This window comes from Chryseobacterium flavum (assembly GCF_003385595.1).
In the GTDB taxonomy this organism is placed as follows: domain Bacteria; phylum Bacteroidota; class Bacteroidia; order Flavobacteriales; family Weeksellaceae; genus Chryseobacterium; species Chryseobacterium flavum.
In genome coordinates this window covers 115,343-173,013 of the sequence record NZ_QNUE01000003.1, presented here as the reverse complement: position 1 = coordinate 173,013, position 57,671 = coordinate 115,343, and the positions used below count along the sequence as shown (strand labels likewise).

Below are 57,671 nucleotides of genomic sequence, written 5' to 3'. Positions count from 1 at the left end.
ATTCTTTTGGTGGGTTTAGTATAAAAGAAGGAAAAGGATATGGCTTCAGAAGGCTTCCCAGTGAAACATTCAATGTTGTTTCATCAATATACCCCAATGGATTCCAGGCGGTCTTAGGATCTCAGATTTATGACGTTTCCTATGCTGTCGGAGCGAAATACAATGTTAATAACTGGTTATTTGACCTAAGCAATACATTTGGAAACAATACTTTCAATTACAATGTAAACAATACAAATAATGCTTCATTGGGAGCAAAATCACCTACCCGTTTTTACGCCGGAGCACACAGCTTCCTTCAAAACACAATTAATCTTGATGTTTCCAGAAATATAAACCGTTTCAATATTGCCTTTGGGGGAGAATTCAGATTTGAACAGTATCAGATCAAAGCTGGCGATGTGGCTTCTTATGCTCAGTATGACATCAATGGAAATATCGCTGCCGAAGGTTCAACAGTGCTTGGTGCAGGCGGTTCCCAATCCTTTATCGGATTTTCTCCGGATAATGCACTGAAGAAGGACAGACATTCCACAGCCGTATATGCAGATGTTTCCTATGATCTGGATAAAAAATTAAACATTGATGCTGCTGCAAGATTTGAAAATTATTCAGATTTCGGGAATACTTTGAATGGAAAGCTTGCTATACGATATGAATTTGTAAAAAATTATGCAGTAAGAGCAGCTGTGGGAACAGGATTCAGGGCACCTTCCCTTCAACAGCAGTATTTTAATAACTCTTATGCAGATATTTCTACTTCCGGCGAGAAGATTGTTACCAAAGGAATCTTTAGTAATGATAGCAAAGCTGCAGAAATTCTTGGGTTTGATAAACTCAAGCAGGAAACTTCAGTCAATGCAAGTGCCGGATTTACCCTGAAACCTTTAAACAATCTGATCATCACTATAGATGGATACTGGATCAAAGTGAAGGACAGAATTGTGATTACCAGCAATATTACCGACCCAAGACTAGATGAGTTTAAGGTTGAAAGCGGAAGATTTTTCGCTAATGCTATTGATACAGAAACAAAAGGGGTAGATGTAGTAGTTACCTATGACTGGATTCTTGGTAATGGAAAATTAAATATGAATCTTGCAGGTAATTATACGGAAACAAAAATCACGGACTTTCATTTTCCGGAGAATTTAGGAACACCCCAGGAACAGTTTTTTGGCCCGGATCAGATCAATATCATTGAAACGCTGTCTCCCAAAACAAAAGCTTCATTAGGATTGAATTATGGAATCGGGAAGTTTAATTTTCTCGTAAGAAATACCTATTTTGGCAAGGTAATAAGAGATGGTTATCCGTTTGGAGAAGTGCAGGAGTTTTCTCCAAAAGTAGTTACTGACATTAGTGTTGGGTATGATGTTACAAAAAGTATCAACTTTACGGTAGGTGCCAATAATGTCTTTGATGTTTTCCCGGATCGCCAGATTTACAGGAATTCGTACTATGGAGTATTCAAGTATGCGCCGGTGCAGATGGGAACACTGGGGAATTATTTCTTCGGAAGGCTTAATTTTAACTTTTAATCATTAAATGAGTACTACCTCACATCAGATTGGCTGGAAAACAGCTGCTGCTATTGTTGTTTCCAATATGATCGGAACAGGGATTTTTACCACTCTGGGATTTCAGCTATCCAATATTACCAACACCTACAGTATTTTCCTGCTGTGGATCATTGGAGGCATCCTGGCTCTGTTTGGGGCTTTTTGCTATGCAGAACTGGGATCTCATTTTAAAGGGAACGGAGGCGACTTTATCTATCTTAAAGAAACTTATCATCCGTTATTCGGGTATCTTATAAGCTGGATTTCGCTGATTATCGGATTTTCCTCTCCTGTAGCTTTAGCTGCATTAGCTATGTCGAAATATCTTTCAGTATTCAACTATTCTTTTGGAAACGGCTTTGCGATTGCAGCCATTTTTCTGATTGCCGCTACTTTATCATTCAGTTTAAAAATATCCAGTAGGTTTCATAACTTTTTCACTTTCATTAAGATATCTTTTATTGTTGTACTGATTATTCTGGGAGTCTGGCTTTCAGATTCACCACAGATTGGCAGCAGTTTGAATTTTAGTGACAGCTGGCAGAATGAGATCATGCTTCCGGCTTTTGCTACCTCCTTGGTATTTGTAACTTATTCCTATACAGGCTGGAACTCTGCTTCCTATATTGCAGGAGAAATTAAAGATGTTCAGAAAAATCTTCCGAAATCACTCATTATAGGAACTGTTTTCGTGACGGTAAGCTATATTCTGGTGAATTATATTATGCTGAAACATGCTCCTCTGAGTCAGTTGGCAGGAAAAGAAGACGTTATGGGAGAAGCGGCTGTCAATATGCTCGGCTCTGCTTTTGGGAAAATCGTTAATATTTTTATTGCTTTGCAGCTGATTGCAACAATTAGCGGATATTTATGGGTAGGGTCAAGATTAACCCAGGCTTTTGCGAAGCATACTTACATCTGGAAACCGTTATCAACAGGTAATGCAAAAGGAATTCCGGTAAGGGCTGTTTTTACTCATGCAGGAATTGCCGCTATTATTATTTTAACGGGAAGTTTCAAAGAGATCTTTGTTTACACTGCTTTTATTTTACAGCTTTTTGCAAGTCTGGCTATTTCTACTGTATTCTTCCTGAAGAAAAAAGACAGAAAAATCTTTAAATCGAATGCCTTCCACATTTTCCCGGCCGTTTTTCTGCTGTTCAGTATGTATATTCTCTATTTTACATTTATTCATAATCCTAAAGAAAGTCTTATAGGACTGGGAATTATCGCAGTAGGAATCTTTCTGTATCTGATTGACAGGAGGCTTTCTAAAAGATACTAAAGCCAGCTTCTGCCTTAGATAAAGCCAGGTAAACAAATTTGCAATCCGTCCTTTTGCTCTCTTTATCCCTAAAGCTCAAAAATTTATGCTGATTCGGAATTTTAATTTTGAATTAATAATTCTTATCTTTGCACCCACAAAATTTCTACAATGTCTAAATCATTAATTCCAAAATTAGAAGCTATAAAACAAAGATATAATGAGGTTGCCGACCTTATTATACAGCCTGATGTTATTTCAGATCAAAAAAGATATTCTTCTTTGAACAAAGAATATAGTGATTTGGGAAAAATTGTTAGAGTTTACGATCAGTATAAGGGAGCGCTGGATACGATTGAAGAATCTGAGGAGATCATTGCTGATGGCTCAGACAGGGATCTCGTAGATCTTGCGAAAGAAGAGAAGCTTGAGGCTCAGTCAAGAATTCCTGGCCTGGAAGAAGAACTTAAGGTATTGTTAATTCCTAAAGATCCTGCAGATGATAAGAACGTTATTGTGGAGTTACGTGCCGGAACAGGAGGTGATGAAGCTGCAATTTTTGTGGAGGATATCTACAGAATGTATACGATGTATTTCAAAGCAAAAGGCTGGAGACACGAAGTAACGGATTCCAATGAAGCGGCAAAAGGTTATAAGGAACTGATCATGAAGGTAGAAGGAGAGGGTGTTTATGGTATTATGAAATTTGAATCAGGAGTTCATCGTGTACAACGTGTACCGGAAACGGAATCTCAGGGTAGAGTTCATACTTCTGCAATTACCGTTGCTGTTTTACCTGAGGCGGAAGAAGTGGATGTAGAGATCAACCCGGCTGATATCGAGATGCAGACATCACGTTCAGGGGGAGCAGGAGGACAGAATGTTAACAAGGTAGAAACAAAAGTTCAGTTAACACACAAACCTTCAGGCCTTGTCGTAGTTTGTCAGCAGGCACGTTCTCAGCTGGCGAACCGTGAGCTGGCAATGGAGATGCTTCGTGCTAAATTATATGATATCAAATTACAGGAAGTTCAGGGAGATATTGCTGCACAAAGAAAAACAATGGTATCTACAGGAGACCGTTCAGCAAAAATTAAAACATACAACTATCCGCAAGGTAGAGTTACAGATCACAGAATCAATAAGTCCATGTATAATCTGGATGCTTACATGAATGGAGATATTTCTGAAATGATTGATGCTGTAATCATGGCAGAAAATGCAGAAAAGATGAAGGGGGAAGAAGAAAATTATTAAAAATCAAAATAAATAAAATACAGCCTCTGATTTTTCAGGGGCTGTGTTTTTTAAAATACTAAATACAATATAAACTGTGAAAAACTACAAAATTATTTTCGTGTTGCTTCTTACTATGATAGGACAGTTGCTCAGTGCTCAGGCTGAAGTTAAGAAACCTAAAGAAGCCTTTGAACTATTCTTCGGAACCTTCGTGAATAACGATGAAACAGCACTGAATAAATTAAATGATTATTTAAAACCTACTGTGGAAGGACAGAATGCATATCAGGTGGATTTCAAAGAAACTTCACAGGAAATGATAAATGGCAGTGTTGAAAATTTTCTTTCTGCTTTTCCTAAAACTACTGCTTCAGCATGCAAAAAAGAAGCGGAGGACTATTTCATTGCAATGTTTGGAAATTTTAAGAACGGAAAATTGACCGTTAAAAATGTAAAATTTGTTCCTAATGAATATCTTGAAGGGGAAAAAATTGCAGAAATAAGCTATACTGTAAGTTTTCAGGTACCATCCAAGCTGACTTCCGGACCTGAAGGTGATACGAAGAAAGTAAAGGCTGAAGATCTTAAAAAATATTTAATCCAGGCAGCTTTGGATTTTAAAAATGCTGATAAAACAGTGATTACGGATCAGAATTTTAATCTATACGAATTGAAAGAAGGGGGTAAAGTATACTATTGGAGCGGAAGCCCGGATGAGATTGTTTCCAATCTTACCGATTTCTACTTTGAAAGTTTCGGAACAAATGAATAGTTAAAGCCGTGCTTCTAAAGAATAGAAAGTCCCGATTTAAAGGGACTTTTTTTATTTCGCAGACTTTATGTATTTTTGAGAAAACCGATCAGTATGAATTTTAAGCCTATATTATTAACTGCTGGAGTGCTCTTTTCAGCATCTATTTATTCTCAAAAAATGATTTATCCAAAAGCATTAAAAGGAAACCAGACAGATACTTATTTTGGTAATGCTGTAGCTGATCCTTTCAGAGATCTGGAACACGATTCTGACGCCACTAAAAAGTGGGTGGATGAAGAAGTGGCTTACAGCCAGAACTATTTGTCAAAAATTCCATTCAGGAATAAAATCAAAGATCAGCTGAGAGATATCTGGAATTATGAGAAGATTTCTGCTCCTTTTAAAGAAGGAAATTATACATATTATTCTAAAAATGATGGCCTGCAGGCGCAATCTGTTTTATACAGAACAAATAATACCACCAAAGTTACAGAGGTGTTCTTAGACCCAAATAAATTTTCAGAAAAAGGAACTACATCTCTCTCTAATCTGTCATTCAACAAAAAAGGAAATCTGGCAGCTTATTCTATTTCTGAAGGAGGAAGTGACTGGAATAAGATCATTATCATTGATGCAGTGACTAAAAAGCAGCTTGATGAAACATTGCTGGATGTAAAGTTCAGCGGAATTTCATGGCAGGGAGATGAAGGATTTTATTATTCAAGTTATGATAAGCCAAAAGAAGGAACCGTCCTTTCCGGAATGACTGATAAGCATAAAGTATATTTTCATAAATTGGGAACAAAACAATCTGAGGATAAGCTGATCTTCGGAGGAGATGAAACACCGAGAAGATATCTTGGAGCGAATGTTTCGGAAGATCAGAGATATTTGATTATTTCCGCCGCCAACGCTACCAATGGTAATGAGCTCTATATAAAAGATTTGAAAAACGGAGGAGACTTTATACAAATTGTAAAAGGGTTTGATATTAATGCCAGTATCGTTGATACGGAAGGGGATGATCTGTTTATCTTCACTGATAAAGATGCACCCAATATGCGTCTGGTAAAAACTTCGATTAAAAACCCTGCTCCCGAAACCTGGAAGGATGTAATTCCACAGACAGAAAATGTACTGAGCATCTCTTCCGGAGGAGGATATTTTTTTGCTACCTATATGATTGATGCTATTGATCAGGTAAAACAATTTGATAAGACAGGAAAACTGATCAGAGAGATTGAGCTGCCGGGAAAAGGAAATATTTCAGGATTTGATGGAAAGGAAAAAGAAAAGGAGGTCTACTACTCATTCAGTAATTATATTACTCCGGGAACAACATATAAATTCAATGCAGACACTGGTAAATCTGAAGTGTATCAAAAGCCGAAAGTAAAATTTAATCCTGATGATTATGTTTCTGAACAGGTATTTTATACTTCGAAAGATGGAACTAAGGTTCCTATGATGATTAATTACAAAAAAGGAACTAAGCTTAATGGAAAAAATCCTACTATTTTATATTCTTATGGAGGGTTCAATATCAGTCTGCAGCCATCTTTTTCCGTGGTAAATGCAATCTGGATGGAAAACGGAGGAATTTATGCTGTTCCAAACATTCGTGGCGGAGGTGAGTATGGCAAAAAATGGCATAATGCAGGTACCAAACAGCAGAAAAAAAATGTTTTTGATGATTTCATTGCTGCCGGCGAATATTTGCAGAATAAAGGATATACTTCAAAAGAGTACATGGCCTTATCGGGAAGATCAAACGGAGGATTATTGGTGGGAGCAACAATGACAATGCGTCCGGATCTTGCCAGAGTGGCTTTTCCGGGAGTAGGTGTTCTGGATATGTTAAGATATAATAAGTTTACGGCAGGAGCAGGATGGGCATACGATTATGGAACTGCAGAAGACAGTAAGGAAATGTTTGAATACCTTAAATCTTACTCTCCTGTGCATAATGTAAAAGCAGGAACCTGCTATCCTTCAACAATGATCATTACAAGTGATCATGATGACAGAGTAGTTCCGGCACATTCGTTTAAGTTCGGAGCAGAGCTGCAGGAAAAGCAGGGATGTAAAAACCCTATTTTACTGAGGATAGAAAAAAATGCAGGACATGGAGCTGGAAGATCCACAGAGCAGGTAATCAGTGAAAACGCAGATCTGATATCCTTTGCTTTATTTGAGATGGGAATAAAAAAGTAGCAATTACTTCATAATTAATAAGAATTTACAATTATACAGGCCGGGTAAATGCCCGGCCTTTTGCGTGTTCAGATAACATAAAAACTGAATATTATCATAAGTTTCGTGTTTCATTCAAAAAAATTAACTTTACGCAGACAAAAACTATTGGAATGCGAAAGACAATTTCTGTGAAAAAACCGGATTTTAATGTATTGCCTCAGGATAGAGAAATTTACAATTTTGAAAAAGACGGGCTGGAACTTAAATCATCTTATGGAAAAAAAGATGTAAAAGATGAATCATTAACACAGACTTCTCCAGGAATTGAACCTTATCTGAGAGGACCGTATTCTACAATGTATGTGCAGAAACCCTGGACAATCCGTCAATATGCAGGTTTTTCTACAGCAGAAGAATCTAATGCTTTTTACAGAAGGAACCTTGCAGCCGGACAGAAAGGACTATCAGTAGCTTTTGATCTTGCCACTCACAGAGGATATGATTCTGATCATGCCAGAGTGGTTGGAGATGTAGGAAAAGCCGGAGTTGCCATTGATTCGGTAGAAGACATGAAAATTCTTTTCAACGAAATTCCGCTGGATCAGATTTCCGTTTCGATGACCATGAACGGTGCTGTACTCCCTGTTTTGTCTTTCTATATTGTAGCTGCAGAGGAGCAGGGTGTAAAGCAGGAGCTGCTTTCGGGAACAATCCAGAATGATATTCTGAAGGAGTTTATGGTGAGAAATACCTATATTTATCCACCGGCACCTTCGATGAAAATCATAGCTGATATCTTTGAATATACCTCTCAAAATATTCCAAAATTCAATTCTATATCGATTTCCGGATATCATATGCAGGAAGCAGGTGCAACGCCTGTGCTGGAAATGGCTTATACGCTTGCAGATGGTCTTGAGTATGTAAGAACCGGTATCAAAGCAGGGATGAATGTAGATGATTTTGCCCCAAGATTATCATTTTTTTGGGCCATCGGAATGAATCATTTTATGGAAATTGCTAAAATGCGTGCAGCAAGATATATCTGGGCTAATCTTTTAAAACAGTTTAACCCGCAAAATCCAAAATCTTTAGCACTAAGAACTCATTCCCAGACTTCAGGATGGTCATTAACGGAACAGGAGCCTTTCAATAATATTACAAGAACAGCTATTGAAGCATTGTCTTCAGCACTGGGAGGAACCCAGTCCCTGCACACCAATGCCCTGGATGAAGCGATCGCCCTTCCTACGGATTATTCAGCTAAAATTGCCAGGAACACACAAATTATCCTGCAGCAGGAAAGTGGAATATGTGATGTAGTAGATCCTATGGGAGGAAGTAATCTTGTAGAGAGTCTGACTCAGCAGATGATCCAGGAAGCGATGAGGTATATTGACGAGGTAGAGCAGGAAGGAGGAATGACGAAAGCTATTGAAGCCGGAATCCCCAAAATGAGAATTGAAGAAGCAGCTGCTAAAAAGCAAGCAAAAATTGATAGTGGAGAAGAGTTCATTATTGGAGTTAATTCGTTCAAGACCTCACTAAAACAGGATGAAATAGAAATCCTCGATATTGATAATACCGAAGTTCGCAGAAAGCAGATCGAAAGGTTAAATACCATCAGGGCTGAAAGGAACAGTGAGGCCGTAGAAGAAATATTAAATGAGATCCGTGAAAGTGCAAAAACAGGGAAAGGGAATCTCCTGGCATTGTGTATCGAAGCAGCAAGAAGAAGAGTTACTCTTGGCGAAATGAGTGATGCTATGGAAGAAACTTTCGGAAGATATAAAGCAAATATCAAAACCATTTCTGGTGTATACGCTATGAATGCAGGTAAAAATGAATATTTTGAAAAAGCCCTTAACCTGACTCAGAAATTTGAGGAGGAAGAAGGGCGTCGCCCAAGATTAATGGTTGCCAAAATGGGACAGGACGGACATGACCGGGGTGCAAAAGTAGTTGCAACCGCATTTGCAGACATGGGATTCGATGTGGATGTTGCTCCATTGTTCCAAACCCCGGAGGAAGTGGCCAGGCAGGCCGTAGAAAATGATATTCATATCCTGGGAGTCTCTTCATTGGCTGCGGGGCACAAAACATTGGTTCCTCAGGTAGTGGAAGAGCTGAAAAAACTGGGGGCAGATGATGTTACCATAGTGGTAGGAGGTGTTATTCCCCAGCAGGATTATGAATTCCTGTATGCCAATGGTGCAGACTTTATTTTCGGACCCGGAACCAACCTTCCGAAATGTGCCGTTGAAATTCTGGAAAAATTTCTAAAATAATTATCTCTAAAGGATTGACTTGCACGGCTTTTGTATAGATTAATGAAAAATTTCATTATGGCTTATACAGTAGTTTCAGTATTTCCGGTGACTGTAGATACAGAGGAAATTAAAAAAGAATTAAAAGAAAAAGGCTTTGATGAGGCAAATATCATTATCTCAAAGTCCAGAGTAGAAAGCGGAATGTCTACTGATCATGATCAGGAAGATGAACAGACAAAAGGTTTTTTTGAATATATCTTTGCCCATGACGCAGAAATGCTGGATGCCTACCGCAAACACAGTATAGGGAAAAGCAACATTATTGTCTATACGGATGATCTCGAACAGGCAAAAGCTGCCAAAGATATTTTAAATAAAAATGGGGCACTTGAAATCTATCGTAAACGTTCAGAAAAAGAAGATAAAAGCATCCCTGAGGGTATGACAGAACATGAATATAATGGAATTATCGCCAAGGCAAGGCATAATATTTACTTCCTTGGTTCAGAGAGAGTCTATCACTCCAACGAAGTTAAAGGGATGGATGATGAGATGGATAGTTTAGGTTCAAAAGATTAATATTACAATAATAAAAAACCGGATAAAATATATTTTATCCGGTTTTTTAATGTCAGAATATTTTGATTATGAGAAAAAGTTATATATTTGCATCTGAAAATCAAGTTTAACCAGTTAAAAACAACGAAGCAATGTTCAGAACAAATCAGAATTCTACAGTTGGATTGCCACTTATGATGGTAAGGCTTCGTGGTTTGGTACATTCTTAGAATAACAGTACAATGAAATATCAAAACCCGAAGTCGTAGAGATTTCGGGTTTTTTATTGCGCAATATTTCAAACTTCAAGTTTCCCCGAAATCTTTTTAATGTTGTTAAAGACAAAATAGGCTGAGGTATATTCCTCAAAGCTGTTACTGTCTATTATTAATCCGTTCAACTAGTGTTTTAGTTGACTGAAAGTTATGTGAGGTAAAAACAAAGACAAGTTTTTAATATCACATCAGACTGCTGTGACAATGGAAAAAGATAACCTTCTGTCTTTCCGCCTGAGAGGCCTGAGAAGCAGAAAAAGAACAATTAGAAAAGATGTAGAAAAGCAGATAAGAAAAAAATATCGACGTAATGATGAACTTTGGGATATCAGAAGGAATACCCCTTGGGTGCCTTTACAGAAGCCCTATCAAAGGGGATTTGTAAGATACTTTGTGGTAAGGGAAGATGTGAAGAGGTCTAAAGACGGAGATTTCTTTGAAGGAATTTTAAATAAGATCAATACATACATGTATTCGGAAAATCGTCAGTTTCTGAAAAAGAAAAGAAAATCCGGAAGAAGAATCTATGTAGAAAGAACACAGAAACTCAAGCATGTCTCCTCATATTCATGGAGTGATCCTAAATTCGGACTTACACCAAGGGAGAGACAATATTTTTTGAAAAAAGAGGAGTATTGTTCTATCCGGAAGGCTTATGTTCCTTACTACGAATTCACTGAATCCTGGAGATTTACCCTTCGTACAAGGCCTAATATGATTACCCATTATAAACCTGTAAATTTTGAATTAGAAAAAGAATGTGCAGAACTGGGAGCTTATTTAAGGCAGTATAAAATTGTAGGGATTATCCATAAGACAATTTATGGTAAATCATACCCGTGGAAAAGGAAAAGAGACGATATGGAACTTATCAAAAGCAGGAAATATGTTACCTGCATGCTCTCTGCAACAGAAATTGCAGAAAGTTTAGAGGACTTATAGTCCTGCTGCTATTTAAAACAAAAACAATGGGAAATTTAAAACTAAAAGGAAAAGATATATTAAAACTGGGCTATCCAAATAATCAGAGTGTGAACGTAGCATTGGAAGTCATGAAAAGAAATTTTGCAACGAAGAATATTCATCATGTAAAATCCCTTTTAAAGGAGATTCTGCTGAATCCGGAGAATTTTGAAAAAGATCTGACCTTCGGACAAATTGCAGAAACCCTGCTTTCATCCAAAAAAACAGAGAAAAGGATGTTGAATGCACAGCGTGCTTCATTTCAGATTTTTGGAAATAATATTTCAGAAGAGGCAAAAAATCAATTATATACCGCCTTAAAGCTACCGATTTCTACTCAGGGAGCATTAATGCCGGACGCTCACAGCGGTTACGGGCTTCCGATAGGAGGAGTTCTTGCGGTGGAAAATGCAGTAATTCCTTATGGAGTAGGTATGGATATTGGTTGCAGAATGAGCCTCAGTATTTTGGATACCCCGGTTTCATATCTTGAAGGAGCAAGAGATAAATATGAAAAAGCTCTTGCCGAACATACAAAATTTGGAATGTATGAAACTCATAAATCGCACATAGATCATGAAATTTTTGACAGAGATACATTCGACATGATCCCGATCTTAAGAAGATTAAAGGGAAAAGCAATCAAACAGATGGGATCTTCCGGTGGAGGAAATCACTTCGTGGAATTCGGAGAAGTAGAAATCACCGGGGAAGACAGGCAGATTGGCCTGCCAAAAGGGAAATATCTGGGAATTCTCTCTCATAGCGGTTCAAGAGGGCTCGGAGCTGAGATTGCACAGTATTACTCAAGAATGGCGGCAGAACAGTGCCCGTTACCTAAAGAGGCACAAAACTTCGCCTGGCTGGATCTTAGTACTCACCTTGGGCTGGAATACTGGACAGCCATGAATCTTGCCGGAGATTATGCTTCAGCCTGCCATGATGATATCCACAGAAGGTTGGTAAAAGCTGTCGGTGGAAGAGTAAAAGCCAGAATTGAGAACCATCACAACTTTGCCTGGAAAGAAATTCATAACGGGAAAGAAGTGATTGTGCACAGAAAAGGAGCAACTCCTGCCAGTGAAAACGAATTGGGGATGATCCCGGGATCTATGACGGCAAAAGGATTTATTGTCCGTGGGAAAGGCAACCCGGAATCGCTGAATTCAGCATCGCATGGTGCAGGAAGAGCCCATTCAAGAGGAGAATGCAGAAGTCTTTTTACTCAGCATGATATCAAAAAAGAGTTGAAGCTGAAAAATGTCACATTGATGGGTGGAAATGCAGAAGAAGCACCTATGGCTTACAAGGATATTAATGAAGTGATGAATGCACAGCGTGAACTGGTAGATATTCTGGGAACATTTCAACCGAGAATTGTGAGAATGGACAAGTAAACATCCTGATATTTTACAACCTTACAGGTTTTAAAAGCCTGTAAGGTTTAATAAGGAAAATATTTAAAAACAAAAAAATGGGAGCACCACATAACATAAAAAGATACGGTGAAGTCTGGCCGGAATTCAGAATCCGGTTAGGACTCGAAATTTTAGATAAATTAAAAGATAAAGTCATTATATCAGGTGGCTGGGCCTGGCACTTCATGTCAGAAACAAAACATACAGAATATAAGCATGCTCACGATCATAAGGATATTGATGTTTTTGTGAAGAAGGAAAATGTAGCAGATGTTGTTATTATTCTTCAGCAGGAAGGGTTTCAGAAAGTATGGACCCGGTATGATCACCTTCCGAGTGATGAAAATTTTCGCAGGTATGAAAAAACGGTAGAACTGGAAAATGAAAAGTTTCATAGGATAACCATAGACTTCTTTGAAAGAAATGAACTTGAAACCATCGTAGCCAATGGTTATACTGTTGTAAGACCCGATATTTTACTTTCTTTTTACAAAAATATTCACTCCAGTGATAAATGCTGGGCAGTGATGGCTGCGAAAGAATTATTACAAAAGGGAATAGATCCGGTAGGACATCCCTTGTTAAGCAAAAAGCCAATATAAAATGGAAAAATTAATACAGATCACCTCAGGAAGGGGACCTTTAGAATGCCAGTGGGTAGTAGCTAAAGTTCTGAAGACCTTTCTTGAAGAGGCAAAACAAAATACAATAGCGTATGAAATCATTCATCGTGAAAACGGTGATGAAAACCTGACCTTAAAATCTGTAACTGTTCTTTTGAAAGGAAAAGAGATGGATATGACCACGTTTTTAAAAAACTGGCTGGGAAGCGTTTGCTGGATAGGAAAAAGCACATTCAGAAAGCTACATAAAAGAAACAATTGGTTTATCGGGATCTTTGAGCTTGAAGATGTACAAATGATTGATTTCCACGAAAAGGATATCAGGTTTCAAACGACGAGAAGTCAGGGAAGCGGAGGGCAAAACGTCAACAAAGTGAATACTGCTGTACGTGCTACGCATCTTCCTACTAAAGAATCTGTTTTTGTACAGGATTCCCGTTCACAGCTGGAAAATAAAAAGCGATCTGTTATAAGGCTTAAAGAAAAGGTTATGACAGTTTATATCCGGCAATTGGAAAGAAAGATTAAAGACACATGGTTTCTCCAGATGCAGATAGAAAGGGGAAACCCGGTCCGGACGTTTTCCGGTACAGATTTTAAGAAAAATGATATAGACAAGTCGTTCAGAAAACAAAGGCATGTCTTGAAAAATGAACTAAAAAACTACAAAAATGACCTTAATTAAGAATAAATATTATTTTGAAGCATTAGATAATTTTCCGCACTATCTTTCAGACTGTCTGGATTCTTTGAATTATGCGTTGTCCTATGATCCTGAAGACGCAGATAGTTTGTGCCTGATGGGACGTGTGTATTCCGAAGTTTTAAAGGATTATGAAACGGCAAAAAAATATTTTGAAGAAGCTATGCAAAATGATGTAACCAATGTCAATACTCCTAAATACTATATTGAATGCCTGTTGTATAATGAAGATTATGAAGAAGCAGATAAGCTCATTGAATTTGCACTACAGATCAAAGGGATAGATAAAGCAGAGATTCTTTATTGTAAAACTCTTTTATCTGAAAGAAAAGAGGAATATAAATATGCTTTGGAAAATTTAAAAGAAGCCAGAAGGTTTAGTTATAGCAGAACTATGCTTGACATGCTGGAGGAGAAAGAAAAACTAATCAAAAATAAAATGCCTAAAAGGAGAACAGTAAAAAAAGTTGAATAATACTGAATTGTATTATTGCAGAAAAATAAGCTTTCATTAGAAAGCTTATTTTTTATTTACAGAGATCAGATAATCATACACTATTTGATGCTGGTCATCAGTCAGTTTAGCCTTTGGAGCCATTCTGCTTAAAGTGTTGATCCAACCCTGATCATCATGTTTGGTAGGTTCAGGCAGCTTATGACATTTTGCACAGGAATTTTCAAAAATGGTTTTTCCCTGGGCTAATTGCTCAGATGAGGTATACTTTGGTCCTGTAACAGCTACACTTTTTGGTCCGCAAGATACCAGAAATGCTGATACTGCAATACCGGACAAGATGAATTTTTTCATATCCTATTTTTTGTTTGATGATTACTTCTTCACAGAAACAATATAATCATAAACCCATTGGTGCTGTTCATCTGTCAGTTTTGCTTTTGGGGCCATAGAATTCATGATCCCTACCCATTGTACAGGGTTGTGTGAAGCAGGATCCGGTAATTTATGGCATCTTCCACAGGAATTTTCAAAAATAGTTTTCCCCTGAGCCATCTGCTCAGCAGTAGACGTTGAAGTTCCTGCCGTAGCAGTAGATGTAGCAGCTTTTGGCGTACAGGAAACCAGCAGAATAGCAGTTAACGAAGCCGTAGCGATGAGTTTTCTCATGTTTCTTTTTTGATCTGTAACAAATGTAATAAATTCCTTTAGCTGATGATACGGGGGATTGAATTTTTAATTTAGAAGAAATAAAAATTAATTAATGGGGAATTGTCAATATCAAATCATGACAATCTGTGCCTTTTGTGCCATCATTATGAGCCGGCTATTGATCATTCCCATTTTAATTATTAATTTTGAATCAATGAAATTTTCTACAGAAGAGTTAATAGAAGGAATACAGTCAGGAAACAAACGCCTGATTGCAAAAGCTATTACACTGGTCGAAAGTAAAAAAGCTGAGCACCGCATACAAGCAGAAGAACTTCTCAAAAGGATAATGCCTCTAACGGGCAAATCTGTCAGGGTGGGAGTAACAGGAGTTCCGGGGGCTGGAAAATCTACTTTCATTGAAAACTTTGGCAGGCTGGCTATTGCCCACGGTAAAAAAGTAGCTGTTCTGGCTATCGATCCCAGTTCCTCCATTAATAAAGGAAGTATTTTAGGAGATAAAACAAGAATGGAAGAACTGGCTAAAGAAGAGAATGCCTTTATTCGCCCCTCTCCAAGTTCAGGATTTCTGGGAGGAGTTGCCAATACTACATTCGAAACCATGATGATTTGCGAAGCAGCAGGTTATGACTATATCCTGATTGAAACAGTAGGGGTAGGACAGTCTGAAGTATTGGTGGCAGATATCACCGATGTTTTCCTGTTCCTCAAAATCATTGGCGGTGGAGATGAGCTCCAGGGAATAAAGCGGGGAATTATGGAAATGGTTGACCTTATTTTCATCAATAAAGTAGATCAGGATAATCTTCAGAAGGCTAAAAATACAAGATTAGAACTAAAACGTGCTTTAGATTTTATTCCGCCTAAAGAAAAAGGCTGGAAAATACCTGTTTTACTAGGTTCAGCACTTCATAATGAGGGACTGGAAGCAATATATGATTCCGTTGCCGAATTTATTGACCTGAAGAAAAAAAGCGGCCGTTTTAATGAGGTGCGGACACATCAGGCTGAAAAGCGTTTTGAATATTGGGTTCAGGAATACATTCTGGCGTTGATGAAAAAAAACAACAGCGTGGAAGAGGCCTATGCTACACACAAAAAAAATGCTTCAGAGATGATTTCCAATCCAAGTACTGAAGCAAAATTATTTGTCGAAAAGTTTTTAACGAAAGGAAATAACATTTAAAGCTTTTCCTTTTTCACCTCTGTTTTTGAAATGTATCCATCATAAGTGATAGGTTGTCTGTCATTACTTCCTATTGAAACAAATGCCTTACCGTTTTTAAAGATCTCAATATTGATTTCATTAACATTACTTACATCATTAGGCTTGATCTTTAAGGTCCAGTTTCCTTTCTTGTTTTGAGATTTATTTACAATAAAGTCTTTCGATGTAAACCTGTAGCTGTTTTGATCACTGTTTCCATAGGCAGGACTAAACATTCTTCCAAAATAGGGGAGCGTTACAATCATATTATCTTTACTTAGCTCAATGGTATAATTCCCATTCAGATCCAGCATTCTTGTAGCAGTGGAATTGGGCAATGAGTTCATAATGTTAATAACATCATAATTGGTAGGGTTTGCCCTTTGAGCATAAAATGTAAATTCCTGTGAATCTACTAATGAATCTACTATTTTCGGATCTAGTGCACCCTGTGAAGAACAGCTCTGGAAGAATAACAGAAGTCCAAAAATAAACAGGAGAGAAATATACTTTTTCATAATTGGAATAATTATTAAATTTAAACAGCAAAATGTATGCAAATATATTCTTTCCATTTGTTTTGGAATAAAAATTGTTAAGGTTGAATTATTAACACTCAAACTATGAAAGTTACACATCTATTAGGAATAGGAGCTATAGCTCTGTCGGTTGCTGCCTGTACTACGAACCCGATTACCGGAAGATCATCTTTACAGCTGGCTAACAATTCGGAAATTTTAACAATGTCTGCACAGGAATATAAAACGACATTGTCTAAAGGTAAAGTAATTACTGGTACGGCAGATGCAAAAAGAGTGGCAAGTGTAGGGAGCAGGATTAAAAATGCAGCAGAAAGATATTATCAGAGTATTGGAAGATCAGCAGATCTTGCGAATTACAGCTGGGAATTTAATCTTCTTCAAAGTAGTGAGCTGAATGCCTGGTGTATGCCAGGAGGAAAAGTTGCTGTTTACACAGGGATATTACCAGTTACCAAAGATGATAACGGACTAGCTGTAGTAATGGGGCATGAAGTGTCTCACGCACTGGCCGGACATGGAAATGAAAGAATTTCTCAGGCTATGGTTGCCCAATATGGCGGAGCAATCCTTGGAGGGACCATCTCAAATTCACAATGGGCTAACGTTTTTCAGAAAGTGTATCCTATCGGATCACAGGTAGCGCTGTTGAAATATGGAAGAAATCAGGAATCTGAAGCTGACGAAATGGGGCTTTATCTGATGTCTATGGCCGGATATGATCCTAGAGCCGCTATTCCTTTCTGGAACAGGATGGAGGCAGCGTCTACAGGAAACAGACAACCGGAGTTCCTGTCTACCCACCCTAATCCGGAAACCCGAATCTCAGATATTAATAAAGATCTTCCAAAAGCCCTGGAATACTATAAGGCTGCAGGAGGAAAAATATAATCATATAGAATTTTAATCTTGAATGAAGCCTTATTAAATTTTTAGTAAATTTGGTAAGGCTTTTTTAATTAACCACTTAAACACAATATTATGAAGAGTTTATCAATTACCGGGCTTATCCTTCTGGCAGTTTCTGCATTGCTTTTTTATCTGACCACTGATTTTGCTGTAGAGCAGATCAAAATTTCACATATTATGGGTATTATGGCTGGTGTTGGAATTGGGCTGATCATCGGAGGGATGGTTGGATATGTAAGTAAAGGAAGTGCCATTAAAGCAGAACAAAAGAAAAAAGAATTCAAGCAGCTTCAAAAAGAAAAAGAAGAGCTTGAGAAACAGGCGGCTGATATTGCAAAAAGACAGGCTGAACTTGAAAGCCAAAATAAAAATCCTCAAATCTAGAATTTGAGGATTTTATAGTTGTTATTTTCGATAGTTGATTAAAACTTATATCCTAAACCTACCATAAATAAGTTAGGTCTGTTGTCATATCTGATTTCCGCACCGGAAACTTTATTGATGAAGTTTCTTTCATCTTTGCTGAAAGCTCCTTCATATCTTGCATTTATAATAAGCTTTTTAATTTCAAGCTGTGCACCAAACTGATATCCTACTGTAAAATCATTTTTAGCATTTTCCTTGAAATCATTGTATGTATCATCTTTGCTTAAATTAAAGCTTCCAACAGGTCCTACATATACTCCAAGCATATTTCCCAAAAGATTATATCCTAAAAGTACAGGAACATCTATTCGGTTACTTTTTACATCAAAAGTAGTATTCTCCGTAGTAAATTCATTTTTGAAATGGGTATAGTAGATCTCAGGCATTACAAACAGGGAAGTAGGCAAACCTACTTTTAGAGAAAGCCCCACATTAAAACCCACATTATTTTTTCCTGTTCCTTCAATAGCATCATTCACAGTTCCTTTGATATTTGACCATGAAGGAGAGCCTGTAGGAAAGATCAGATTGGCTTTACCTGCCAGTGATATCTGTGCAGAAGCCCACATTGAAAACCCTATTAATGCTATACTAAGTACCTTTTTCATTATCGTCTATTTTTGTAATTGTATTTTCAATTGTTTTATTATTCTCAAGTAAATATTCCCTCAGTTCTTTAAACAGTTCTGAAGAATAAACGAAATCAATCAGATTTTTATTGCCTGCTGTGATCAGGATGTCTTTATTTCCTTCCCACTCTTTGAGCCCTAATCTGAGGTATACAATTTTCTCGCCAATTGTCATCACAGAATTCATATCGTGAGTATTGATGATGGTTGTTGTATTATATTCCTTGGTGATTTCATAAAGAAGATCATCAATAACTTTTGAAGTATACGGATCCAGTCCTGAATTGGGCTCATCACAGAATAAATATTTCGGATTATTAACAATAGCCCTTGCAATGGCAACTCTTTTCTGCATTCCTCCGGAGATTTCGGAGGGATATTTTTTATCAGCTTTATCAAGATGTACCCTGCCTATTACTTCAAACACCCTTTTCTTCTTTTCTCTGTAGGAGAGGTTGGTAAACATATCCAGAGGAAACATAATATTTTCTTCCACCGTCAGGGAATCAAATAGTGCACTTCCCTGAAATACGGTTCCGATTTCTGAACGGAGATGTTGTTTCTCCTCTCTGTTCATGGTATTGATATTCTTACCATCAAATAAGATCTCTCCCGATGATGGCATATAAACATTCAGTAAGCTTTTAAGGAAAACTGTTTTTCCTGAACCACTCTGCCCGATGATCAGATTTACCTTTCCTTTATCAAATGACGTGGAAATTCCCTTAAGTACTTCCACATCGCCAAAACTTTTCTTAAGATCTTTTACCTCAATCATCAGCTTAATATTAATTGGGTTAAAATTAATTCGGAAATGATAATAAATACCATTGTCCATACAACAGCCTGTGTACTGGCTCTACCAACTTCCAAAGATCCCCCTTTCACAAAATATCCGAAATAGGAAGGAACCGTAGCAATAATAAAAGCAAAGACTATGGTTTTAATAAATGCATAATAAATAAACAGGTTGGGCATATACATCTGAATCCCGACAATATAGTCGTTTTCCGTCCAGTTTCCTGTTAATATCCCTGCAATATAACCACCACCGATACCAAAAACAATACTGATTGCTATAAGGATGGGATTGAAAAGAACACATGCGATTATTTTTGGCAGTATTAAAAAGTTAGGAGAATTTACTCCCATAATATCCAGCGCATCAATCTGCTCTGAAACCCTCATTGTACCAATACTGGAAGCAATATAAGACCCTACTTTACCTGCTAATATAAGACTGATGATAGTAGGAGAAAACTCAAGAACCAAAACTGCTTTTGTAGCATATCCGACGAAAGAGGTAGGAATAGGAAAAGAGGATGCATCAAAGTTGTTGAACATCTGAATGGCAACTACTGCCCCTACGAATATAGAAGTAAAGACTACAAGTCCAAAAGAATTGACCCCCAAATCATTAATTTCCCTCATGAACAGCTTCCAGAAAACCCTCATTTTCTGAGGCTTCTGCAAGGATTTACCCAGAAGGATCATATATTCCCCTACTGCTGTGAAAAACTTTTTTAACATACTGCTAAATTAGACTTTTTTATTTAATTAGGCTATGGTTGAAAACAAGACTAGGACCCTGTTTTTAAATTAAATTTAAATTGTATTATCAGAGTACCGGGATTTTTCTTTTCTCTATTTTGCATTTTTGTCTCCACCAATAACCAATACAACGGTTTTTAATATAATTATGAGATCCAGCATGAAACTCCAGTTTCTTACATAAAATGCATCAGCCAGAACCCTTTTTTTCATTTCCACTTCTACGTCTCCAAAATCTCCGCGGAGCCCACTCACCTGTGCAAGACCGGTAATTCCAGGGTTTACCATGCTTCTTAAACTGTACCTCCCGATTTTAGGTTTATAATAATTATCTACAGCCAGCATATGAGGGCGCGGTCCTACTACAGACATTTCACCTTTTAATACATTAATAAATTGAGGAAGCTCATCTATACTGGTTTTTCTTAAAAACTTACCGATTTTAGTAATTCTTGAGTCATTTTCCCGGGTTGTGCTGGTGGTTGACTGGTCATTAAGCACCATTGTTCTGAATTTAATACAACTGAAAACCTCTTCATGAAAACCGTATCTTTTCTGTAAAAAGAAAACCGGCCCTTTGGAAGTTGTTTTAATTAATATTGCAATGATGGGGAAGGCCCAGGAGCAGATAAAAACCAATACGATGATGGAAAATACAATATCGAAAGCCCTCTTGACAGCAAAGTTTGCATAATAATCCAACGGATACCTTGCCTGATTGAGAACGGGCTGAGTCTGGATATATCCCAAATCGTACAGGAAAAAATCACTTTGTGCAAGACTCGGAATCAAGGAAATATGAATCTTATTGTCTTCTGCCAGTTTGAATATTTCCGTTTCTGTATTTTCATCGAAAGAATTTTCGGTAGATAAAAACAGGGTATGGATCCCATTTTTTTTCCAAAAATCAACCAATTCGTGAAGATCTATTCCGGGATGTGCATATTCAAAAATGCGGTATCCGTAATCTTTACGTTCCTTAAATATATTTTTGAGAATCTCAGTAGAGTCATTATTGCCGAGGAACATTACATTCCTGTGGTTTATTCCCAGTGAACGAAAATATTTAATGGCAAAATAAATAATTGATTTTGTCAGAAAAATAAAAATCAGGAGATAAAAGGAAAGCCAGTAAATATCTGAGTTGAAAAATACATTTTTACTTACCTTTCCAATAAGCAGAACACCAAGTATAAAAAACAGGAAGTGTATAAAAAGACGTTCAAGAAACAAGGTATAGGTTAAGTTCCTTGCAATATTGTAGATTTTTGTTCTACCGCTCAGCAGCACCCAGAACAAAAACAACAATACCAGGGAAAGAATATTCTGATACCAGGTTTCTTTATTGTATTTTAAACTTTCGTTTCTGCTTATAAAAAAGAATATAAAAATAGATGCAATAACCATAAGGTCAAGCAAAATAATAATCGATTTCAGGTATCTGGAGTATCGAATTCTCTGCATCTATCGTAGCTATAACAGATAAGACAAGCTAATGTACATAATTTTACGGGATATTCAGATATTTATGGGTCTGAACTGAAGCCTGCCATTCCGGATGTTCCAGGATAAAGTCTGTAATCTTAGGATACATATCATTTCTTTTACTCCATTCACTTTGAAGATAAAGTCTGCAGCTTTCAGATACCTTTGCAGCCTGTTCTTCAGCAAAAGTAAAATCGTGATTATTGAAAACAATAACCTTAAGTTCATTTGCCTTTTGATAAATCTCTTCTTTAGGCAAGCCTGTTTTCTTTGGCGAAAGGGTAATCCAATCCAGATGCCCGCTCATAGGATAAGCGCCGGACGTTTCAATATGAATAGTGCAGCCAAGTTCTTTCAGTTTCGAAGTAAGAATCTCTAAATTCCACATTAAAGGTTCTCCACCCGTAAGGACAATTGTTTTACAGTGCTTAGCCGCTGTTTCTGCAATTTCAGCAGCATCCATCAAGGGATGCAGATCAGGATCCCAGCTTTCTTTTACATCACACCAGTGGCATCCGACATCACAGCCTCCTAATCTGATGAAATAAGCGGCTTTTCCTGTGTGCGCACCTTCTCCCTGTAAAGTGTAAAAATGCTCCATTACGGGGAGCATTTTACCTTCTTTTAATAAAATATCTTCTTCTTTATTCATTTTAAAAATTAGTCATTATAGACCGAAGTTTTATACGCAATGATGGTGTTTTTCATTAACATCGCTCTGGTCATTGGGCCTACTCCTCCAGGAACAGGAGTGATCCAGCTTGCTTTTGCAGCACAGCTGTCAAAATCCACGTCACCGGCAAGATAATATCCTTTCGGAGAATCATCATCTACTCTGGTAATCCCTACATCAACAATTACTGCTCCGTCCTTGATCATCTCTCCTTTCAGGAAGTGAGGATCTCCTAAAGCGGTAATTACGATGTCTGCCTTTTTAGTATATTCTTCAATGTCTTTAGTGTATGAGTGGGTAAGGGTTACCGTAGAGTTTCCCGGGAAATCCTTTCTTCCCATAAGAATACTCATCGGTCTTCCTACAATTTTACTTCTTCCAATAATTACACAGTCTTTCCCTTTGGTTTCAATATTATACCTTTCCAATAACGTTAAAATTCCGAAAGGAGTAGCAGGCAGGAAAGTGTCCATTTCCAAAGCCATTTTTCCAAAATTCTCAGGATGGAATCCATCCACATCCTTTCTTGGGTCAATTGCTTTGATGATTTTTTCCTGATCAATCTGGTCTGGCAATGGAAGTTGTACGATAAACCCGTCTACTGCTTTAGATTTATTCAGCTCATCAATTTTCTCCAGTAACTCAGATTCAGAAACCGTACTTGGAAATTTTAAGAGTGTAGAACGGAAACCTACTTCTTCACAGTCTTTAACTTTACTGTTTACATAGGCTTTACTGGCTCCGTTATTTCCTACAAGAATTGCCACCAGATGTGGAGCTCTTCTTTTGCTTTCAAGGATTTTTTCTACTTCAGCCTTAATCTCTGCTTTTATTTCTTTGGATACTTTAAGTCCGTCAAGAATTTCTGCCATTTTTACTTTTTTTACTTTTATTTAGATTTTATTGAATACAACGATATCCTGAAATTCATCAGCTCCTTCTTTTTCTACATCAGTTCTCCAGAAACCTTCTTTTATGGTGGTTACATGTAAACCTGCATCGTATGCCATTTGATGTAATAATGAAATGCTTACAGCAATATTTGCTGCAGTTACTTTCTCATCCATTAGTTTATATCCGTCATATTGATGTGGAAAATGCATGCTGCCTCCCTCCGTTTTTGAGTTATCATACAGAAAAAAGGTTGCCAGGCATTGCCCATCGGTTTTCATTACCCTGCTGATCTCGCTCAGATACCTTTTGATTTCAGGAATTTGCATGTGGGTAAATACTGAAAACAGAAATACCTTATCAAAAACAGCTTTATCATAAGGAAATGTAAAGTTTTCAGCCTTTTGGCTAAAGGTATTGTACAGATCATTATAAATCGGGGTGAACTTAAAGTTAAAGTTGGGATACTTTTTGTGGATGTTTTTATTACACCAGATGATCCCCTTTTCTACAGCATCAAAACCATCATATCTGCCTTTATCAATAAATCCTGTCAGGGCAACAGCTGTTCTCCCGATCCCACACCCCACATCCAGCACATGATCCGTATTACTGAGGGCAATGTACTTTCGCAAGACGTTCATCTGGCGGATTCCATGAGGAATGAAATCACTGCTTCCCACATAAATGTCTCCTTTTTTAGGCTCCTTTTCAGATCTTTTTCCAGTAAGTCCTTCATAAAGGTCTATAGGAAAATAATAGATCTTTCTTCCCAGAAGCCTGAGCCCGGGAGGCAGTTTATAATAATATGACCTTAATGCAGACATCTGCTATTTATTTCCTTTATAATAATTAATCAAACCGTTGGTGGAACTGTCATGAGAGTTGATCACTTCATTATTTTCAAGTTCAGGAAGAATTTTATTGGCTAATACCTTACCTAATTCCACTCCAAACTGATCGAAACTGAAAATATTCCAGATTACGCCCTGCACAAAGATCTTATGTTCATATAATGCAATCAGCTGACCCAGTGAAAAAGGAGTTAATTCCTTGAATAATATAGAATTGGTAGGGGTATTTCCGTGAAAAATTTTGAAATTAATCAGTCTGTCAATTTCTTCATCAGATTTGCCGGCATTTTTCAGTTCTTCTTCTACTTCTTCTTCCAGCTTTCCAAAGGCAAGTGCTTCGGTCTGGGCAAAAAAATTGGCTAATAGTTTATCCTGATGGTCCGAAACTTTATTCGGGCTTTTTGCATATGCGATAAAGTCTGCCGGAATCAATTCTGTTCCCTGGTGAATCAATTGATAGAATGCGTGCTGGCCGTTTGTACCTGGTTCTCCCCAGATAATGGGTCCTGTTTCATATTCTACAAATTCACCGTTTCTATCTACACACTTTCCGTTACTTTCCATATCTCCTTGCTGAAGATAAGCTGCAAACCTATCCAGATATTGTGAATAAGGCAAGATTGCATAAGTGGTTGCCGCATAGAAGTTGCGATACCAGATTCCTAAAAGTCCCATAAGAACAGGAATGTTTTCAGAAAAATCTGCGGTCTGGAAATGCTGATCTGTATCAAAAGCCCCTTTTAAAAGCTGTTCAAAATTTTCATATCCTACAGCAAGCACAATACTTAATCCGATAGCACTCCAAAGAGAATATCTTCCGCCTACCCAATCCCAGAATTCAAAAATATTTTCTTCTGCGATTCCAAATTTTTTAACTTCCTCAATATTGGTAGATAGGGCAACAAAATGCTTGGCTACATCTTCCGGCTTTCCGGCTTTCAGGAACCAGTCTTTAGCTGAGTTTGCATTGGTCATCGTTTCCTGAGTAGTAAACGTTTTAGAAGCGATGATAAATAAAGTGGTTTCAGGGTTTAGATTTTTCACAACTTCTGCAATATGATTTCCATCTACATTGGATACGAAGTGAACATTTATTCTGGTTTTAAAATGCTTTAATGCAGAACAAACCATTACAGGGCCTAAATCTGAGCCTCCAATGCCAATATTTACCACATCTGTAATCTCTTTTCCATTGAACCCTTTATGTTCGCCTGATATGATTTTTTCAGAAAAGGCTTTCATATGTTCAAGAACTCTTTTGATCTGAGGTTTGATGCTTTCACCATCTACGAAAATTTCACGATCAGAAAAGTCCCTTAAGGCTGTATGTAGTACTGCTCTTCCCTCTGTTTCGTTGATTTTATCCCCGGAAAACATTTTGGTAATAGCATCTTTTAACTGACATTCTTCAGCTAACTGTAATAGAAGTTCTTTTGTTCTTGAGTCAATTAAGTTTTTGGAATAATCAAAAAGGTAATTATCCTTTTGTAGGGAAAATTCCTGAAAACGATTTGGGTTATATTGGAAAAGACTTCTAAGGTCAAAGTCATTTCCTGCAAAATGTTCATCAAGGGCTTTCCAGCTATTGGTTTGTGTAGGATTTATTTTTGATAGCATATGTTTAGAATTAAAAGATTCAGGAAATAAATTACAGAATTAATATTTCAAAATCCATAATGATTTATTTCTGATTTGCAAATTTAAGGAAAAATAAAACCTCAATTAAATTTGAAGATGACAAATAACGTTTTTTTAAAAAAAGCAGGCCCCGAAATACTTCCGGGGTCTGTTTATTGCTCTGAAAAACGAAATAAAACATTAATCTTCTATTTCATTCAATATGTTTTCCAATTGTTTAGCCTGCCTGCCATACATGTATTTGGTCCATAATATAATACTTACCACAACAAAAAGGGTTCCCAGCAAAACAAGTAAAATTAAAGAATACTGACGCGCATTGGTGAGCTCGGATAGAGTTTCTCCTTTCTCTTCCAAAGAATTATAAATTACCAATCCAAAGGTGAGCAGAAAATGAGGAAGAAGTAAGAATCCGAATGACTGGTATCTTTCCATGTTCAGCCTAAGTTCATGGAAAATTTTCCAGAGGCTGTTCTTGGTGTTTCCCGTATAGAGCTCAGTCTGTCTGTAAAATTTATAAAATCCGTAAAGATAGTAGGATGATATAACGACCATCATCGTGTAGGATATATAATAAATAAGATATTGAGAAGCAGGAAATTTAAGCTGGAGAGGAAAAAACCCGATAAGAATAATGGCCAGAACCTGTGCCGGAAATTCTTTTTTCATGTTTTTTTGGATTTTTTCAATAGGATGTTTGCTTTCCTTTAATTGCTCTATAGTGTCCGGAATATGAATATTGCTATCTTCTTTATTCCATTGTTCTTTTAATTGATCAAAATTCATAACCTGATTTTTTTATGATTTGTTGTATTTTTTCTTTTGTCCTGTTGAGTTTTACTCGGGCATTGCCTTCGCTGAGTCCCAGATTACTTCCGATTTCTTTATGCGACATTCCTTCCATGAAATAAAAGATTATGGCTTTCTCCACAGCATTCAATTCCTGAACAGCATAGTAAAAGACTTCCAGCTGTTTATCTTTTGCAGGATTGTAATCTTCCTGTTGTACTTCAAAGTGATGAGGGGCATCTGTATAGGTGTTCGTCCTCTGTTTTTCTTTCTTTAAATAAGTAATGGCAGTATTGATGGCAACACGATACATCCAGGTAGAAAACTCACTGTTCCCTTTGAAATTCTGGTAGGATTTCCACAGCTGGATAAGGATTTCCTGCTGAAGGTCTTCCCGGTCTTCTATGGAATCTGCATAGATCCGGGAAGCTTTATATAAAATGCCTTTATGCTGGTTGACAAGCTTTAAAAAAGTAGTTTCAGTTTGATTACTCACAATCATTTCATGATTTGGTTATTTTATAAACTTGAGACCGGTTTTACAGTATAGCCTTTTGACTGCAAAAGAGAAATAAGCCCGTTGTCTCCTATAAGATGAGCTCCACCTACTGCAAAGAAAGAGCTTTCTTTTTCCATCATTTCCGGCATTATTTTTACCCAGTTTTGATTTCTGTCGGTCAGTATTATTTTTTCCTGTTCGGTATTCATAAATCTTTCATCCTTAAAAAGACTGTAAAGTAATTGTATATTTTCATTTTTAAAAGCTTCGATCATTTGTCTGTATAGGATTTCATATTCCTTGTCCATTTTGAGCTGTGCAATAGTGCTCTTCAGATTATACGCTTTGCTAATGGCCTCCATCTGGTCTTCTACTTTTTCCAGTCCTTTGATACTTTTCTTGTCTTTCATGGCTTTCTTCAGAAGCTCCATTTCATAAAACTTTATTTCACTCTGGGGACAAGGGGTAGCTTTAGTGGAAAGCAGTGCATAAAGTGCCTGCGGGCTTGATGAGTCAATACTTTTCAAATCAAATCCGTACTTTACGAGAATTGTATTCAGCTCTTCAGCTTCCTCCGGAGAAAGCTGATCAGAGATTTTTTTATCTGTATTATACATTTTTTGCAATAACATCATTTCAGCAGGATCTGTATAATTGATTTCCATGACAAGGTTGTCCGATTTCTCAAGAGCCCTCAGCACCTTAGGCTTGATTTCAAAATCTTTACTGCACAACATATGAAAAGTTCCAGCTATGTAAGAAGGCTTTGAGAGGCCATTCCCGGAAACCTTCCAAAGCAGGCTGTTATTTTTTCCGGTATTTGTACTCTGTGCTTTTGCAGTAATGATGCCCAGTGATAATAATGCTGCAAATCCAAGTTTTATTAAATTTTTCATACTATTCTTTTTTTTGATTTTCTTTTTTCTTTAAACAGTAGGTAAAATGAGTATGACAATCGTTACAGTTTTTTCAAAAAAAAATAAAACCTCCCGGTAAAAGGAGGTTGTAAAAATCTAAAATTATGATGATAACCAAATGGTTAGGATTGCTTATCTTATTCCTGGATTTTTGAATGTTCAGGCTTTGAAATCTTTCTTTTCCTCAGGAAATAGATTAAGATTGCTGCAATGAATAAGATTGGCCAGATGTTGATAAGAGCAACTAAAATTCTCTGAATCAGGTAAAATCCGTAGACAAAGCCGTCTTTTGCATCATGAATAAAGTTGTATTTATATTTATTATCAATACTGTCCGTGTTGGTAACAGCAATTTCTGCAATGCGTAATTCAGGCTCTTTGATAAAGATATTCACTGTACTGTATTTCAGGTTGTCATCCATGCTCATGGTATTCAGTTTTTGAAGATTTCCTTCAGCCATATTATTGTCATCCAGGTCTACTTTGTCTTTATTGGATTTTATTTTTTCAATATTTTCAGAGGTCTTCTCATTTCTTTTTGCTTCCAGTTCGGAATATTTGATATTAGCGGTAACATCTTCCGCATTAATAGATCTTGAATTCAGGAATAATTTGTTAGTATTAATGAAGGTCAAAAACTCTCCAAGCTTTTCAGCAGGAACGCGGACCTGTATTGTATTTTCGTTACTATATTTTTTGACAAGCATAGCTTCAGTATCGGAAGTGTTGTAAGTGTCTTCATAAACAACATTGCTATGAAGATTGCTTTTGGTGACAAAACCACCAAGTTCCTGCGCTGATTTTTCAATTGCAATAGTAGCATTATAGACGTCTCTCACCTCCATATTGACCTCTGCGGTTTTGATGAACTTTTTGTCCTTTACTTTCATGCTGGCAACAGATGATACACTGTCTGCCATAACAGCTGCAGAATCTGCTGTAATTTCATAACCCTTTTCGTTGCCTGCAGCTTCTTCTTTTTTACATGAATACGTTCCCAGTAAAAAGAAAACTGATAATGATAGTGTAATGTAAGTAGTTTTCATAGTGTAAGATTTTTTTGGATTTTGCCTGAACCAAAGTTCAGCCAGGAAATTTTGTAATCCTTGAAAATGGGAAGTAAAAAACTTGTAAAGAGAATGTTCTGGTTTAATTGGTTGAATTGTAGTGTTTTGTAAAATAAGTGATAAACTTAGTGTTTGCTTTCGGAGTAATTTTTGCTTATCTTTTACAAACCAAAATCACAATATATCATTATGTCAAATACTTTTTCCAAAATCAGAAACGCAATAGGATTATTCACTTCTATAGATTTTGATCAGCTGAGCGCCATTTCTCAAAAGGTGGATCTGCCAAAACTGATGCATAATTTTTCGAAACTGGATGATAAGCAGCTTTCGGGGCTAGTGAAAATGCTGGATCCAGAAAAGAAAAAGAAGGAACTGCCTCCTGTTGACGGTGATTTCTATGATATATACCATACCCTTACGCCAGATCAGAGAGAAATACAGCTTAAAGTAAGGGCTTTTATGGAAAAAGAAGTAAAACCTCTGGTAAATCATTACTGGTTAAGAGATGAATTCCCTTTTGAATTGATCCCAAAGTTTCAAAAACTAAATATCTGCGGGGTAACTTATGAAGGATATGGATGTCCGGGAATGCCTTTTCTAATGGAAGGAGTTATAGCAATGGAAATGGCAAGAATTGATGCGTCTATTGCAACATTCTTTGGGGTACAATCCGGATTGGCTATGGGGTCTATTTACATTTGCGGTTCTGAAGAGCAAAAACAAAAATGGCTTCCCCAGATGCAGAAATTTGAAAAGATAGGAGCTTTCGGGCTTACAGAACCGGAAGTTGGGTCCGGGGCAGCAGGCGGACTTACAGTGACCTGTAAAAAAACACCGGAAGGTTGGGTTCTTAATGGTCAGAAAAAATGGATTGGTAATGCCACTTTTGCTGATATCATTATTATCTGGGCAAGAGATCTGGATAGTGGAGAAGTGAAAGGATTTATTGTAGAAAAAGATAATCCGGGATATTCCGTAGAAAAGATCAAAGGGAAAATGGCGTTAAGAATTGTCCAGAACGGGCTGATCACTTTAAGAGACTGTCTGATCACAGAAGAAAACCGGCTCCAGAATGCCAATTCATTCAAAGATACAGGTAAAGTTCTTCGCATGACCAGGGCCGGAGTAGCATGGATGGCTACGGGATGCGCAAGAGGAGCCTATGAAAGCGCTTTGGATTATACCCGGAAAAGGGAACAGTTTGGGAAACCTATTGCTTCCTTTCAGATGATTCAGGGACATTTGGTGGAAATGCTGTCCAATCTTACAGCAATGCAGACCATGGTGTTCAGACTGTCCGAAATGCAGGATGAGGGAATTTTAAAAGATGAACATGCTTCGCTGGCAAAAGTTTTTTGTACCCTGAGAACAAGAGATATTGTTTCCAGAGCAAGGGAAGTGATGGGAGGTAATGGAATCCTGCTAGAATATGATGTAGCCCGATTTGTGGCTGATGCAGAAGCTATTTATTCTTATGAAGGTACAAAAGAGATCAATTCGCTCATTGTAGGAAGATCAATTACAGGATTTAGCGCTTTTGTATAAGATAATTAAAGATAGATTGCTATAATTTCTGCCACTTACTTATCATGACTGTTTAGCTGATCAGGCTTATAATTTTTTATTGTCAAAAATAAGCCAGTGATTAATAAGGAGAATAACGGATATCCTAATTTGGAAATTCACGGGTTAATCCATTTCTTTTAAAGTAATATTCTTGGAAATCTTATAACTTTTTTTCTTTTTATTAGGTTTTTGTTCTTCTCCGAGCAATCTGCCCCATGGTTTTAAATCCTCTACCTTTTCACAAATTATTTTGATAATGGCAATCGCCGGTATACACAGAAACATGCCCGCAATTCCCCACAAATGTTCACCCAAAAGAATTCCAATGAAAGAAAATAAAGCATTGATCTTTACTTTTGATCCTACAACAAATGGCAGGACGATGTTTCCGTCTATTGCATGAACGGCAATATATCCCAATGCTACGTAAATGCATGTGGAAGGTGTGGAGGTAGCAAATGCTATAAAACAGGAAATTAAGAGAGAAATAAAAATTCCCAGGTAAGGTATTACATTTAATAATCCGGTGAGGACAGCTAAAAGAATGGCATATTTTACCCCCAGAATTGTCAGGAGGATTGAAGTTAAAACAGAAACAATAATCACTTGTAGAAACAGCCCGAAGATATATTTTTTGGTCATCACCCGAATTTCGTTCACAGCTTCCTGTACACTTATTTTATGTCTTTCATTGAAAACAGTGACAATGAAGTTGTTTAAAAGCCTTCTGTAATTTAGAATGAAAATGAAAAATAATGTGAAGAACAAAATAAAGCCAAATCCTGTTGAGAAAATCCCGAATGTAAAACCCAAAATAGCTCCGGAAGAAGATAAGAGCTTATTTAATCCCTGATTGATGTAATCTATCTGTTCATCTACTTTAACGTTGAATGTTCTGGAAATCCAGTGCTGAAGATTATTGAACACCATAGTAAACTGTTCCCTGAGATGAGGCAGGTCTTTACTGAAATCAGACAGCTGGGTAGTGAAGAAATAGATTATGCCACTTAAAATGATGAGCATGATGAAAACCGAGGTCATGGTAGATAAAGACCTGGGGAACCTTAATTTTCTTTCCATAAAGGTGGCCGCCGGTAAAAACAGCATAGCCATCAGGAAGGCAAGGAAAAATGGAGCCAAAATGCTCTGTCCTAATGCCAGCAGGTATCCAAGGCCAATAATTGAGATAACAACAAGCGTAAGCTTTACAAGAAAAGGGAGTCTAAGAAAATTCATAATCTAAAATCTTCAGTATGGAATAAAAATAAGAAAAAACCTGCTGAATTAAAATATTTTTTTCGGTCAGTCAAATTGAGTTTTCCTTACGGCAGCAAAATCTGTTCCACTGAAACAGTTTTTTAAGAGGGCCTTTAAGTTTTTCCGGCATAAAAAACAGAAACACGTCCGGTAAACGAACGTGCTTCTTATTGAGAAGTTGATATGTTATGATAAGTTATTTTTCAATAGCGATCTCAATGACTTCTTCCATTCTGCTCACATAATGAACTTTCAGATTTTTCAGATAATCTTTTTTGATCTCCTCTACGTCTTTTCGGTTTGCTTCGCAAAGAATAACTTCTTTAACTCCGGCTCTTGTAGCAGCAAGAAGCTTTTCCTTAATTCCGCCTACAGGAAGAACTTTACCTCTTAGTGTAATTTCTCCTGTCATGGCAAGATGAGGTTTTATTTTTTTGTTCTTGAAGGAAGATACCATAGATGTTAACATTGCGATCCCTGCAGACGGCCCGTCTTTAGGAGTAGCTCCTTCCGGAACATGGACGTGGATGTTCTTCTTATCCAGATCTTCCTGGGCTATTCCCAGTTCATCATGTTTAGCCTTGATATATTCTAATGCAATCGTAGCAGACTCTTTCATCACAGTTCCCAGATTACCGGTCATTGTTAAAGCTCCTTTTCCATTGCTCAGAATACTTTCAATATATAAAATGTCTCCTCCGACGCTGGTCCAGGCAAGCCCTGTTACTACACCGGGAACCCCTGTTATCTCAGATAAGCTTTTAGGTCTTGGAACTCCCAGGATCTCATCTACCTTTTCAATCGAAATTTTAGCATCGTATTCTTTTACCAGAGCGGTCTGTAATGCTACCCATCTTGCTATGGAAGCAATTCTTTTTTCTAAAGTTCTCACACCGCTTTCTGATGTATGAGCTTCTATAATATGTTTCAGTTCAGAATTTCCAAGTTTGAATGATTTTGCATCAAGTCCGTTTTCTTCCTGTTGTTTTCTGATCAGGTGTCTTTTTGCGATCTCAATTTTTTCTTCCAGCGTATAACCTGCAATCTGAATAATCTCTGTTCTGTCTAACAGGGGAGTTTGTATTGTTGAAAGCGAATTGGCCGTTGCAATAAACATCACCTTAGACAGGTCATAACCCATTTCAAGGAAATTATCATAGAAAGATTTATTCTGCTCAGGGTCAAGAACTTCTAAGAGTGCGGAACTTGGATCTCCGTGAAGGCCCTGTCCGATTTTGTCAATCTCGTCCAGAACAATTACAGGATTGGATGTACCGGATTTTTTGATGGATTGCAGAATCCTTCCGGCCATTGCTCCGATATAGGTTTTTCTGTGTCCGCGGATCTCACTTTCATCATGCAATCCTCCCAAAGATAACCTTACGTATTTTCTTCCTAAAGCATCGGCTATAGATTTACCTAAAGATGTTTTACCCACACCCGGAGGACCTACCAGTAACAGGATAGGAGATTTCATGTTGTTCTTTAGCTTCAGCACGGCCATGTGTTCCAGGATTCTTTTTTTGATATCCTCTAATCCGAAATGGGCTTTATCCAGAACTTTTTCTGCTTTTGCAATATCGAATATATCTTTGGTATATGTTTCCCAGGGAAGATCTGTGAAAAAGTCCAGGTAGTTTCTCTGAACATTATAGTCCGGAGAATTCGGATTTTGGCGTTGCAGCCTGCTGATCTCTTTCTGGAAATGATCTTCTACTTCCTGGCTCCATTTTTTTGTCTTTGCTTTAGCAATAAGATCTTCAACATCACTCTCCGGGCCTCCTCCCAGTTCCTCCTGGATTGTTCTGATCTGTTGATTCAGAAAATACTCTCTCTGCTGTTTGTCAAGATCTTTTGAAGTTTTCTGATGGATCTGGTTTCTTAATTCAAGTTTTCTGAAATCCTCATGCATCATTTCATAGCATTTATTGGCTCTTTCCATTGTACTTTTTTCTTCCAGTAGTTTTTGTTTTTCTACGGAAGGAAAACTTGCATTTGTACAGATGAAGTTCAAAAGGTCATCATTGTTATTGATGTTTTTGATCGCAAAATTAGCAGCATTGGGAATATTCGGATCCAGTTCAATAATCTTTAAAGCAAGGTCTTTAATGTTTTCAAGAAGGGCTTCATACTCTTCCTGATTCTTTGGTTTGGTATCTTTTAACTTTGAAATTTCTGCCTTAAAGTAAGGTTGGGTTTCAGTAATTTTTTTGATCTTGAACCTGTGGAATCCTTTAGTGATTGCTGTAATGTTTCCTTCAGGTAATCTTATGATTTTAATGATCTTAGCGAGAGTTCCCGTAAGATAAATGTCTTTTTCGGAAGGTTGTTCCTGATCTGAATTTTTCTGGCTTACAATTCCAATAAAATCTCCATTCTTCTGAGCTTCTTCCAAAAGTTGTATTGAAGTTTTTCTTCCTGCAGTAATAGGAATTACAACATTGGGAAACATTACCATATTTCTTACCGGAAGTATAGGGAATATCTTTTGTTCGGAATTTTTATCAGTTTCCGAAAAGTCGGAAAGGTTGATTTCCTCCGCAACAATATCAAAACCGTCGCTGATCATTTCTTCTAAACTAATATCTTCAAATTCTGTCATAGTCAATCGAATGACAAATTGTCATTTTCGTATTTAATCGTTAAGTTGATTTTTTATAATAAGCACTAAAAACGTGTGGTGTATTATAATATACTAAAACGCACAATACTTATGCCATTTGTTTTTTACTAAAAAAAATGGTCAAAATTTCCTTTTTTAAATATTCTTGATGATTAAAAATTAAAATAAAGAACTTCTGCTTCTGTAATTTCTTAAAAATGTGTATTTTCGCAAACTGATAAAAAACTATAATTTATAAAATGGCAATTTTAGGACAGATTAGGAGTAAGCCTTGGCTTTTAATGGGAGTAATAGCCTTAGCGCTTTTGGCGTTTTTGGTGAACCCCGATAGTATCGACAAGGTTTTTGGTAAAAATCCTGACGTTTTAGGAAAAGTAAATGGTGAAAAAATTACCCGCGAAGAGTTCAACGATCAGCTTTTCGTGCTGCAACAGCAAGCTGAACAACAAGGCCGTCCAAAAACAGGTCTTGAAGAGCAGGCTTGGCAGTTACTTGTACAATCTAAACTTATCAAACAACAATTTGAGAAATTAGGATTTGAGATGACTGATGATTATTTCTGGAACCAGATCCAGTACGATCAGATGTTTGCTCAAAACCAGCAGTTCTTTGATGAGAAAGGTAATTTTAAAACTCAAGAGCTTAAAAAAGAAATTGAAACATTACAAAACACCAACCCGCAAGCATATGCTCAGTGGCTGAAAACAAGAAAGACCATTGAATACAGATTGATGGCTAGACAGGTGTTTACCAATATTTCAGCAGGGATCACTACAGGTAAAAAAGAAGCTGAGGAGCTGATGAAGCAGAGAGATCAGCTTGCTGATATTGACTTTGTAAAAGTTGACTATGCTGCATATCTTCAGAAAACAAAAATTAATGTTACCACTGAAGATCTTGCAAATTATATCAAGCAGCATCCTGTGATGTTCAAGGCAGAGCCAAGCAGAAATATAGGAATTGTATATTTCCCTTCCAAGCCTAGTGCGGCAGATGATGCAGCAGCGCTTAAAGAAATTACAAAACTATATTCAGGAGGTACAGATGCAAGCGGAGGTACAGAAAACTTCCAGAACACGAAAAACGACTCAATGTTTGTAATGGCGAACTCTGATATGCCATTCAATCCTCAGTATGTAACACCTAATCAATTGCCGGCAACGATACAAGGCCAGATTGCTACAGCAGCGATAGGACAAACATTCGGTCCTTATAAAGAACAGGATTTCTACGTAGTTTCCAAGCTGGTAGGAAAGAAGGCTTCAGATTCTACACTATCAAGACATATCCTTATTGCTTTCAAAGGAAGTCCGGCAGGAGAAGGGGTAACAAGATCAAAAGAGGAAGCAAAGAAACTTGCAGACTCTATTGGAGCTATTGTTAAAGCAACCCCTGCCAAGTTTACGGAATTCCTTAAACTTTCCAATGATCCGAATTCTGCTGCGCAAGGAGGAAGTCTTGGCTGGACAACTCCAGAAACACCTTTTGTTCCGGAATTTCTTGCTTATCTTGCAAATAATCCAAAAGGAGCTACAGGGGTAGTGGAAACACAATTCGGTTATCATATCATCAATATTGAGGATAAAAAAGCCGGATCAATGGGATATAAAGTTGCCAACTTAGTGAAAGCGGTTAAACCTTCAGATGCAACTGAAGCTGAAACAGATAAAAAATCAAGAAAATTCATTCAACAGGTTCAGGGCAAATCTTTCAACGATTTCGTGAACATTGCCAAGAAAGGAAACTATCAGTTCTCTAACCCAAAGGCCGCAAAAAGGTTTGAAGGGCAGCTTCAGGGCTTAGGAACTGAAAAGGACCCTGAAATTCTAACATGGGCTTTTGATAAGAAAAGATCTAAAGGGGATACAGAACTTTTCACTGTAGACGGAACAGGTGATAAAATTGTAGTATATCTGAACGGGAAACAGGAAGCAGGACTTGCAGATCCTGAATCAGTAAGAGATCAGATTGAAGTTATTGTTAAAAATAAACTGGCTGCAAAACAGATTTCTGATAAAATCGCAGCTGCTAAAGCTTCAAACTTAGATCAGATTGCAAAACTGTTTGCCGCTTCAAAACAATCTGCTCAGGTAAACCTGTTAAATCCATCTGTAGCAGGTGCTATGGAGCCTAAAGTGGCCGGAGCTGCATTTGGAGTTAAGAAAGGAGTACTTTCAAAACCGGTTGAAGGAGGAACGGGAGTTTATGTTCTGATCAAAAAATCTGAGACGGTTAATAAACAGCCGGGAGATGTTAAACAATTTACAGAATCTATTACCCAAAGAAATGCAGGTATGTTCGGACAGGCTTGGTTAAAGAGTCTTCAGGATAATGCAGATATTAAGGATTATAGAATTGAGATCTGGAATAAGCTGGGAAATCAGCAACAATAAGAAAATAAATTTCATGAATATAAAAGCGACAATTTTTTTTGTCGCTTTTTTGTATTTAACGCAGAACAATAAAGGAAAAGATTTATTTAAAATGTATTATATTTGCTTATTAGAAAAAAATTAGCAAGTGAAGTTCAGTAAAGAATTAAAAGCTGGTGTGATTACACTTCTAGCTATCGTAGGCTTTGTGTTGTTGTTTCAATTCATGAAAGGGAAAAGCCTTTTTACTACCGATAATATATTTTACGCAAAATATGATAATGTAGAAGGCCTTGCGCAATCTGCTGCGGTATCCATCAATGGACTTAAAGTAGGTCAGGTGGACAAGATCATTCCTCAGACAGCAAAAGACGGAAAAATCAGCTTTGTTGTTAAAATTACAGTTGATAACAAGTTTGAATTTTCAAAAAACTCTACCCTTGAAATCTTTGAACCCGGACTCATGTCAGGTAAAGAAATGAGGGTTAACCTTGTGTATGGAGGTGCTACAGCGAAAGATGGTGATACCCTGAAAGGAGCATTTAAACTAGGGATGATGGGAAGCCTTTCTTCTCAGGTTGGTCCTGTGAAAGATCAGTTACAGGGGGTGTTGCATAAAGTAGATTCGTTGATGGCCAATGCCAATCAGCTGGTAGATGCACAGAACAGAGCCGAAATCAGAGCCTTGTTATCCAATCTTAATAAAACAGTGGGGGCATTGGAGACCACGGCTGGAAGCGTAAATACCCTGGTAGGGCATAATGATCCTAAACTTCAGAAAGTATTGGATGACGCAAGCCTTACTATGCAGAGTGGAAAAGTAACGCTGGATAAATATGGAAATCTTGCACAGAGTATTGATACCAAACAGCTGAATGCTACTATTGCAAGTCTGGATGCTACGGTTGGAAAACTGAATCAGGTGATCAGTGGTATAGATAACGGGCAGGGGAGCTTAGGTAAGCTTATGAAGGATGAACAGCTTTATAACAACCTGAATTCTGCTTCTTCCAATTTGAATTCATTGATCGAAGATATGAAAGCGAATCCTAAGAGATATATTAATTTCTCTGTTTTCGGTAAAAACAATAAAGACTAATACGCCTTATGCAGTACATCGATAACATTATTTTCCTGATTTTATTAGTGGCCGGATTTGGACTGTTTGCCAAAAGCCTTCAAAAAATTTACAGAAATATCAGGTTAGGTCATGAGATTAACAGAAACGACAGAAAATCTGAGCGCTGGAGTACTATGGCCAGAGTGGCAATGGGCCAGAGTAAAATGGTAAAACGTCCTGTTGCCGGAATACTGCATCTTTTCGTATATGTGGGTTTTATAATTATCAATATTGAACTTATAGAAATTATTGTTGACGGACTGTTTGGTACTCACCGTTTTCTGGCTACAGTTTTAGGAAACGGGTTTTACAGTTTTTTTACGGCGACATTGGAAATTCTGGCAATTCTTGTGGTTATCGGAGTTGTTGTATTTTTTATCAGAAGAAATTTTTACGGGGTTAAAAGGCTAACTATGAAAGAGCTTTTCGGATGGCCAAAACAGGATGCCAACTGGATTCTTATTATAGAATTTGCCCTGATGATGGCTTTCTTTAAAATGAATGGTGCGGAGTGGGTGTTACAACAGAGAGGTCTTCTTCCGGCGCATGGTAGTTTTCCTATTAGTGCTACAGTCTTAGGTCCGCTCTTCAGTGGTTTCAGCGATGGCTTCTTATTCTTTATTGAAAAAGGAGCATGGTGGTTCCATTTTGTAGGAATCCTTTTCTTCATGAATTATTTATATTATTCAAAACATCTGCATATTATCCTTGCATTTCCAAGTACATGGTATGCTAATCTTAACAAGAAAGGGAAATTCAATAACCTTGAGTCCGTAACTAAAGAAATCAGATTAATGATGGATCCCAATGCAGATCCATACGCTGCTCCTGCTGAAGGAGAGGCGGAGGCTGTACCTTCAAAGTTTGGTGCAGAAGATATTTTTGACCTTAATCAGGTACAGTTGCTTAACGCATATTCATGTACAGAATGTGGACGTTGTACTTCTGTTTGTCCTGCCAATATTACAGGTAAAAAATTATCCCCGAGGTTAATTCTGATGAAAACAAGGGACAGGCTGGAAGAAGTGGGAAGAAATATAGATAAGAACGGAAAATTTGTGGATGACGGTAAGAAATTGCTGAATGACTATATTACAAAAGAAGAACTTTGGGCTTGTACCACATGTAATGCATGTACAGAAGCCTGCCCTGTATTACTGGATCCGCTTTCCATTATTTTTGAAATGAGAAGATTCCTGGTTATGGAACAGTCTGCTGCCCCACAGGAACTTAATCTGATGATGACCAATGTGGAAAACAATGCTGCTCCGTGGCAGTATAATCAGGCAGATCGTTTGAACTGGGCAAATGATTAAATCATGAAAAAGCTATTCTTCTTATTCCTGTTTGTGCTTTCTGGGGTTTTGTGGGCTCAGTCTCCTGACCAGAAAAAGATTCTTGAAGATTCCCAATCATTCATGTTCTTATTTCAAAAAAAGGACTACGATGGGATGCTAAACATGACTCATCCGGCTATATTTGAAAAAGTTGACAGGGCAATGCTGACTGACAGATTCAAAAAAATGTTTGAAAAGAATGATGAGTTTCAACTGGAAATGGTAGATTCTGATAAAAGTACATTTGAAGTTTCTGATATCTTTACGACTGAAGAAAATACTAAATATGCTTTTACTACTTATCCTATGAAAATGAGAATGACCTTTTTAAAAGAGACATTTGATGAAGATAAAAAACAAATGATGCTGGGAATGATGGAAGCTCAGGGAATGAAAGCAAAATTCTTAAATGATACAACCGTTGAAATGAGTAAGGAAAGTATGATCCTTGCCCTTAATGATAAATCTACTGGAAATACCTGGAAGTATCTTAACTACGATGAAGCCAATCCTTTATATGTTTCTATTGTCCCTGTAGAGGTTATGAAAAAAGCAAAGGAATACTATGCTAACTTATTAATTAAACAAAAAGAAAATGCAAATTAAAACAATGGCAGAATATGCTGCCGAAGGAAAATCCCCGGAAGTTTTATTTTGGGTTGGATGTGCCGGAAGTTTCGATGACCGGGCTAAAAAAATTACAAAAGCATTTTGCAAGATACTGAATAAAATAGGAGTTGAATTTGCCGTTTTAGGACAGGAAGAAAGCTGTACCGGAGATCCTGCTAAAAGAGCCGGGAATGAATTTGTTTTTCAGATGATGGCCCTTACTAATATTGAGGTTCTGAATGCTTATGAAGTTAAAAAAATTGTGACGGCATGCCCACATTGTTTCAATACCCTTAAAAATGAATATCCTGGTCTGGGCGGAAACTATGAAGTGGTTCACCATACCCAGTTCCTTAAAACATTAATGGAAGAAGGAAGATTAAAGATTGAAGGAGGAGCTTTTAAAGGAAAGAAAATTACATTCCATGATCCGTGTTATCTTGGAAGAGCCAATGATGAGTATGAAGCACCAAGGTTATTGCTTGAAAAGCTTGATGCAGAACTTGTAGAAATGAAACGTTGCAGAACAAACGGGCTTTGCTGTGGAGCTGGAGGGGCGCAGATGTTTAAAGAACCTGAAAAAGGAAATAAAGATATCAATATTGAAAGAACAGAAGAGGCTCTTTCATTTGAACCTAAAGTAATTGCAACAGGATGTCCTTTCTGCAATACAATGATGACAGACGGAGTAAAGCACTTTAATAAAAATACAGAAGTAGCAGTCAAAGATATAGTAGAACTTCTTGCCGAAGCAGAGGATTTATAGTATATTGATACAATACAAACAAGAACTCAGGTAATAGCCTGAGTTTTTTATTTGTTATCAACTCAAGAATATTTCTTAATTTTGATATTTAATTGGCAGGATATAAATCTCCGGCAGTATATTTCTGAAAGACGGAAATAGCTATGGATGGTATGTACCCTAAAAAATAATAGTTTAGATATGAAAATTGAAGAATCCAATATTGTAGAGACCAACGACTACAGAGTGATCATATATCCGGCTTCAAGGCCATTTGAAACGAAAGAGGCAAAAGCAATTACAGAAAAGCTTTTTGATTTTCTTGCGACATGGGCTGCTCATGGGAAACCGCTTTCTTCCTCTTTTAAAATTGAAAAGAATCAGTTTATCATTATCTGCGTGGATGAAGAGAAGGAAATGGCTTCAGGATGCAGTATAGATGCTCTTGGTAAAGTAATGAGAGAAATTGACGAAACATATCAGCTTGGGCTTTTTGACAGAATGAAAGCCAGCTTTATAGAAAACGGGGAAGTAAAAACATTAAAGCTTCAGGATTTTAAATCTCAATTGAGAAACGGAGAACTTTCAGCTGACATCCAGGTGTTTGATTTCTCTAAAAATACATATCTTGATTTCTTAAGTCATTTTCTTCTTCCTCTGGAAAAAAGCTGGGCAGCATCTATAAAATAGTGTTTATCATAGCACCATAAACAAAAGTGGAAGATATTCCACTTTTTTGTTTTAATGTATCTTTGTATCTATCCCAATATAACTAATGCCGAAAGTACTTTTTTTAACAACTTCACACAATTATGATGATGACAGGATTTTTTATCATCAGGCTAAAGCCCTCAGAGATATAGGGTACGAGGTGAAGATTTGTAGTTTGTATTCAGAATATCAAGGAGTTATATATGGAGTTGATATAGAAGCTTATTCGGTATTGGAAGAAAGTATTGAGACTAAGATAAATGTTTTTAGAAAGGTTTGTAATGCCTTTTCTCCCGATTGCATTATCTGTTCGGAACCCTTAGCTGTCATTGCTGCAAAAAAAATAGTAAGAGAACGGGAGATCAGTTGTATATACGATATTACCGAGTGGTACCCTGCAATGTCTATGCTTGAAGTTTACAGGTTTCCGGTAAAGATTTTCCAGGCCGTAAAATTTTTTCTGATACAATTGTATGCTGGTTTTCTCAGCACTCATTTTATTTTTGGTGAAAAAACAAAACAATTTCCTCTGGGTTATCTTTTCTGGTTTAAAAAGAAAATAATACTCCCGTATTATCCGGATGAAATATATGTCAAAGAAAGTATAAAAAAACTTGAATCTGGTAAAATTACCCTTTGTTATACAGGAATGATTTCAAAGGATAAAGGAATTGGAAACTTTTTTAAGGCAGCAGATTATGTACGGCAAGAATTTCCTCAGCTGGAGGTTAAGATCCTGATCATAGGATCGGCAAGACAAAAAAGCGATGAGATTTATTTTTCCGAACTTCTTAAAAAGTACTCCTTTGAGGCTGTGGAGATAAAAAAGCCCACTTCCTTTGAAAACTTCACGGAGGCATTTTCAAACGCAGATATTTGTTTTGACCTGAGAGAGATTAATTTTGAAAATAATCATTCTCTTCCTATAAAATTATTTTATTTTATGGGAGCAGGGAAACCGGTTATTTATTCTGATCTGAAAGGGATCCGGGAACATCTGGGGAAGTTGTCATTCGGAAATCTTGTTCATCCGCAAAATGCAGAACAGATTGCAAATATTATTATCAGCTATGTGAAACATCCGGAGGTATATGACAGGAATGCATTACAGGCAAGAAAAGATTTTAAGGAAAAATTTAACTGGGGAATTATTCGTAACTCCTTTCTTGATTTTGTGAAAAGATCTCTTGAAAAATAAAGTCATGAAACTTACTGTTATTAAAACTTTCGTTTCCCGTTTTCTTATCCTGATCCTTAGTTTCAGTCTGGTGATCTTTTCTACCAATATGTGGGGAAGCGAAGGAAAGGGGATTATTTCTATTGTTGTGGCTAATGTAGCAGCAGTCAGCTTTTTCAGCAGCATTTTCTCAGGAAGCAGTACCTCATATTTTGCTTCCAAATTTAAGATAGAACAGATTTTACTGTATGCCTATTTATGGTCTGTTATTACCGGAACATTGGTTCCTGTTCTCTTCGGTATTGCTTCGATCCAGAGTGAATATATTTTTTATCTGATCGGAATATCCGTTTTTTCTTCCCTTTTATCAACGAATATCAACTTATTTATAGGAACACAGAATATAAAGAAATTTAATATTTATACTGTCTTACAGCAACTTGTGCATATCCTTTTTATCGGAATCTTCGTTTATTTTTTCCGGATGAAAGACGTTTCTGTTTACTTTCTGGCACATATCTTTTGTCTGGCAGTATTATTTGCCATTAGCTTTTTTCAGATCATCAGAAAATGCAGTATTTCTGAGATCAAATTTTCTAAAACCGTATCCAGAAATATGTTTGAATACGGTTGGAAAACACAGTTGAGTGCATTTATACAATTCCTTAATTACCGGCTTTCTTTCTATTTTTTAGAATATTATGAAGGAATTGCAAGTGTGGGAATATTTTCTATTGGCGTTACTTTTTCGGAAGCAATATGGACCATTACACGAAGTATTGCCGTGGTCTTATATTCTGATGTGGTGAATAGTACAAGTAGGGAAGAATCAATACAGAAAACAAAGTCAGCACTCAAACTGACTGTCTTTTTAATGCTGGGATTTGTATTGGGGATACTTATTATTCCTTCACAGGTCTATACCCTGATCTTTGGTCAGGAATTCAGGGATACAAAAAAAATCATGCTCTTTTTATGCCCGGGAATTTTCGCTATTGCGGTGAGTGACATTGTAGGATATTACTTTTCCGGAATCAGGGAACTCAGAATTCTGAATGTTAAATCAGTGGCAGGATTGCTTATCACCGTTCTTTTTTCCTTTATTGCTATTCCGATATGGGGAATTCCGGGGGCCTGTCTGGTTACTGTATTATCTTATTTAGTATCTGCAATTCTATTATTTGTAAAGTTTTACCGTTATACAGAATTTAAATTGAGGGATTATATGATTACCAGGGACGATATCGTTTTCTTGAGAGAGAAGTTTTTAAAGAAATAATCCTGTCTGACAACCATAAATAAAGTCATTTCCCTATTTTTACAAACCTATTAAATTTATTATGTGCGGAATCTGCGGTTATTATTCATTCCATAAAAGTATTTCCACTGAAAATATTACGGAGATGAACCGGGCGATCAGACATCGCGGTCCGGATGATGAAGGCTTCTGGCTTTATGTAAATAATCAGGGTTGCTCTTTTTCAGGGAATGATTCTATCCCTGCTATTAAACAGCAGTTTCCTCTGCTGGGGAATGAAAATTCAGATATTGCCTTAGGCTTTCGCAGGCTTTCAATCATTGACCTTAGTGAAAAAGGGCATCAGCCTATGACTTCTGAAAATGAACAGACAATTATTACTTTCAATGGAGAGATCTATAACTTTCGTAAGCTCAGAAAATTGCTTGAAGATTCAGGACATGTTTTTAGAAGTCTTTCTGATACAGAGGTTATTCTGAAATCTTATCAGGAATGGGGGTATGGTATGTTTGAAAAGTTAGACGGTATGTTTGCAATGTGCATTGTTGATATTGCAGATCAAAAAATTATTCTTGCCCGGGACAGGGTTGGAATGAAGCCTCTTTTTTATTACCAAAGTAATCAGGGATTAGTTTGGGCTTCAGAAATAAAAGGGCTGCTTAAGAATGAGTTTGTAGATGCTGAAATTAACTGGAATGGAGTGTATACAAATTTTCTTTTTCAGACTACATTGGCTCCTGAAACTTGTTTTAAAGGCATTTTTTCTTTAGAACCCGCTTCCTTTATGACTATTGATCTGCAGACTCAGAAGGTAACGACACAAAAATTTTGGGAATTGCCTGCACGTACAGAAAAAAATATTACAGAATCAGAAGCTGTTAAAAAAATAGATGCACTTTTATCCGAAAGTATATCAGAACAATTGTATGCGGATGTTCCGGTAGCAATTATGATGAGTGGAGGAATAGATTCTACATTACTGGCTGCTAAATCCAAATCATTCAATACAGGTATTAAAACTTTTACCATTTCTTATCCGTTTTCTGACGAAGAAATAAATAATGCAGTATTGGCTGCCAAAAAATTCGGAGTTTCTCATCAGGTTAATGAAGTAGGCGATAAGGAAGTTCTGGAACATTTAAAAGAAGATATTCAACATTTTGAAGAACCTTACAGCAGTTTAGAGGTTCTGGTCCATGCCGCAGATTATGCCAAAAATCAGCATTTAAAAGTTGTATTGAGCGGAAATGGAGCAGATGAACTTTTTGGGGGATATTCCCACACCTTAAAGCTTAAAAAATGGCTTTTAATGCGGAATTTTAATTTTGCCAGGCACTTTATCTTTACAACGGATAAGTTTTCAGAAAAGGTGAAGAATTATTTTTCTCAGAAATCTATGTTTGATTTTTTTCGCCAGAGCCAGGTCAGTATGTCTCCATCAGAAGTTAAGAATGTTTTAAAATCTGATATTTACAGCCATATAAATCCGGATTTATCTGCTTACCATTTGTCAGAATCCAGTAATTATTCAGGATATTTTGAATATGATATGAAGTATTCCCTGTCTTCTCATCATGTTTTCAGAGATGACCTTAGCGCGATGAAATATGGAGTAGAATTCCGTTATCCGTATCTGAGCAATAAAATGATTGATTATGTTGCTTCACTGCCTGAGCATTTCCGGTTCAATGGAGTCCAGAATAAACCTTTATTGCGTAGAACAGCAGATCGGTATCTGCCTTCTGAAGTCCTGAACATGCCTAAGCGGGGTTTTTCGTTTCCATTAAATCATTTTATTAAAAATGAGAAAAAAGTCAGGATATTTATTGCTGAAAATCTGGAAAGCCTGAAAAAAAGGAATTTTTTCAAAAATGATGTTATAGATCAATGGTGGAGTAACCTGGAAAATGAATACGACTGGGTGAAAATATGGCAACTGGTAACTTTTGAGCTATGGTATCAGAAATATTTTGAAAAATAAACAGGCTGCTTAAAGATTAATATTTTTATCTTTGTTGTGAATGAGAAATATTATTTTTGGAATATTGGTTTTGGGTTTCGCACTTTTAAGCTGTAAAAGTGATGATGAATCTTTACAGAGAATTGATCAGATATTGAATATGTATATGAAAAATTCGGCTGGCCAGGATTTACTGAACAGTAAAAAATCCGGGTCTTATAACGGATATTCTGTAAATGATATGTTTGGAGACCGGGATGTTTCTCCTGTAAATGTATCACTCAAGATGACCCCTGACTCTGTTTTTTATATGGAGTACATTGCAGGTGCTAAAAGAATCAGGCTTGATTCTGTAAGCCCAAGTAATCCGGGAACGGGGAATTCCTATTATTCCAGAATGACTCTGGAACTGAGAAGAACAGTAAATAGTGTGAGTGATACAATTATTGATACTCTGGAGATCCAGTATAGAAAAAGTCCTACATTATTCCAGGTCTCGAAAGTGCTTTATAATAAAAAGGAAGTCTTTTCAAAAGAAGCGGAGGCACCAAATTCCATAAATACTTTCACTATCGTAAAATAGTTTTAAATTTGTACAATTGTTAGCTTGACATAAGCTAAACATCTAATATTTAACATCTAAATAAAATGTTACAAGTCAATTTTTTACGCGACAATAAGGAACGCGTTTTAGAAGGTCTTAAAAAAAGACAATTCAAGAATCTTGAGTTGGTAGACGAAGCTATCGCTGCTGACGACGAAAGAAAAAGAATCCAGTTTGAATTAGATTCCCAGCTTTCCGAAATCAACAAAATCTCCAAAGAAATTGGGCTTTTAATGAAAGAAGGAAAGAAAGAAGAAGCGGAATCTGCAAAATCTAAAACAGCACAGTACAAAGAGTCGAGTTCAGAATTGAAATCTCAGTTAGAAGTAAAGGAAAAAGCTTTATCAGACATTTTATATCAGCTCCCGAATATTCCTAATGAATTGGTGAAGAGTGGGGCATCTGCTGATGACAATGAAATTATTTTCCAGTCTCATCCTGTAGAGGGACTTGGCGAAGGAGCTATTCCTCACTGGGAATTGGCAAAAAAATATAACCTTATTGATTTTGAATTAGGAGTTAAGATTTCCGGAGCAGGTTTTCCTGTTTATTTAGGAAAAGGAGCAAGACTACAGAGAGCCCTGGTTCAGTATTTTTTAGATAAAAACGTGGAAAAAGGATATACTGAGGTTAATCCTCCTCATGTTGTAAACGAAGCATCTGGATTCGGAACAGGACAATTACCTGATAAGGAAGGGCAGATGTATTATATCAATGAAGATAAATTATACCTTATTCCAACGGCCGAAGTTCCTGTAACCAACCTGTACCGTGATGTGCTGTTTGATGAAAAGGATCTTCCGGTTAAAAATACAGCTTTTTCCCAATGTTACAGAAGAGAAGCGGGAAGCTACGGAGCTCATGTAAGAGGACTGAACCGCCTTCATCAGTTTGAAAAAGTGGAGATTGTAAGAATTGAAAAACCTGAAAATTCTTATGCTGTACTGGAGGAAATGGTAGAGCATATTAAAGAAATTCTTACTGATCTTGAACTTCCGTTCAGAGTATTAAGACTTTGTGGCGGAGATACAGGATTTGCATCTGCTATGACTTATGATTTCGAAGTTTGGAGTGCAGCTCAGGAGATGTGGCTGGAAGTAAGTTCAGTTTCTAATTTTGAAACCTTTCAGGCTAACCGATTGAAGTGCCGTTATAAAGCGGATGGTAAATCTCAATTGGTACACACCCTAAATGGATCTGCAATGGCTCTGCCAAGAATTATGGCTGCCTTGCTTGAGAATAATCAGACACCGGAAGGTATTAAGCTTCCTAAAAAGGTTGCAGAGTATGCAAGATTTGATGTAATAAACTAGATCATCCAAATGATAAAGAAACCCACCGGATCCGGTGGGTTTTTTATTCTGTAACAATAATAATTTCCTTATCAGCTTTTTTAAATTTTGCTTCTTGGTCATACATGGCTTTTACATCATATTCTATCCTCACAGAATAATCATCGATCTGCTTAAGCCAGTCATGTTTACCTGTAACAGATTTTATTTTATTTTCAAATTTTAAAGAGGTTTCAATACTTTTGAAAAACATACCCACCATACCTGCGGTATTTGCGGTCCCATCTTCCGGGCTTTTGGAACGAAGAGCTTCCTCAAGATTTTTCAGGTTAAAGTTTTCTGTATTGATAATCAATGTTTTTCCATCCCACTTGTTGAAGATATTCTGATCTAAAGGCAGTTTTTCTTCTTTGATAAAGTTTTTAAGGGCCAGATAATCATCAGGCGTGAAACGCTCCAGTTTAAATGCAAGTCCTGAGTGCTCATTATTTTCCTTTTTTGATTTCAGGAAAATCTTTTTCATGATTTTTATGCTATCCGGACTCTTTGTCTTTAGTCTTCCCTCACGTTTCTCCAGTTCATAAATATTGGTCCACGTATCAGGAAGTTTCTCCATTTCACTAAATTCATCTTGTTGTAATGAATCGGGAGTCATTGCTTTCATTTCCGTCATAAATCCCCGGTTATCAATATCTGTTACAGAAGTAGAGGAGGCATCTTTATGATAAACAATTTCAGAATTTACAATGCAAGACTGCAGTAAAAACAGACTTATTAAAAATAAGGCAATCAGTTTCATGGTTGTATAATAGTTCCTATTAATGACAGTGTTCAGCCGCGTTATGACCAGGTGATATGGTCATGGCTTCAGCTTTTGGAGAAACGTAGGGAATTCCTAATTCAAGACCACGCAAAATGAATAAACCACCTAGAATGATCATAATAACCGGGACTGCTTTTAGTACTTTTATCCTGAAAGCCTGATTCATCAGGTTTCCCACTAATACAACAGCAAACATGAACGGAAGAGTACCTAGTCCGAATAAGGCCATATATAAAGCACCCTGCCATATTCCACCTCCTGCCAGACTTGCAGTAAGAGCCATATAAACCATTCCGCATGGTAGAAACCCATTGAGGATCCCTGTACTGAATCTGGAGCGGTAATCCGCCTTTTGAAGCAGCCTTCCAAGATTTGATTTTACAGTGTACAGGAATTTGGATAGAAAAGGAAGTTTTGATGCAAAATCTTTCCCTCCAAAAGAAAACAGAGCCATAATAATAAGTAAGACTCCGGCAATAATAGTTAAATACTTCTGGAAGCCTGCCATCTCAAAACCTTGGCCGATAATTCCTAAAAGAGCACCCAGTAAAGAGTAGGTGAAAATTCTTCCGAATTGATAGGTAAGGTTTTGCAAATAAAAATTGGCCGCCTGTTTTTTTGTTAATCCCATCGATAAAGCAATAGGCCCACACATCCCGATACAATGGAATCCGGAAGCGAAACCTAAAGCAACAGCAGATATGATAAGTCCTATTTCCATATTACGTCATAGTCCATTCTATAGTCTGTTTTGTCTTTTGTCCAACTCAGCCTTAAAGTATAATTTCCCATTTTCAATACCTGAGATGGAATTAAAAATGATTGATTAGCATCAAGCTGTACAGACTTTTTAATATCTAAATTCTGATCGTCGGTTCTGTTTAAAACAAACTTTACTGTAGTGTTAGAATTATTATGTTTTTTGGGAAAGGTTATCCTGATCCCGTTTTTATCCTGAGAATATACAGGCTTTTCCTGCAGCTCATCGGCTCTTTTTTTAGCATCAATCACATCCTGGTACTGTAACTCTTCTTCATAATAATTATCCGTCACCATTTCAGAATTTTTCTGCCCGTTCGGGAAAAGAAATAACATGGATAATATAAAAGCGATGAATGCAAATAATGCAATTACGACACCGTGTCCCCAACTAAAGTTCTTCATTTTTCCGGATTTTTATTGTAGTAAAGAAATCTCTGTGATGCAAAGCTGATGATAGAAGCACAGAGATTTCTTAAAAATTAAAATTGTAGTTTAAAAGGTCCCTCAAAATAGGTTTGATAAGAATCAATAAGATTTCCTTTCAGATCATACACTCCAATCGTGATATTCTGTTTAGAAAGCTTCATTTCATCTTCAGGGAAGCTGATATTAATGGTTCCTTTGGAAATTTTATCTCTGTCCACCTGAATCTTGCTTGAAGCACTATATGTGATTTCACCGTGAGAAGGTTCCATTACTTTTATGGTAACAATTTTCTTCTCATTTGTTTTATTAAGGAATGTATAATTATAAGTATTGGTAATTTTACCATCTCTTACAAAGAAGGTGCTTCCTGCCGGTTTGATAAATTTGGCTTCCATTTCACCACGGCTGTAAAGAAGATATCCCAGAAAGCCTACTAAAAGGAACAGGAATATTGTAAAGCCTTTCATTCTTCCTGTAAATTTAAACTCGGTCTGCTTTTCGATCTCATTTTCAGAGGCGTATCGGATCAGTCCTTTTGGAAGACCCACTTTTTCCATTACTTCATCACATGCATCAATGCAGGCTGTACAGTTTACACATTCCAGCTGCTGTCCGTCTCTGATATCAATACCTGTAGGACATACGACCACACATTGATGACAATCAATACAATCTCCTTTTCCAACTGCTTTTCTGTCTTCACCCTTTCTCCATTTCGCTCTGTTTTCTCCTCTTTTGAAATCGTAGAAAACATTAATGGTATCTTTATCAATCAATACTCCCTGAAGCCTTCCATATGGGCATACAAGGGTACATACCTGCTCTCTGAACCATGCAAATACAAAATAAAATGCAGCTGTAAAGAGAATCATGACCATAAAATTGGTAGGATGGGCAAACGGCCCCTCAGATACGATTTTTAAAACCTCTTCATATCCCACGATGTACATAAACATAAAATGGGTAATGATAAGGGAAATAATGATATATATAGACCATTTTAAGCTTCTTTTCCAGATCTTCTCACTATTCCACTCCTGTCTGTCCAGCTTCATTTGCTTATTCCTGTCACCTTCGATCATATATTCGATTTTACGGAAGATTGATTCCATAAAAATTGTCTGAGGGCATATCCACCCGCAGAAAATTCTTCCGAATGCAATGGTAAAAACAATAATAAATATCAAAGATGCAATAGCTCCTAAAGTCAGGATAAAAAAGTCCTGTGGGTAGAAAGGTTGTCCAAAAATAAAAAACTCCCTGTCTATTACATTAAACATCAATAATGGATTACCATTGATCTTGATGAATGGCAATGAAAAGTAAATAATTAATAAAACATAGCTTACAATGTTTCTATAGTTGGTATATTTCCCTTTTGGTTTTCTAGGGAATACCCATTTTCTTTTTCCGGATTGCTCCATTGTCCCTATAGAATCTCTGTAAGTTTCAGGGTCCAGAACCTGTCCCTGTCCGCCTCGTACTTCTATTTCTTCTATGTCTGACATGTTATAATATGTTTAAAAAAAGAAAAAACATAATTCGTTACTATTTTTTCTAATAACAAATTATGTTTTTTTCATATGTTTCTAATTTTTTAAATTATTCTTTTTCCCAATGTGCTTCAGTTCCCTGAGGAGCAGCTCCTCCCTGAGCCTGAGTCACTGGTGGTAATTCCTGGTTGATGTGATATACATATGCTGCAATTTTTTCAATTTCAGCTCCTGATACCTCTCCGTTCTTACCAAATGCTCTCATCGCCGGATTAGTAGGAGAACCATTCCAGTCCATGTGGAAAATATTCTTAAATAACGTCTTCTCAGGTTGGTTGATCCAGAAGTTATCAGTAAGGTTTGGTCCGATACCTCCACTTCCGTCTTCCTTGTGACAAGATGCACAGTTTGTTTTGAATAATTCTTTTCCTTCCGCAATATTATCAGCAGAGTATTTTGCTGTTTCAATTGTTACAGGAGGCTGCTCACTTTCATATTTTGCAATGCTTGCCATTTGCTCTTTATATTCTTTTTCATATTCGCTTAACGGATGTGCGAAATCTGTGAATGTATAAGCTGCAATGTAAACAATGCAAAAAGCGGTCCCAAAATAGAATAAACCTACCCACCATTTTGGTAATTGGTTATCAAGCTCCATAATTCCATCGAAACCGTGGTCGATAAGAATATCCTTTTCTTCAGAAGCAGATTGCTTTTTGAATGCACTTTGATATAGTCTTTTGAAATATGGAACTTTCTTTTCCGCTAAATACGCTGCTTTTTCTTCCGGAGATAGTTTTTTGAATTTGTTATTCTCAATCAAATCTCCAATAGCACCGTGAATATAAGCTAAGATACCAGCGATCACAACGGTCCCCCAGAAGTATGGAGAAGCCAGGAACGAGTAGCTCTGTACAAATAAATAATAGAAAACTATTAAAAGTCCAATTATTATTAAGATGTTTATAACAACAGGTGTTCTTTGTTTCATAAAAAATAGTTTAATTTTTTAAATTAAAATCGTCATCCTCATCATCCCCAAGTGGAGCTTCTTCTTCTTCCTTGTAATGTTTTTTAGGCCTGCTAAAAACATAGATTACCAAAGCTACGAAGAACAGCATAAAGAAAATCAGAGCCAGCGTCTGGTAAAAACCTGCGTTTTCTGTGTTGGATAATATATCTTTAAAGTTCTGAGGAATCATGTGTGAACCTTTTAATGTTTTTTAGTTATTACTTGCTGTTTTAATTTCAGTGGTCTTGATATCTGTTCCCAATCTCTGAAGATAAGAAATAAGAGCAATAATTTCTTTTTTCTCCAGTTCTCCCTGAGGTCTCTTAGCATAGGCCTCTTTCAGGTCATTTGCTTCAGAGAAGATATCTTTTACAATTTTTGCAGACTGGTTATCTGCCCATTTATCAGCAGAGTCAATTTCAGCTTTCGTGTAAGGTACATCAAATGTATTCTTCATTAGCTTCATTTTATCTACCATTTTAGATCTGTCTAGATTGTTTGCAATCAGCCAAGGATAACGAGGCATAATGGAACCTGCTGAAGTAGATCTTGGATTGTACATGTGTTTATAATGCCAAGAGCTTGGGTTTTTACCTCCTTCTCTATGTAAATCCGGACCTGTTCTCTTAGAACCCCACAGGAATGGTCTGTCATATACGAACTCGCCAGCTTTGGAATATTGCCCGTTTTTACCGTTAAATCTTACGATTTCATCTCTGAACGGTCTGATCATTTGAGAGTGACATGCATTACATCCTTCACGGATATAGATATCTCTACCTTCTAATTCAAGCGGAGAATATGGTTTTACAGCAGAAATCGTAGGGACACTTTTCTTAAGAGATAGTGTAGGGATGATCTCCACCATACTACCTATTGAAATGGTAAATAATGATAATACGGTTAATAACATCGGCATTCTTTCCAGCCAAAGGTGGAAGCCTTCTCCTTCTTTACGTTTGTTCCCGATATTAGCCAAAGCTGGTGCTTCTGCCGGTACTTCTTTTTGGAATGATCCTTTTCTTACTGTAGCAATTACGTTAATGATCATTAAAATTGCTCCTGAAATATAGAATAAACCTCCCAGGAATCTCATTTTGAAGTAAGGAATAATAGCTGTTACAGTATCTAACCAGTTCTTCCATAATAATGTTCCGTCCGGGTTGAATTGTTTCCACATTAATCCTTGTGTGAATCCGGAAATATACATTGGTACTGCATAGAAAATAATTCCTAATGTACCTAACCAGAAATGCCAGTTAGCTAATTTTACAGACCAAAGTTTTGTTCTCCACATGATAGGTACCAGATAGTAGATTACCCCGAATGCCATGAAACCATTCCATCCAAGAGCTCCTAAATGTACGTGACCGATAACCCAGTCTGTGAAGTGACCAATTTTGTTGATGTTTTTTGTTGCTAAAAGCGGACCTTCGAAAGTGGCCATACCATAACAGGTAACTGCTACTACAAAGAATTTAAGAATAGGATTTTCCCTTACTTTATCCCAGGCTCCCCTTAAGGTAAGAAGACCGTTCAGCATCCCTCCCCATGATGGTGCAATAAGCATGATGGAGAACCCTGTTCCCACAGCCTGTGCCCAAGCAGGAAGTGCTGTATATTGAAGGTGGTGAGGACCAGCCCAGATATATACGAAAATTAATGACCAGAAGTGAATAATAGACAGTTTATATGAGAAAACCGGTCTGTCTGCCGCTTTTGGTAAGAAGTAATACATTAGACCTAAAACCGGAGTTGTCAAAACAAATGCTACCGCATTGTGACCATACCACCATTGAACAATGGCGTCTTTTGCTCCTGCATATGCAGAATATGATTTCCAGCCAGCGAATGATAATGGAACTTCAAGATTGTTGAAAATATGAAGCATTGCTACAGCAACCCAGGTACCAAGATAGAACCAGATGGCTACATAAAGGTGTCTTACCCTTCTCTTAGCAATAGTTAAAATCATATTAACTCCGAAAATAATCCAGGATATAGCAATTAAGATATCAATCGGCCACTCATGTTCAGCATACTCTTTAGAAGTATTAATACCCATAAAGAATGTAATGAACGTAGCAACGATCATAAGCTGCCAGGTCCAGAAATGAATCCATGACAATGTATCGCTATACATTCTTGTTTTTAATAATCTTTGCGTAGAGTAGTATACTCCTACATACACAATATTACATACGAATGCAAAGATTACGGTATTGGTATGCAACATCCTGATTCTACCAAAACCAAATGCACCATGAGTGTTTATTAACCCTTGAATATTGCCTGATGCAAGACTATTGATGGTTGTATCATCGGTTCCGAAAAAGAATTCGGGTAATTCAGGGTAGAAAAGCATTAATGCCGCCGTAAGCCCAAACGTAAACCCTATAAAACCAAAGACAATGGTCGCATAGAGGAACGCACGGACAATACTGTTGTCATAACTAAACTTTTGTGTTTCCATATCAACTATTCACTATTTTTCTCAATTTTATTATTTTCTCCTATTTCTTTTTCGTCTTTATGTTTGTCGCCAGTTTCATCTTTTTCCTTGACTTTTTCATCATCGAAAAGGATTCTGACAGCCGGAGATTCATCATCTTCAAACTGTCCTTTTTTGGCATACACTATAAATACGACCAGGAAAATCGCAGCCAAAGAAACACTGCAGACGATCATTAAATATAGAATATCCATTGGACAACAAAATTAACCTATTTTCGGGGTTCAAATTTAGTGAAAAATAATGACATTCATCACGAAATGCCGATTTCAGCTAATTTAAAATCAGTCTAAATAAGGGCGTTTAAGCGCGTTTTTTAAAATATTTCCGACCTAAAATCCAGGTCGAAAGAGTTGTAAAAGTAACTACGGTTATAGAACTTACCGGCATGATGATAGCGGCAAAAAGCGGATGCATATGTCCTGTGACTGCGTAACTTAGGCCAACTATATTGTATAGAAAACTGATTATGAATGTCATTTTCACAATAGTAATCGATCCTTTGCAAACGTTAAGGTAATTATCAAGAGATACCACCTTTTCACCATTCATAATAACATCAGAAGACGGTGTGAAACTGTTGGTGTCATCAGCAATAGCAATCCCTACATTACTTTGTTTCAATGCTCCTGCATCATTCAGTCCATCTCCGAGCATGGCTACTTTCATGTGCTGATCCTGAAGATTTTTAATGTAATTCAGCTTATCTTCAGGGCTTTGATTAAAAGCCATTCCTTTATAATCAGGAATCAACTCCTTGAGCTGGCTTTCTTCTGAAGAGTTGTCCCCGCTCAGGATAAATATCTTGTAATGGGTTAATTTTCCAAACAGTTCTTTAAGTTTAGGACGGTATTCGTTCTTGAAGATGAATTTGCCTAAAAACTGGCCGTTTTTACTGATATAAACAGCCGTTTCAAGATTTTTAGGTTCCTGATTATTATATCTAGCCGAGCCAATTTTGTAAAGATTTCCTCTTACATTGGCTTCATATCCTTTCCCGGATATTTCCCTGAAGGCTTCAACCGGGAAATAATCATCATTCACTTCAATAAATTCATAAAGTGATTTTGAAAGAGGGTGATTGGAATTTTTAAGCAAAGTTTTGATATTCAGTAGGTCAAATTCTGAAATTTCGGAACCGCTATATTTGATGTTTGATTTTTTCCGGTGGGTGATGGTTCCTGTTTTGTCAAAAACGATCGTGTCAAGCCTGGCTATTTTTTCAATTGTTAAAGTGTCCTTTACATAGAATTTGTTTCGGCCTAAAATTCTCATAATGTGGCCAAAAGTAAACGGTGCAGACAACGCGAGAGCACATGGGCAGGCGATGATCAGAATAGCGGATATTACCTGAAACATTTTTTCAAGATCTACAAATGACCAGTAAATTCCGGAAATAAGGGCAATGCCTAAAATAATGAATGTGAAATATTTGCTAATGCTGTTTGTCAGGGTGTCAAGGCCGGTTTCGTGCTTTTTAAATGCTTCTTTGTTCCAGAGCTGGGTAAGGTAGCTTTGGTCTACATCTTTTATGACTTCCAGCTCAAGAGATGACCCTATCTGTTTACCTCCGGCAAAAATCTTATCACCCGGTTGTTTGCTGATGCTTTCACTTTCACCGGTAATAAAGCTGTTGTCGATGTTTCCTTCTCCATTGATAAGAATGGCATCTACAGGGATGATTTCCTGATTTCTTACTAAAATTCTGTCGCCTACCTTTATTTCTGAAAGTAATATGTTTTCCTGTTTTCCTTCAAAGTCAACTTTCGTTACAGCAATCGGGTAAAATGATTTGTAGTCCCTGTCATATGAAAGAGCGCTGTAGGTTCTTTTCTGGAAAATTTTACCCATAAGCATAAAGAAAAGAAGTCCGCAGAGCGTATCAAAATATCCGGGACCGTAATCGGTTGCCACTTCATAAATACTTCTTCCGAAAAGGACAAATATTCCCAGTACAATAGGCACGTCAATGTTAACGATTTTGTTTTTTAAACCATACCATGCGGATTTATAATAGTCGGACGCAGAGTAAAATACAACCGGGCATGCCAGTAAGAACATTAATATCCTGAAAAGTCCTTTGTAATGCTCCATCCAGTAATCTTCTCCTCCAACGTATTCAGGGAAGGCTAAAAACATCCCGTTACCGAAAGCAAAGCCTGCAATAGCAAACTTTACAAGGAGCGATTTGTCAAGATGGTCTACATTCTTTTCTGCTGTTTCAAGACTGATGACAGGTTTGTATCCAAGATTGGTTAAGAAATTAGCTAATTCGCTTAATTTTAAATCGTTATGGTTAAATGAGATCTGCAGGGTCTTTCTGGTGAAATTAACCTGCGAGTATTTAATATATGGATTTAAGGTATGGAGACTTTCCAATAGCCATATACATGAAGAACAGTGGATTACGGGAATTTTAAATGTAACGAGACTGGTGTTGCCTTCAGAAAAATCTGTAACTTTTTCAAAAATTTCCGGAGTATCTAAATAATCGAATTGTGTGGAGCTTTCATCACCGGGACGGATTCCTGCCCCTTTATTAAGTTCGTAAAAATTACTTAAATTGTTAGTATTCAGGATCTCATAAACAGACTTACAGCCGTTGCAGCAGAAAGTCTTTTCATCAAACAGAATTCTCTCTTTTTCTATACCTTGACCACAATGAAAACAGTTCTCGCTCACCACCATAAAATATTGAACTACAAAATTATAACAATTTTTTTTGTTTATCGAGTTAAAAAGTTCTATTTTTGTGATAAATATCATATAAAATGCCGCAGGAACAACAGATAGCAATTGAAGAGAGGTTCGCCAGAGTTTTTAATGATAAATCATTTAAGGAAAGACTTTCTAGCGCAGATTTTGAAAAATATATTAATGGCAAAAAGAAACTGAGTTTTCAGAAGCACGATACTATTTTCGAGGATGGAGAAACTCCAAAAGGAGTATTTGTTCTTGAGAAAGGGGCTGCCAAATTGTCAAAA

At 37.0% G+C, this 57,671-nt stretch carries 54 protein-coding genes (2 of these 54 running past the window's edge); 28 read left to right on the top strand and 26 right to left on the bottom strand.

Going from position 1 to position 57,671, the window contains the following annotated elements:
* From DRF59_RS04690 to DRF59_RS04635, 12 genes are all read left to right on the top strand, one after another.
* Positions 1-1,541, top strand: the 3' portion of a protein-coding gene (locus tag DRF59_RS04690) for a TonB-dependent receptor plug domain-containing protein (protein ID WP_115957295.1). 883 nt of this gene lie to the left of the window's left edge; the window shows 1,541 of its 2,424 coding nt (coding positions 884-2,424); its start codon lies off the left edge, out of view; its stop codon occupies positions 1,539-1,541.
* 7 nt (positions 1,542-1,548) lie between these two features.
* Positions 1,549-2,847: an APC family permease gene (locus DRF59_RS04685; protein WP_115957293.1), complete on the top strand. Its 1,299-nt coding sequence runs from the start codon at positions 1,549-1,551 to the stop codon at positions 2,845-2,847.
* A 150-nt stretch (positions 2,848-2,997) separates the two neighbouring features.
* On the top strand, positions 2,998-4,083 hold the full coding sequence (prfA, locus tag DRF59_RS04680) for a peptide chain release factor 1 (protein ID WP_115957291.1): 1,086 nt from the start codon (positions 2,998-3,000) through the stop codon (positions 4,081-4,083).
* Between the two features lie 76 nt (positions 4,084-4,159).
* Entirely contained in the window at positions 4,160-4,837 is a 678-nt protein-coding gene (locus DRF59_RS04675) for a hypothetical protein (RefSeq protein WP_123873651.1), read from the top strand.
* Between the two features lie 93 nt (positions 4,838-4,930).
* Entirely contained in the window at positions 4,931-7,033 is a 2,103-nt protein-coding gene (locus tag DRF59_RS04670; protein WP_115957288.1) for a prolyl oligopeptidase family serine peptidase, read from the top strand.
* A 152-nt stretch (positions 7,034-7,185) separates the two neighbouring features.
* A complete protein-coding gene (scpA, locus tag DRF59_RS04665) occupies positions 7,186-9,303 on the top strand; it encodes a methylmalonyl-CoA mutase (protein ID WP_115957286.1) in 2,118 nt (705 codons plus the stop codon).
* Between the two features lie 57 nt (positions 9,304-9,360).
* Positions 9,361-9,864 (top strand): hypothetical protein, encoded by a 504-nt coding sequence (locus DRF59_RS04660; protein ID WP_123873650.1) that lies wholly within the window; start codon positions 9,361-9,363, stop codon positions 9,862-9,864.
* A gap of 458 nt (positions 9,865-10,322) precedes the next feature.
* Positions 10,323-11,060, top strand: coding sequence for a hypothetical protein (locus tag DRF59_RS04655; protein ID WP_115957282.1), 738 nt, complete (start codon positions 10,323-10,325; stop codon positions 11,058-11,060).
* A 26-nt stretch (positions 11,061-11,086) separates the two neighbouring features.
* Positions 11,087-12,478: an RtcB family protein gene (locus tag DRF59_RS04650; protein ID WP_115957280.1), complete on the top strand. Its 1,392-nt coding sequence runs from the start codon at positions 11,087-11,089 to the stop codon at positions 12,476-12,478.
* A 77-nt stretch (positions 12,479-12,555) separates the two neighbouring features.
* Positions 12,556-13,101 (top strand): nucleotidyltransferase family protein, encoded by a 546-nt coding sequence (locus DRF59_RS04645; protein ID WP_115957278.1) that lies wholly within the window; start codon positions 12,556-12,558, stop codon positions 13,099-13,101.
* A gap of 1 nt (position 13,102) precedes the next feature.
* Positions 13,103-13,807 carry a peptide chain release factor H gene (gene prfH, locus DRF59_RS04640; RefSeq protein ID WP_115957276.1) on the top strand — a complete coding sequence of 235 codons (705 nt, stop codon included), beginning with the start codon at positions 13,103-13,105 and terminating at the stop codon, positions 13,805-13,807.
* Positions 13,794-14,300, top strand: coding sequence for a tetratricopeptide repeat protein (locus DRF59_RS04635; protein WP_115957274.1), 507 nt, complete (start codon positions 13,794-13,796; stop codon positions 14,298-14,300). Before prfH ends, DRF59_RS04635 begins: the two co-directional genes overlap by 14 nt.
* A gap of 45 nt (positions 14,301-14,345) precedes the next feature.
* Here the strand turns inward: DRF59_RS04635 and DRF59_RS04630 are convergent, their stop codons facing one another.
* Entirely contained in the window at positions 14,346-14,633 is a 288-nt protein-coding gene (locus DRF59_RS04630; protein ID WP_115957272.1) for a c-type cytochrome, read from the bottom strand.
* Between the two features lie 21 nt (positions 14,634-14,654).
* Positions 14,655-14,948, bottom strand: a complete 294-nt coding sequence (locus DRF59_RS04625; protein ID WP_115957270.1) for a c-type cytochrome — start codon at positions 14,946-14,948, stop codon at positions 14,655-14,657.
* Between the two features lie 196 nt (positions 14,949-15,144).
* Between DRF59_RS04625 and meaB the strand changes: the two genes are divergently transcribed.
* A complete protein-coding gene (gene meaB / locus DRF59_RS04620; RefSeq protein ID WP_115957268.1) occupies positions 15,145-16,137 on the top strand; it encodes a methylmalonyl Co-A mutase-associated GTPase MeaB in 993 nt (330 codons plus the stop codon).
* On the opposite strand, the gene DRF59_RS04615 is transcribed toward meaB, so the two are convergent.
* Positions 16,134-16,676, bottom strand: coding sequence for a DUF4251 domain-containing protein (locus DRF59_RS04615; protein WP_115957266.1), 543 nt, complete (start codon positions 16,674-16,676; stop codon positions 16,134-16,136). The genes meaB and DRF59_RS04615 overlap by 4 nt on opposite strands.
* Positions 16,677-16,781: 105 nt before the next feature.
* On the opposite strand from DRF59_RS04615, the gene DRF59_RS04610 reads away from it, so the two are divergent.
* Together DRF59_RS04610 and DRF59_RS04605 are read left to right on the top strand one after the other, a co-directional pair.
* The gene (locus tag DRF59_RS04610) at positions 16,782-17,588 is read left to right on the top strand and encodes a M48 family metallopeptidase (protein WP_115957264.1); all 807 of its coding nucleotides are present in this window, start codon (positions 16,782-16,784) and stop codon (positions 17,586-17,588) included.
* A 90-nt stretch (positions 17,589-17,678) separates the two neighbouring features.
* Complete coding sequence (locus DRF59_RS04605) at positions 17,679-17,990, top strand: DUF1049 domain-containing protein (RefSeq protein ID WP_115957262.1); 312 nt, start codon at positions 17,679-17,681, stop codon at positions 17,988-17,990.
* A 38-nt stretch (positions 17,991-18,028) separates the two neighbouring features.
* Here DRF59_RS04605 and DRF59_RS04600 read toward each other — a convergent pair whose 3' ends face one another.
* The 12 genes from DRF59_RS04600 to DRF59_RS04545 form a co-directional block, all read right to left on the bottom strand.
* Positions 18,029-18,640 (bottom strand): outer membrane beta-barrel protein, encoded by a 612-nt coding sequence (locus DRF59_RS04600; RefSeq protein WP_115957260.1) that lies wholly within the window; start codon positions 18,638-18,640, stop codon positions 18,029-18,031.
* Positions 18,624-19,439: an ABC transporter ATP-binding protein gene (locus DRF59_RS04595; RefSeq protein ID WP_115957643.1), complete on the bottom strand. Its 816-nt coding sequence runs from the start codon at positions 19,437-19,439 to the stop codon at positions 18,624-18,626. The genes DRF59_RS04600 and DRF59_RS04595 overlap by 17 nt, the downstream gene beginning before the upstream one ends.
* Entirely contained in the window at positions 19,439-20,191 is a 753-nt protein-coding gene (locus DRF59_RS04590) for an MlaE family ABC transporter permease (protein WP_115957258.1), read from the bottom strand. Before DRF59_RS04590 ends, DRF59_RS04595 begins: the two co-directional genes overlap by 1 nt.
* Before the next feature lie 114 nt (positions 20,192-20,305).
* Positions 20,306-21,676, bottom strand: a complete 1,371-nt coding sequence (locus DRF59_RS04585) for an exopolysaccharide biosynthesis polyprenyl glycosylphosphotransferase (protein WP_115957256.1) — start codon at positions 21,674-21,676, stop codon at positions 20,306-20,308.
* A gap of 43 nt (positions 21,677-21,719) precedes the next feature.
* Complete coding sequence (locus DRF59_RS04580; protein ID WP_115957254.1) at positions 21,720-22,349, bottom strand: 7-carboxy-7-deazaguanine synthase QueE; 630 nt, start codon at positions 22,347-22,349, stop codon at positions 21,720-21,722.
* 8 nt (positions 22,350-22,357) lie between these two features.
* Positions 22,358-23,242: a bifunctional 5,10-methylenetetrahydrofolate dehydrogenase/5,10-methenyltetrahydrofolate cyclohydrolase gene (locus tag DRF59_RS04575; RefSeq protein ID WP_115957252.1), complete on the bottom strand. Its 885-nt coding sequence runs from the start codon at positions 23,240-23,242 to the stop codon at positions 22,358-22,360.
* A gap of 21 nt (positions 23,243-23,263) precedes the next feature.
* Complete coding sequence (locus DRF59_RS04570; protein ID WP_115957250.1) at positions 23,264-24,088, bottom strand: class I SAM-dependent methyltransferase; 825 nt, start codon at positions 24,086-24,088, stop codon at positions 23,264-23,266.
* A 3-nt stretch (positions 24,089-24,091) separates the two neighbouring features.
* The gene (pgi, locus tag DRF59_RS04565) at positions 24,092-25,732 is read right to left on the bottom strand and encodes a glucose-6-phosphate isomerase (RefSeq protein WP_115957248.1); all 1,641 of its coding nucleotides are present in this window, start codon (positions 25,730-25,732) and stop codon (positions 24,092-24,094) included.
* 201 nt (positions 25,733-25,933) lie between these two features.
* Positions 25,934-26,539, bottom strand: coding sequence for a hypothetical protein (locus tag DRF59_RS04560; protein ID WP_115957246.1), 606 nt, complete (start codon positions 26,537-26,539; stop codon positions 25,934-25,936).
* Complete coding sequence (locus DRF59_RS04555; protein WP_407643382.1) at positions 26,529-26,963, bottom strand: RNA polymerase sigma factor; 435 nt, start codon at positions 26,961-26,963, stop codon at positions 26,529-26,531. The genes DRF59_RS04560 and DRF59_RS04555 overlap by 11 nt, the downstream gene beginning before the upstream one ends.
* 98 nt (positions 26,964-27,061) lie before the next feature.
* Complete coding sequence (locus tag DRF59_RS04550; RefSeq protein ID WP_115957243.1) at positions 27,062-27,937, bottom strand: TraB/GumN family protein; 876 nt, start codon at positions 27,935-27,937, stop codon at positions 27,062-27,064.
* A gap of 158 nt (positions 27,938-28,095) precedes the next feature.
* On the bottom strand, positions 28,096-29,004 hold the full coding sequence (locus tag DRF59_RS04545; protein ID WP_115957241.1) for a DUF4349 domain-containing protein: 909 nt from the start codon (positions 29,002-29,004) through the stop codon (positions 28,096-28,098).
* 210 nt (positions 29,005-29,214) lie between these two features.
* Here DRF59_RS04545 and DRF59_RS04540 point away from each other — a divergent pair, with 210 nt between their 5' ends.
* A complete protein-coding gene (locus DRF59_RS04540) occupies positions 29,215-30,573 on the top strand; it encodes an acyl-CoA dehydrogenase family protein (protein WP_115957239.1) in 1,359 nt (452 codons plus the stop codon).
* 144 nt (positions 30,574-30,717) lie between these two features.
* Here the strand turns inward: DRF59_RS04540 and DRF59_RS04535 are convergent, their stop codons facing one another.
* On the bottom strand, positions 30,718-31,830 hold the full coding sequence (locus DRF59_RS04535; protein WP_115957238.1) for an AI-2E family transporter: 1,113 nt from the start codon (positions 31,828-31,830) through the stop codon (positions 30,718-30,720).
* Positions 31,831-32,047: 217 nt separating this feature from the next.
* On the bottom strand, positions 32,048-34,453 hold the full coding sequence (gene lon / locus DRF59_RS04530) for an endopeptidase La (RefSeq protein ID WP_167456645.1): 2,406 nt from the start codon (positions 34,451-34,453) through the stop codon (positions 32,048-32,050).
* 260 nt (positions 34,454-34,713) lie between these two features.
* Between lon and DRF59_RS04525 the strand changes: the two genes are divergently transcribed.
* From DRF59_RS04525 to serS, 11 genes are all read left to right on the top strand, one after another.
* Positions 34,714-36,867 (top strand): peptidylprolyl isomerase, encoded by a 2,154-nt coding sequence (locus DRF59_RS04525; protein WP_115957236.1) that lies wholly within the window; start codon positions 34,714-34,716, stop codon positions 36,865-36,867.
* 127 nt (positions 36,868-36,994) lie between these two features.
* Positions 36,995-37,945 carry an MlaD family protein gene (locus tag DRF59_RS04520; RefSeq protein ID WP_115957234.1) on the top strand — a complete coding sequence of 317 codons (951 nt, stop codon included), beginning with the start codon at positions 36,995-36,997 and terminating at the stop codon, positions 37,943-37,945.
* A gap of 8 nt (positions 37,946-37,953) precedes the next feature.
* A complete protein-coding gene (locus DRF59_RS04515; protein ID WP_115957232.1) occupies positions 37,954-39,282 on the top strand; it encodes a (Fe-S)-binding protein in 1,329 nt (442 codons plus the stop codon).
* Between the two features lie 3 nt (positions 39,283-39,285).
* Positions 39,286-39,909 (top strand): hypothetical protein, encoded by a 624-nt coding sequence (locus tag DRF59_RS04510; protein WP_115957230.1) that lies wholly within the window; start codon positions 39,286-39,288, stop codon positions 39,907-39,909.
* A complete protein-coding gene (locus tag DRF59_RS04505) occupies positions 39,899-40,678 on the top strand; it encodes a (Fe-S)-binding protein (RefSeq protein ID WP_115957228.1) in 780 nt (259 codons plus the stop codon). Before DRF59_RS04510 ends, DRF59_RS04505 begins: the two co-directional genes overlap by 11 nt.
* Positions 40,679-40,858: 180 nt before the next feature.
* Positions 40,859-41,347 carry a hypothetical protein gene (locus DRF59_RS04500; protein WP_115957639.1) on the top strand — a complete coding sequence of 163 codons (489 nt, stop codon included), beginning with the start codon at positions 40,859-40,861 and terminating at the stop codon, positions 41,345-41,347.
* A gap of 85 nt (positions 41,348-41,432) precedes the next feature.
* Complete coding sequence (locus DRF59_RS04495; protein ID WP_115957226.1) at positions 41,433-42,566, top strand: glycosyltransferase; 1,134 nt, start codon at positions 41,433-41,435, stop codon at positions 42,564-42,566.
* A gap of 4 nt (positions 42,567-42,570) precedes the next feature.
* Positions 42,571-43,824, top strand: coding sequence for an MATE family efflux transporter (locus DRF59_RS04490; RefSeq protein WP_115957637.1), 1,254 nt, complete (start codon positions 42,571-42,573; stop codon positions 43,822-43,824).
* A 61-nt stretch (positions 43,825-43,885) separates the two neighbouring features.
* Positions 43,886-45,784: an asparagine synthase (glutamine-hydrolyzing) gene (gene asnB, locus DRF59_RS04485; protein WP_115957224.1), complete on the top strand. Its 1,899-nt coding sequence runs from the start codon at positions 43,886-43,888 to the stop codon at positions 45,782-45,784.
* 40 nt (positions 45,785-45,824) lie between these two features.
* Positions 45,825-46,346: a hypothetical protein gene (locus DRF59_RS04480; protein WP_115957222.1), complete on the top strand. Its 522-nt coding sequence runs from the start codon at positions 45,825-45,827 to the stop codon at positions 46,344-46,346.
* 65 nt (positions 46,347-46,411) lie between these two features.
* On the top strand, positions 46,412-47,680 hold the full coding sequence (serS, locus tag DRF59_RS04475) for a serine--tRNA ligase (RefSeq protein ID WP_115957220.1): 1,269 nt from the start codon (positions 46,412-46,414) through the stop codon (positions 47,678-47,680).
* Between the two features lie 43 nt (positions 47,681-47,723).
* Here serS and DRF59_RS04470 read toward each other — a convergent pair whose 3' ends face one another.
* The 9 genes from DRF59_RS04470 to DRF59_RS04430 all read right to left on the bottom strand — a co-directional run bounded on the left by DRF59_RS04470 (position 47,724) and on the right by DRF59_RS04430 (position 57,369).
* Complete coding sequence (locus DRF59_RS04470) at positions 47,724-48,458, bottom strand: hypothetical protein (protein ID WP_115957218.1); 735 nt, start codon at positions 48,456-48,458, stop codon at positions 47,724-47,726.
* 19 nt (positions 48,459-48,477) lie between these two features.
* Positions 48,478-49,203, bottom strand: a complete 726-nt coding sequence (locus DRF59_RS04465; RefSeq protein ID WP_115957216.1) for a sulfite exporter TauE/SafE family protein — start codon at positions 49,201-49,203, stop codon at positions 48,478-48,480.
* Positions 49,194-49,646: a FixH family protein gene (locus DRF59_RS04460; RefSeq protein WP_115957214.1), complete on the bottom strand. Its 453-nt coding sequence runs from the start codon at positions 49,644-49,646 to the stop codon at positions 49,194-49,196. The genes DRF59_RS04465 and DRF59_RS04460 overlap by 10 nt, the downstream gene beginning before the upstream one ends.
* 77 nt (positions 49,647-49,723) lie before the next feature.
* Entirely contained in the window at positions 49,724-51,178 is a 1,455-nt protein-coding gene (gene ccoG / locus DRF59_RS04455; RefSeq protein ID WP_115957212.1) for a cytochrome c oxidase accessory protein CcoG, read from the bottom strand.
* A gap of 94 nt (positions 51,179-51,272) precedes the next feature.
* Entirely contained in the window at positions 51,273-52,154 is an 882-nt protein-coding gene (locus tag DRF59_RS04450; RefSeq protein WP_115957210.1) for a cbb3-type cytochrome c oxidase N-terminal domain-containing protein, read from the bottom strand.
* 10 nt (positions 52,155-52,164) lie between these two features.
* Positions 52,165-52,365: a cbb3-type cytochrome oxidase subunit 3 gene (locus tag DRF59_RS04445; RefSeq protein WP_115957208.1), complete on the bottom strand. Its 201-nt coding sequence runs from the start codon at positions 52,363-52,365 to the stop codon at positions 52,165-52,167.
* 21 nt (positions 52,366-52,386) lie between these two features.
* Positions 52,387-54,648 (bottom strand): cytochrome-c oxidase, cbb3-type subunit I, encoded by a 2,262-nt coding sequence (gene ccoN, locus DRF59_RS04440; protein WP_115957206.1) that lies wholly within the window; start codon positions 54,646-54,648, stop codon positions 52,387-52,389.
* A 5-nt stretch (positions 54,649-54,653) separates the two neighbouring features.
* Positions 54,654-54,881, bottom strand: a complete 228-nt coding sequence (gene ccoS, locus DRF59_RS04435; RefSeq protein ID WP_115957204.1) for a cbb3-type cytochrome oxidase assembly protein CcoS — start codon at positions 54,879-54,881, stop codon at positions 54,654-54,656.
* Between the two features lie 109 nt (positions 54,882-54,990).
* Complete coding sequence (locus tag DRF59_RS04430; protein WP_115957635.1) at positions 54,991-57,369, bottom strand: heavy metal translocating P-type ATPase; 2,379 nt, start codon at positions 57,367-57,369, stop codon at positions 54,991-54,993.
* A gap of 89 nt (positions 57,370-57,458) precedes the next feature.
* Here DRF59_RS04430 and DRF59_RS04425 point away from each other — a divergent pair, with 89 nt between their 5' ends.
* On the top strand, positions 57,459-57,671 hold the 5' portion of the coding sequence (locus tag DRF59_RS04425; protein ID WP_050019785.1) for a Crp/Fnr family transcriptional regulator. It continues 501 nt past the right edge of the window; only the first 213 of its 714 coding nucleotides appear in the window; the start codon lies at positions 57,459-57,461; the stop codon falls past the right edge of the window.

Coding starts and splice junctions, on each gene's coding strand:
- DRF59_RS04685 (WP_115957293.1), top strand. CDS start 1,549: ATGAGTACTACCTCACATCAGATTGGCTGGAAAACAGCTGCTGCTATT.
- prfA (WP_115957291.1), top strand. CDS start 2,998: ATGTCTAAATCATTAATTCCAAAATTAGAAGCTATAAAACAAAGATAT.
- DRF59_RS04670 (WP_115957288.1), top strand. CDS start 4,931: ATGAATTTTAAGCCTATATTATTAACTGCTGGAGTGCTCTTTTCAGCA.
- scpA (WP_115957286.1), top strand. CDS start 7,186: ATGCGAAAGACAATTTCTGTGAAAAAACCGGATTTTAATGTATTGCCT.
- DRF59_RS04660 (WP_123873650.1), top strand. CDS start 9,361: ATGGCTTATACAGTAGTTTCAGTATTTCCGGTGACTGTAGATACAGAG.
- DRF59_RS04655 (WP_115957282.1), top strand. CDS start 10,323: ATGGAAAAAGATAACCTTCTGTCTTTCCGCCTGAGAGGCCTGAGAAGC.
- DRF59_RS04650 (WP_115957280.1), top strand. CDS start 11,087: ATGGGAAATTTAAAACTAAAAGGAAAAGATATATTAAAACTGGGCTAT.
- DRF59_RS04645 (WP_115957278.1), top strand. CDS start 12,556: ATGGGAGCACCACATAACATAAAAAGATACGGTGAAGTCTGGCCGGAA.
- prfH (WP_115957276.1), top strand. CDS start 13,103: ATGGAAAAATTAATACAGATCACCTCAGGAAGGGGACCTTTAGAATGC.
- DRF59_RS04635 (WP_115957274.1), top strand. CDS start 13,794: ATGACCTTAATTAAGAATAAATATTATTTTGAAGCATTAGATAATTTT.
- DRF59_RS04630 (WP_115957272.1), bottom strand. CDS start 14,633: ATGAAAAAATTCATCTTGTCCGGTATTGCAGTATCAGCATTTCTGGTA.
- DRF59_RS04625 (WP_115957270.1), bottom strand. CDS start 14,948: ATGAGAAAACTCATCGCTACGGCTTCGTTAACTGCTATTCTGCTGGTT.
- meaB (WP_115957268.1), top strand. CDS start 15,145: ATGAAATTTTCTACAGAAGAGTTAATAGAAGGAATACAGTCAGGAAAC.
- DRF59_RS04615 (WP_115957266.1), bottom strand. CDS start 16,676: ATGAAAAAGTATATTTCTCTCCTGTTTATTTTTGGACTTCTGTTATTC.
- DRF59_RS04610 (WP_115957264.1), top strand. CDS start 16,782: ATGAAAGTTACACATCTATTAGGAATAGGAGCTATAGCTCTGTCGGTT.
- DRF59_RS04605 (WP_115957262.1), top strand. CDS start 17,679: ATGAAGAGTTTATCAATTACCGGGCTTATCCTTCTGGCAGTTTCTGCA.
- DRF59_RS04600 (WP_115957260.1), bottom strand. CDS start 18,640: ATGAAAAAGGTACTTAGTATAGCATTAATAGGGTTTTCAATGTGGGCT.
- DRF59_RS04595 (WP_115957643.1), bottom strand. CDS start 19,439: ATGATTGAGGTAAAAGATCTTAAGAAAAGTTTTGGCGATGTGGAAGTA.
- DRF59_RS04590 (WP_115957258.1), bottom strand. CDS start 20,191: ATGTTAAAAAAGTTTTTCACAGCAGTAGGGGAATATATGATCCTTCTG.
- DRF59_RS04585 (WP_115957256.1), bottom strand. CDS start 21,676: ATGCAGAGAATTCGATACTCCAGATACCTGAAATCGATTATTATTTTG.
- DRF59_RS04580 (WP_115957254.1), bottom strand. CDS start 22,349: ATGAATAAAGAAGAAGATATTTTATTAAAAGAAGGTAAAATGCTCCCC.
- DRF59_RS04575 (WP_115957252.1), bottom strand. CDS start 23,242: ATGGCAGAAATTCTTGACGGACTTAAAGTATCCAAAGAAATAAAAGCA.
- DRF59_RS04570 (WP_115957250.1), bottom strand. CDS start 24,088: ATGTCTGCATTAAGGTCATATTATTATAAACTGCCTCCCGGGCTCAGG.
- pgi (WP_115957248.1), bottom strand. CDS start 25,732: ATGCTATCAAAAATAAATCCTACACAAACCAATAGCTGGAAAGCCCTT.
- DRF59_RS04560 (WP_115957246.1), bottom strand. CDS start 26,539: ATGAATTTTGATCAATTAAAAGAACAATGGAATAAAGAAGATAGCAAT.
- DRF59_RS04550 (WP_115957243.1), bottom strand. CDS start 27,937: ATGAAAAATTTAATAAAACTTGGATTTGCAGCATTATTATCACTGGGC.
- DRF59_RS04545 (WP_115957241.1), bottom strand. CDS start 29,004: ATGAAAACTACTTACATTACACTATCATTATCAGTTTTCTTTTTACTG.
- DRF59_RS04540 (WP_115957239.1), top strand. CDS start 29,215: ATGTCAAATACTTTTTCCAAAATCAGAAACGCAATAGGATTATTCACT.
- DRF59_RS04535 (WP_115957238.1), bottom strand. CDS start 31,830: ATGAATTTTCTTAGACTCCCTTTTCTTGTAAAGCTTACGCTTGTTGTT.
- lon (WP_167456645.1), bottom strand. CDS start 34,453: ATGACAGAATTTGAAGATATTAGTTTAGAAGAAATGATCAGCGACGGT.
- DRF59_RS04525 (WP_115957236.1), top strand. CDS start 34,714: ATGGCAATTTTAGGACAGATTAGGAGTAAGCCTTGGCTTTTAATGGGA.
- DRF59_RS04515 (WP_115957232.1), top strand. CDS start 37,954: ATGCAGTACATCGATAACATTATTTTCCTGATTTTATTAGTGGCCGGA.
- DRF59_RS04510 (WP_115957230.1), top strand. CDS start 39,286: ATGAAAAAGCTATTCTTCTTATTCCTGTTTGTGCTTTCTGGGGTTTTG.
- DRF59_RS04505 (WP_115957228.1), top strand. CDS start 39,899: ATGCAAATTAAAACAATGGCAGAATATGCTGCCGAAGGAAAATCCCCG.
- DRF59_RS04500 (WP_115957639.1), top strand. CDS start 40,859: ATGAAAATTGAAGAATCCAATATTGTAGAGACCAACGACTACAGAGTG.
- DRF59_RS04495 (WP_115957226.1), top strand. CDS start 41,433: ATGCCGAAAGTACTTTTTTTAACAACTTCACACAATTATGATGATGAC.
- DRF59_RS04490 (WP_115957637.1), top strand. CDS start 42,571: ATGAAACTTACTGTTATTAAAACTTTCGTTTCCCGTTTTCTTATCCTG.
- asnB (WP_115957224.1), top strand. CDS start 43,886: ATGTGCGGAATCTGCGGTTATTATTCATTCCATAAAAGTATTTCCACT.
- DRF59_RS04480 (WP_115957222.1), top strand. CDS start 45,825: ATGAGAAATATTATTTTTGGAATATTGGTTTTGGGTTTCGCACTTTTA.
- serS (WP_115957220.1), top strand. CDS start 46,412: ATGTTACAAGTCAATTTTTTACGCGACAATAAGGAACGCGTTTTAGAA.
- DRF59_RS04470 (WP_115957218.1), bottom strand. CDS start 48,458: ATGAAACTGATTGCCTTATTTTTAATAAGTCTGTTTTTACTGCAGTCT.
- DRF59_RS04465 (WP_115957216.1), bottom strand. CDS start 49,203: ATGGAAATAGGACTTATCATATCTGCTGTTGCTTTAGGTTTCGCTTCC.
- DRF59_RS04460 (WP_115957214.1), bottom strand. CDS start 49,646: ATGAAGAACTTTAGTTGGGGACACGGTGTCGTAATTGCATTATTTGCA.
- ccoG (WP_115957212.1), bottom strand. CDS start 51,178: ATGTCAGACATAGAAGAAATAGAAGTACGAGGCGGACAGGGACAGGTT.
- DRF59_RS04450 (WP_115957210.1), bottom strand. CDS start 52,154: ATGAAACAAAGAACACCTGTTGTTATAAACATCTTAATAATAATTGGA.
- DRF59_RS04445 (WP_115957208.1), bottom strand. CDS start 52,365: ATGATTCCTCAGAACTTTAAAGATATATTATCCAACACAGAAAACGCA.
- ccoN (WP_115957206.1), bottom strand. CDS start 54,648: ATGGAAACACAAAAGTTTAGTTATGACAACAGTATTGTCCGTGCGTTC.
- ccoS (WP_115957204.1), bottom strand. CDS start 54,881: ATGGATATTCTATATTTAATGATCGTCTGCAGTGTTTCTTTGGCTGCG.